The organism is Thauera carbonicopians (genome assembly GCF_025699485.1).
GTDB lineage: Bacteria > Pseudomonadota > Gammaproteobacteria > Burkholderiales > Rhodocyclaceae > Thauera.
Genome location: NZ_JANUXN010000004.1, coordinates 284,474 through 342,144, shown reverse-complemented (window position 1 = coordinate 342,144; position 57,671 = coordinate 284,474). Strand labels below are relative to the sequence as shown.

Sequence of the window (57,671 nt, the reverse complement as noted above, 5' to 3'; positions counted from 1 at the left end):
CGATGCCCCGGTCGACGGCGACACCCGCGTCTGGCTGGGCGATTCGATGGGCGAGATGTTCGTCTACTACGCAGCAGCCGACGTGGCGCTGATCGGCGGCAGCTGGCTGCCCTTCGGCGGCCAGAACCTGATCGAGGCCTGCGCCGTGGGCACCCCTGTCGTCGTCGGCCCGCACACGTTCAACTTCGCCGCTGCCGCCGAACAGGCGATCTGCGCGGGCGCGGCGCAGCGCGCCACCGATGCGGAGGACGGCATCCGCATCGGGCTTGCACTGCTGGACGACGAAGCATCGCGCCATGTCATGATCGCCGCCGGCAAGGCCTTCGCCGCAGCCGACCGCGGTGCGACCGCGCGTACGCTGGAAATGCTCGAAGGATTGAAAGCCTGAAGCCGGCGTTCAGGGCGCCAGCAGGGCGTTGATAGCGCGGACGTCGTCCTCGCCCAGCGTGCCCGCCGCCGCCTTCAGCCGCAACTGCGCCAGCAGCGTGTCGTAACGCGCCCGCGACAGGCGCTGCAGCGTATCGGCCAACTGGGTCTGGGCGTTCAGCACGTCGATGTTGATCCGCACGCCGACTTCGTAGCCGAGCTTGTTGGCCTCGAGCGCCGACGCCGACGAAATCCTGGCGGCCTCCAGCGCCCTCACCTCGGCCATGCCGCTGGTGAGCCCGAGCCAGGACTGGCGGGCGGCCAGGGCTGCCGTGCGGCGGGCATCCTCCAGGTCGGCATCGGCCTTCATGCGCAGCGCCGCCGCCTCGCGCGTCACCGAAGACACGCGCCCGCCTGCATACAGCGGCATGTTCAGCTGCACGCCGATGGTCGTGCTTTCATTGCGATCGGTCGCCAGTTGCGGCCGGTGGATCACGCCATGCGAGGCGATCAGATCCACCGTCGGCAGATGCCCGGCCCGGGCATGCTCGACTTCGCGCGCGGCGATCTCGCGCACCAGTTGCTGCGCCTGCACGCCCAGGTTGCCCGCCTCGGCGGCATTCACCCAATCGGCGATGCTGTCCGGCTGCGGCCGCTGCAGCGCGACGCCTTCACGCAGACCGGCGAGCATGTCGGGCTGCCTGCCGATGATCTGCGCCAGCACCTGGCGCGCCACTTCGAGCTGGTTCTGTGCCGCGATTTCCTGCGCCGAGGCGAGATCGAAGCGCGACTGTGCCTCGTGCACGTCGGTGATCGTCACCGTACCGACCTCGAAGCTGGTCCTGGCCAGTTCCAGCTGCTCACCCGCCGCGGTGCGCAGCTGGCTCACCGCATCCACCGCATCCTGGGCGTTGAGCACGTCGAAATAGGCTTCGGCGACGCGCAGCACCAGCTCCTGCCGCTGCGCGTCGAACTGGGCGCCGGCAAGCGCGGTCTGCAGTTCGCCCTGCTTGAACTGCACCCAGTTCTGCCAGCGGAACAAGGGCTGGCTGAGCTGGACGCCGTAGCCGCGCCGGTCGTAGTCGCCGGACGTCCTGCCGGCGCGGGCCTCGATCTCGTTGTCGTTCCAGCTCGCATCGGCATTCAGGCCGATCTGCGGCAGCAGGCCGGCACGGCCCTGCGCCACCTTCTCCTGCCCGGCCTCGAACTGCGCACGGGCAGCGGAGAACTTCGCGTCGTTCGCCAGCGCCTCCTGGTACACCTGCATCAGATCGGCCGCCGGGGCACTGCCTGAAAACAGTGTGGACAGACAGATTGCCAGGATGCGATTCACTCGAACCTCCGGAGACAGGCTGCCGCTCAGTATTGCGGCATGCCCGGATCCACCTGTGCCGCCCAGCCGGCAACGCCACTCGCCAGGTTGATGACCCTGCTGAAGCCCTGATGTTCGAGGAACATGCACACCTGGGCGCTGCGCCCGCCGTGGTGGCAGATCACGACCGTCTCGCGGTCGCGATCCAGTTCGGCAAGGCGCGCAGGCACGCTGCCCATCGGCATCGGCACCGAACCGTCGATGCGGCACAGTTCGAACTCCCAGGGCTCGCGCACGTCGAGCAGCAATGGCGCTTCCCGGGAGGCATCGTTCAGGCGCTCGGCCAGGTCGCGCGGACCGATCTGCTGCATGGGCGGCTCAGAAGCTGAAGCTGTCGCGGCGCGCTGCGTTCTGCAGCATCGGCACGACGGTTTCGAAGATGTCTTCGCTGCGGAAACGCCCTTCGGCCTCGCAGGTGATCAGGCGGGCCTTCATCACCGGTGCCTCGCCGACGAAGGCGAACAGGCGGCCGCCGACCTTGAGCTGCTCCAGCAGCGCCTGCGGCACCTCCTGCACGCCGCCCGAAACGACGATCACGTCGTACGGCGCACGCTCGGGCCAGCCGTCGATGCCATCGCCCTGGGCGACGACGACGTTCTCGACGCCATTGCGCTCCAGGTTGGCGGAGGCGAGCTTGACCAGCTCGGGCTCGATTTCCATCGTCCGCACCCATTCGCAGCGCGCGGCCAGCAGCGCGGCGAAAAAGCCGGAACCGGTGCCGATCTCGAGCGCGGAGTCGGACTTCGACGGTTGCAGCGCCTGCAGCACCTTGCCTTCGATGACCGGCTTCAGCATCATCTGGCCACAGCCGATCGGGATCTCGACGTCGGCGAACGCCAGCGCGCGCGCCTCCGCCGGCACGAATTCCTCGCGCTTGACCGTCATCAGGAGATCGAGCACGTCCTGATCCAGCACCTCCCAGGGGCGGATCTGCTGCTCGACCATGTTGAAGCGTGCTTTTTCGAAGTTCATCAAGTGCTCCCGGCGAAAATAGGCGGACTCTTGGCGGACGCCGACTCGATACGCCGTCCATCGTGGCAAAACCGCGTCATTCTAACGCAGTTGATGCCTTGCGACGGGAATGGATCGCGGGCGAAGCGCGGGAAGCGAAGCCGCGAACGCCAGGCACGCGGATTCAGCGCGACTCGAGCACCAGGCGGCCGTTGGTCGGCTGGATCGGCCGCGTATTGCGCGCGTACAGGCGGCTGAAGAGGGCGAGCTGATCGGCGCTCATCTCCACCGGTGTCTTCATCACCACCCACACCACGTCCTCGGTGCAGGGCGGCGTCGGCAGCGAGCCCAGATAAAGGAAATGGGCCGGATCGGCCGGCACGAAAGTGGCCAGGTCGATGGCCGCATCGGGCACGTACTCGCGGCCGCGATCGAGCGGCAGGTTGTTCCACAACGTCTGCAGCAGCGCGTTGGGCTCCGTGCCGACCGTCAGTTGCACGGCCAGCATCGCGATGTCGCCGCCGGCGCTGCGATGCTCGAGGTACATCGCCATGTCGTAGGCCATGCCGCCGATGCGCTCCTGCGACGGGCGGTGAAGCGTGAAGCGCTCGAGCTCGTAGCGGACGCCCCGCACCTCCATGCCCATGCCGCCGCCGACATCGACCTGCAGCGTGTTGCCGGTATCGCTGATGCGGAAACCGCTGGCGTGGTAATGGAACTTGACCGGGGCCAGATCGACCGCCAGGCCTTCGCGCAGATCGATCGGCGACTGGCGCTGCCCCTCGCTGCAGGTGCGCCAGTCGGGCCGCAGCCGCCCCCATGCGTCGGGGCCGGTCTCGCCCTCGTAGCTCCAGCCCGGCCCTGCCGGTCTGCTGCGCTGGGCCTGCAGCAGCGCCTCCAGCGGATCGGCCTTTGCCGCCTCGCCCACCGGCTTCGCCGCAAGCGCTGGCGGCTGCCCGCTTCCCCCTGGCGACCGGGCCGGCGGCGTGGCGCGTGGCCTGGCCGCCTCGCCCGCGGACGCTTTGCGCGCAGCGCTCGGCTTCGGTTTCTGCACGGCAGCCATGGGTTCAGGCCGCCCGGCCGGGCGCTGCGGCGCAGCCTCCGGGGCTTTGGGCGCCTCCCGCGCCATCGCTTGCGCATCAGGCCTGGCCGGTTTGACGCCGGGCAAGCCCGGCACGATCGACGCCGGCGCTGGCTGCGTATCCGCCGCACGGAGCGGCTGCGCCGAAATATCGCCCGCCTCGATCGGGCCGGGACGGGCAGACGCTTCGACAGGCTGCAACCGCTCGGCAGGCTTGACGGCGATTGCCTGCGGCATGGCCTTCCCGGCCAGCTTCTGGATCTCGCCCGCGACTTTCTGGATGTCGGCGGCGGATGGAGGGCCGCAGACCTCGCGCCACATCCGTTCATCCACCGACCCCGGCGTCACCTGCAGCGGCTGCGCATCGGCGACCGGCTCCTCGCGCACGATGTTGTCGTCGATGTCCAGATAGACGCGCTTGACGGTGGCGAAAGTCCGGTTCTGGCAGTCATAACGATTTAGCGCCTTGATCGTGGCGTAGCCGGAAGCAGCCGCTTCCGCCCTGCCCAGCACCACCCTGCCCCACGACACCTTGGTGCCGCGGTCGGACGAGAAGATGCTGGCGCGATCGATTTCGACGCGCCGGCTGCGGTCGCTCAGCACCAGTTGCCAGTCGGCGGCAAGCGCGTCCTGCAAGGGCATGGCGACCAGCATGGCGAGGAGAAGCGGACGGAACGGTTTCATCGAAACAGCCGGATTCGGATCGGTACGATCCTAAACGACCCCGCCAGCGAAATCTTGAGACCCTTGCCACACGAGAGCACATGCAGTATCGTCTGCCGCTCTCGTTGGGGGTGCCCATGGCGAATGGGCTGAGATACACCCTTGGAACCTGATCCGGCTCGCACCGGCGTAGGGAAACGGACTCATGAACTCATCTGCATCATCCGCGGCTGCGGCCAGCAGTACATCCCACATTCCGAACGTCGTCTCGATCGCCGGCATCGATCCGTCAGGCGGCGCAGGCGTCTTCGCCGACATCAAGACCTTCTCCGCGCTCGGCGCTTTCGGCTGCGGCGTGGTCGCGGCTCTGACCGCGCAGAATACGCAGGCCGTGACCGGCGTGCATGTGCCGCCGACCGATTTCCTGCGCCTGCAGATCGACACCCTGTTCGCCGACGTGCGTTTGCACGCCACCAAGATCGGCATGCTCGGCAGCGCCGAAGTCACCGCCACCGTTGCCGACCGCCTCGCCCACTGGCAGGCCGCCAGGGTCGTGCTCGACCCGGTCATGGTCGCCAAGAGCGGCGACAGCCTGCTGGCAAAAAGCGCGATCGCGATGATGCGCGAGGCGCTGTTCCCGCAGGCTTTCATGATCACCCCCAACCTGCCCGAAGCCGGCGTGCTGCTCGAGCAGCGCGCCCCGGAATCGGTCAAGGAAATGTACCGCGCCGCCGAGCGCCTGCGCGAACTGCTGCCGCAGTCGTCCGAACGCTGGGTGCTGCTGAAGGGCGGCCATCTGCCGGGCAACGAGTTGACCGACCTGCTGTTCGACGGCGACCGCATGGTCGAACTGCCCGCCCGGCGCATCGACACCCGCAACACCCACGGTACCGGCTGCACGCTGAGCTCGGCCATCGCCGCGCTGCTGCCCCAGACGGCGGGCGACTTCCGCCCGGTCGAAGCAGCGGTACGCCATGCGCGCCAATGGCTGGTGAATGCGATCGCGCATGCAGACCAGCTGGCGGTAGGCAGCGGCCATGGACCGGTCCATCACTTCCACGCGCTGTGGCGCGTACGGAACGGTTCGGACTGAACCCCTCCGGCGCCCCGCACCGAGAAGGTCCGCAGCGCCTCGCGCCCTCCCCGCCGCACCACCCTATCTCCGCATTCCGCGCTGGCGGTGCAGCCTTTTCCCAGTTCCATCCCGCCGTACACGATTCAAACACCCAACACGGAGACAGCCCTCATGAACGCCCCGGAAAAATTCCTCGCCTCATCCGCCCACGTCGACGAAGCGGCGATCGCGCCGCTGCCGAACTCGCGCAAGATCTACGTCGAAGGCTCGCGCCCGGACATCCGCGTGCCGATGCGCGAGATCACGCAAAGCGACACTCCGGCTTCCTTCGGCGCCGAGCCCAACCCGCCGATCTTCGTCTACGACTGTTCCGGCCTCTACACCGACCCGGCGGCGAAGATCGACATCCGCTCCGGCCTGCCTGCGCTGCGCCAGGGCTGGATCGAGGAGCGCGGCGACACCGAGGTGCTGCCCGACCTGTCCTCCGAATTCGGCCGCCAGCGCGCCGCCGACAAGGCGCTCGACGAACTGCGCTTCCCCGGCCTGCACCGCAAGCCGCGCCGCGCCAAGGCCGGGCAGAATGTCAGCCAGATGCACTATGCGCGCCGCGGCATCATCACCCCCGAGATGGAATACATCGCCATCCGCGAGAACCTGAACCGCGCCCGCTACATCGAGACCCTGCGCGCCACCGGCCCCAAGGGCCAGCGCATGGCCGACATGCTGCTGCGCCAGCACCCGGGGCAGAGCTTCGGCGCCAGCCTGGCCGCCGAGATCACGCCCGAGTTCGTCCGCGACGAAGTCGCCCGCGGCCGCGCCATCATCCCGGCCAACATCAACCACCCGGAGACCGAGCCGATGATCATCGGCCGCAACTTCCTGGTGAAGATCAACGCCAACATCGGCAACTCGGCGCTCGGCTCCTCGATCAACGAGGAAGTCGACAAGATGACCTGGGCGATCCGCTGGGGCGGCGACACCGTGATGGATCTGTCGACCGGCAAGAACATCCACGAGACCCGCGAATGGATCATCCGCAACAGCCCGGTGCCGATCGGCACCGTGCCGATCTACCAGGCACTGGAGAAGGTCAACGGCAAGGCCGAGGAACTGAGCTGGGAAATCTTCCGCGACACCCTGATCGAGCAGGCCGAGCAAGGCGTGGATTACTTCACCATCCACGCCGGCGTGCGCCTGCGCTACGTGCCGCTGACCGCCAACCGCATGACCGGCATCGTCAGCCGCGGCGGCTCGATCATGGCCAAGTGGTGCCTGGCCCACCACAAGGAAAGCTTCCTGTACGAACGCTTCGAGGAAATCTGCGAGATCATGAAGGCCTACGACGTCGCCTTCAGCCTCGGCGACGGCCTGCGTCCCGGCTCGATCTACGACGCCAACGACGACGCCCAGCTGGGCGAGCTCAAGACCCTGGGCGAACTGACCCAGATCGCCTGGAAGCACGACGTGCAGGTGATGATCGAAGGCCCGGGCCACGTGCCGCTGCACCTGATCCGCGAGAACATGGACCTGCAGCTCGAGCAGTGCCACGAGGCGCCCTTCTACACCCTGGGGCCGCTGACCACCGACATCGCCCCCGGCTACGACCACATCACCAGCGGCATCGGCGCGGCCACCATCGGCTGGTACGGCACCGCGATGCTGTGCTACGTCACGCCCAAGGAGCACCTGGGCCTGCCCAACAAGCAGGACGTCAAGGAAGGCATCATCACCTACAAGCTGGCGGCGCACGCAGCCGACCTGGCCAAGGGCCATCCGGGCGCGCAGATCCGCGACAACGCGCTGTCCAAGGCGCGCTTCGAGTTCCGCTGGGAAGACCAGTTCAACCTCGGCCTCGACCCGGACAAGGCGCGTGAATTCCACGACGAGACCCTACCCAAGGATTCGGCCAAGGTCGCGCACTTCTGCTCGATGTGCGGCCCGCACTTCTGCTCGATGAAGATCACCCAGGACGTGCGCGACTTCGCCGCCGCCCAGGGCATCGCCGAGGCCGAGGCGCTGAGCAAGGGCATGGAAGTGAAGGCCGTCGAGTTCGTCAAATCCGGCGCGGAAGTCTATCGGAACGTCTGAGCACGGTTCCGGCGGCACAACGACAACGCCCGCCCGGGAGAGCTTCCCGGGCGGGCGTTGCCAATTTCTTTCGGGCCAGGCAGGAAGCCGGCCCGGGAAAAACCGGACGGCCTTACTGTGCCGCTTCGCCGACGAAGATCTCGACGCGGCGGTTCATCGCACGGCCGGACACAGTCGAGTTGTCGGCGACCGGCTGGCGCGAGCCGCGGCCGTCGATGGCGATGCGCTGCGCCGACACGCCGCGCGCCGTCAGGTAGTCGCGCACTGCGGCGGCACGGTTGATCGACAAGGGATTGTTGACCGCGTCGCTGCCGGTGCTGTCGGTGTGGCCGATGATGGTGACGGTGGTGACCGGGTGCTGGTTCAAGCCGCCCGCCAGCCGGTCGAGCACCGGGCGCATGTTCGGCTTGATGTCGTAGCGGCCGGTGTCGAAGGAGACATCGCTCGGGATATCGACCTTGAGCTGGTTGTCGGCGGTCTGGCTGACGCCGATGCCGGTGCCCTGGGTCGCCTGCTCCATCTCGGCCTTCTGCTTCTGCATGTGCTGCGACCACAGATAGCCGCCCGCAGCGCCCACCGCGGCGCCCACCGCCGCCCCGGTCGTGGTGCTCTTGCTCTTGTTGCCACCGGCCGTCGCGCGCCCGATCGCCGCACCGGCCACGGCGCCGATGCCGGCACCGACGCCGGTGTCGCGCTGGGTTTCGCTCATGTTGGCGCAGCCGACCAGGCCGCCGGCGGCGAAGGTGAGCGCAGTCAGGGAAACGATGATCTTCTTCATGATGTCCAGCCTCCAGATTTGTAACAGGCCAGGCGATTATCCACGCCCAGTGCGGTACCTACGCCAGCCCGGTGTGCAACAAAGGATGACCGGCTCCGCGCCGGCCATCCGCATGATGAAAATCGCATGGATCGCTCATGTTGCCAGAACCGGAGCACAGGCAGGCAGCGGCGCACCGGACAGCATCGCCGTCGGCGTGTCGTACGTCACGGCCGACAGGCTGCGTGGATCGGCCACCTCCCCGGGATGCCCGCGACGGCGACCGTGAGAAGGCCTATCCGCGCGCCCTGTCGATCACGCTCGGGCCGCCATCGATGCCGGCAGGGAAGCCCTCCGACGCCTGCATGCCGCGGCCGAGCGCACGCATGTCGGCGCCGCTGGGATGCTGGAACACGCGCAGGCCGAACTCCGGCAGGATGGCCAGCAGATGGTCGAAGATGTCCGACTGCGTGCCTTCGTACTCGGCCCACACGACGGAGTTGGAGAAACAGTAGATTTCCAGCGGCAGGCCGTCGGAAGTCGGCGCCATCTGGCGCACCATCAGCATCATGCCCTGATGCACGCCGGGGTGATGGCGCAGGTAGCGGTCGACATAGGCACGGAAAGTGCCGATGTTGGTGACGCGGCGGCGATTGACGACGTCGCGCTCGCCGCCCGGCAGGCTGGCGTTCCAGGCCTCCAGTTCGGCCTCCTTGGCCGGCAGGTAGCCGTCGAGCAGCGCGAAGCGGTCGAGGCGCCGGCGTTCTTCGTCGGTCAGGAAGCGGATGCTGTGCTGGTCGATGTAGAGGCTGCGCTTGATCCGCCGCCCGCCCGATTCACGCATGCCGCGCCAGTTGCGGAACGAATCCGAGATCAGGCGCTTGGTCGGGATGGTCGTGATGGTCTTGTCGAAGTTCTGCACCTTCACCGTGTGCAGCGCGATGTCGATGACGTCGCCATCCGCGTTCAGTTGCGACATCTCGATCCAGTCGCCGATCCGGACCATGTCGTTGGACGCCAGCTGGATGCTGGCGACGAGCGACAGCAAGGTGTCCTGGAAGATCAGCATCAGCACCGCCGCCATCGCCCCCAGGCCGGACAGCAGGATCAGCGGCGAACGATCGACCAGGCTCGCCACCATCAGGATCGCGGCGATGAAGTAGATGACGATCTTGGTCACCTCGACATAACCCTTGATCGGCCGGATCCGGGCGCTCGGGCGGCGCTGATAGCGCGCGCCGAGAATGTTCATCAGGCCGCCCAGCGCCAGCGCCACCGTCAGCACGATGAAGGCGCTGCAGACGTTCTGGACCACCGTCACCAGCGCTTCGGGAAGGTGCGGCACCATGCCGACGCCGATCATCAGCACCAGCGCGGGGACGACGTTCGACAGCCGCGACACCACCCGCATCGGACTCGTTCCGCCCGGCTCGCCGTCCCGGGCAAGCACGCTCGCGCCCAGCAGCGTGCGCAGGCCGCGCAGCAGGACGTGCTTGGTCAGCCAGTTCGCCAGCCAGGCGAGGGCCAGCAGACTGCCGACCGCTACCAGCGTGTAAAGCGCTGGATGCTGCTCCAGCGCACCGACAGCAGCATCGAAATCCTCTTGCATTCCATCTCCACGAAAAACTCGCCCCAGCGTATATCCGAACGCCGTCCGCGGGCGAAGCGCATTTGGCGCAAATTATATCCAGCCGATTTCCCGCCCTTCTGCCTCCCCGGCCCGACGGGTGGAGCCAATCGGCTACAATCCACCCCAATCGCAAGCATCCATGGGCCATGCCGGCAGGCCGCCCGCAACTCTCCAGCTCCCTTGAATCCGATGAATCACCCCGACAGCAAGACCGGCGCCGAAGCCGCCGCACCGAGCAACTTCATCCGCAACATCATCGACGAAGACATTCGCAGCGGGAAATGGGGTGGCCGCGTCGAGACGCGCTTCCCGCCCGAACCGAACGGCTACCTGCACTACGGCCACGCCAAGTCGATCTGCCTGAATTTCGGCCTCGCCGAAGCCTATGGCGGCGTCTGCCACATGCGCTTCGACGACACCAACCCGGAAAAGGAAGAGCAGGAGTACGTCGACGCCATCATCGAAGCGGTGCACTGGCTCGGTTTCGACTGGGGCGAACACCTGTATTTCGCCTCGGACTACTTCGACACCATGCACGCCTGCGCCGTCAGCCTGATCAAGGCCGGCAAGGCCTATGTCGATTCGCAGTCGGCCGAAGAGATGCGGACCAACCGAGGCACGCTGACCGAACCGGGCAAGAACAGCCCCTGGCGCGACCGCAGCGTGGCCGAGAACCTGGAGCTCTTCGAGCGCATGCGCGCCGGAGAGTTCGCCGAAGGCACTCACGTGCTGCGCGCGAAGATCGACATGGCCAGCCCCAACATCAACCTGCGCGACCCGGCGATCTACCGCATCCGCCACGCCAGCCACCACCGCAGCGGCGACAAGTGGTGCATCTACCCGATGTACACCTTCGCCCACCCGATCGAGGACGCGATCGAGAACATCACCCACTCGGTGTGCACGCTCGAATTCGAGGACCAGCGCCCCTTCTACGACTGGCTGCTCGACGCGCTGGCGGCCGAAGGCCACTTCCCGCGCCCGCTGCCGCAGCAGATCGAATTCTCCCGCCTCAACCTGACTTACGTCGTGCTGTCGAAGCGCAAGCTGATCCAGCTCGTCAACGAAGGCCATGTCGACGGCTGGGACGACCCCCGCCTGCCGACCCTGATCGGCGCCCGCCGCCGCGGCTTCACGCCGGCCGGCTTCCGCCGCTTCGCCGAGCGCATCGGCGTCTCCAAGGCCGACGCCTGGATCGACATGAGCGTGCTCGAAGAGTGCATGCGCGACGACCTCAACGAAGCCGCCGAACGCCGCGTCGCCGTGCTCGATCCGCTGCGGCTGGTCATCACCAACTACCCCGAAGGCCAGTCCGAGCTGTGCGAGGCGCCCAAGCACCCGCTCAAGCCCGAGCTCGGCAAGCGCGAGATGCCGTTCGGCCGCGAGCTGTGGATCGAGCGCGAGGACTTCATGGAAGAACCCATCAGGGGCTTCCGCCGCCTCTACCCCGGCAACATGGCGCGGCTGCGCTACGGCTTCGTCGTCAAATGCACCGGCTGCGAGAAGGACGCCGACGGCAATGTCACCGCGGTGCTGGCCGAATACATGCCCGACTCCAAGTCCGGCACGCCGGGCGCCGACAACTACAAGGTCAAGGGCAACCTGCACTGGGTCTCGGCCGCGCACGGCTACCAGGCCGAAGTGCGCCTGTACGACCGCCTGTTCGCCCATCCCCACCCCGGCCAGCGCCGCGAAGGCGACGCCCCGGACACCGAGCGCGACTTCCTCGACGACATCAACCCGGACAGCAAGCGCACCGTCACCGCCTGGCTGGAACCGGCGCTGAAGGACGCCCAGGCCGAGGACCGCTTCCAGTTCGAGCGCCACGGTTACTTCGTCGCCGACCGCGTCGATTCGAAACCCGGCTCGCCGGTATTCAACCGCACGGTCACGCTGAAGGATTCGTGGGCGAAGGGCGGGAAATGAACCATTGAGGAAGCACCGAGCCCCACCGCCATGAAACTGCGCCGCCTGCTCCCCTATCTCGTCATACTGATCCTGCTGGCGGCAGCCGGCTGGTGGCTGACGCGGCCCAAGCCGGTGGCGGTGGTGGTGCATGAAGTGGGGCGCGGGCTGGTCGAGGCGACGCTGTCGAACACCCGCGCCGGCGAGATCGAAGCCTGCCAGCGCAGCAAGATGGCAACCATCGTCGGCGGCCGCATCGACTATCTGGGCGTCAAGGAAGGCGACCGCGTCGAAGCCGGCCAGGTGCTGATGCGGCTGTGGCATGGCGATCTCGAAGCACGGCTGACGGTGGCCAGGGCGCAGCTTGCGGCCGCGCGCCAGCGCGTGCGGGAAGCCTGTACCGTCGCCGACAACGCCGAACGCGAGGCGGCACGCCAGGCACAACTGGTCCAGCGCGGCTTCGTCTCGGCCAGCGCCGAGGAAAGGGCCCGCACCGAAGCCCATGCCCGGCGCGCCGCCTGCGACACGGCGCGGGCCGACGTCCTCACCGCCCAGGCGCAGGTCGACGCCACCGAGACCGACCGCCAGCGCCTGGTGCTGGTCGCGCCCTTCGCCGGCACCGTGGCGCTGATCACCGGCGAACTCGGCGAGATCTCCATTCCTTCCCCGCCCGGCGTGCCGACGCCGCCGGCGATCGACCTGATCGACGACACCTGTCTGTACGTCAAGGCACCGATGGACGAAATCGATGCCCCGCGGATCCGTCCCGGCCAGCCGGTGCGGATCACGCTCGAAGCGATGCCGGCCACCGTCTTCGAAGGCCGCGTCAAGCGCATCGCGCCCTATATCACCGCAGTCGAGAAGCAGGCGCGCACGGTGGAGGTGGACATCGACTTCGTCCGCCCCGATGAAGCGCGCGGCATGCTGGTGGGCTACAGCGCCGACGTCGAGATCGTGCTCGACACGCGCGCCGACGCGCTACGCATTCCCACCGCGGCGCTGCGCGAAGGCCAGCGCGTGCTGGTGGAAGCAAACGGCCGGCTGGTCGAACGCGAAGTGCGTACCGGCTTGTCGAACTGGGAACACACCGAGATCGTTGACGGCCTGAACGCCGGCGAGCGCATCGTCACCTCGCTGGAGCGCGCAGGCGTCGCGGCCGGGGCGCGGGTCAGCATCGAAGCCGTCGCCCGCTAGCCCGGAGCAGAGCATGGCGCAGATCGAACTGGAAGGCATCGAACGCATCTTCCGGCTCGGCGACAGCGAGGTGCATGCGCTGAACGACGTGTCGCTGCGCATCAAGGCCGGCGAGTACGTCGCAGTCATGGGCCCTTCCGGTTCGGGCAAGTCCACCCTGCTGAACCTGCTCGGCCTGCTCGACCGCCCGAACAGCGGCCATTACCGCCTCGAAGGCCGCGACGTCACGACCTTGTCGGCCGACGAACAGGCGGCGGTGCGCAGCGCGCGCATCGGCTTCGTGTTCCAGAGCTTCCATCTGGTGCCGCGCCTGACCGCCGCCGAGAACGTCGCCCTGCCGCTGATGCTGGCCGGCGTTCCGGTGGCCGAGCGCAGCGCACGCGTGCAACGGGCCTTGAAGGATTTCGGCCTCGAGTCGCGCGCCCACCACCGCCCGGACGAACTTTCCGGCGGCCAGCGCCAGCGCGTGGCGATCGCCCGCGCCACGATCATGCGCCCTGCGATGCTGCTGGCCGACGAACCCACCGGCAACCTCGACCGCGCCACCGGCCAGGAAGTCACGGCCCTGCTCGAAGCGCTGAACGCCGCCGGCACTACCCTGATCGTCGTCACCCACGATCCGGCGATGGGCGCACGCGCCCGCCGCCACCTGCTGATGGAGGACGGCGCCATCCGCCAGGATCTGCGCAGCACGCCGGCAGCAACGCCGGATCCGTCATGAGCCCCGTCGATACGCTGCGCTTCGCCACCCGCGCCGCGCTCGGCTACCCGCAGCGCACTGCGCTGATGATGCTGGCGATGTCGATCGGCGTCGCCGCAGTGGTGATGCTGACCGCGCTCGGCGACGGCGCACGGCGCTTCGTCGTCGAGGAATTCGCCGCGCTAGGCGCCAATCTGCTGATCGTGCTGCCCGGCCGCAACGAAACCGGCGGCGTCAACCCGGGCAGCTTCGTCAGCAGCACGCCGCGCGACCTCACCACCGACGACGCCGCGTCGCTGCTGCGCTTGCCGCAGGTCAAGCGCGTCGCCCCGCTGGCGATGGGCAGTGCCGAGATTTCCTTCGGCGGCCGCCTGCGCGAAGTCATGGTGCTGGGCACCAGCGCCGACTATGTCGACATCCGCGGCTTCGGCGTCGCCCGCGGGCAGTTCCTGCCGCGCGAGGATTTCCGCCGCGCTTCGGCAGTCGCCGTCATCGGCGAAACGATCCGCGCCGAACTGTTCGGCAACCAGAATGCCATCGGCCGCATGATCCGGCTGGGCGACCGCCGCCTGCGCGTGATCGGCGTCATGGGGCCGGCCGGCCGCGGGCTGGGCATGAACTCGGACGAACTGGTGCTGGTGCCGGTCGCCACCGCACAGGCGATGTTCGACACCAACTCGCTGTTCCGCATCATGATCGAGACGCGCGACCGTGAATCCCTGCTGCCCGCCCAGCGCGAGGTCGAGAAGCTGCTGGGCGCACGCCGCCAGGGCGAGCTCGATTTCACCGTCATCACCCAGGACGCGGTGCTGGGCACTTTCGACCGCATCCTCGGCGCGCTGACTCTGGGTGTGGCCGGCATCGCCGCGATCAGCCTGGCAGTGGCGGGCATCCTGGTCATGAACGTGATGCTGGTCGCCGTGACCCAGCGCACCGGCGAAATCGGCCTGCTGAAGGCGCTGGGCGCCAGCAGCCGGGCGATCCGCCTGGCCTTCCTCGCCGAAGCCGCGCTGCTGTCGCTGGCAGGCGCGCTGGCCGGCTTCGTGCTCGGCCATGCCGGCGCGTGGGCGATCCGGCTCGCCTTTCCCACCCTGCCTGCCTGGCCGCCAGACTGGGCGGTGAGCGCCGCGCTCGGCACCGCGCTGACCACCGGCCTGCTGTTCGGCGTCATGCCGGCGCGCCGCGCCGCCGCGCTGGACCCGGTCCAGGCGCTGACGAAGCGATGAACAGGCAGACGATGCCATGAGCTGGCGCGACCTCCTGCACCTGGCGCTGCGCTCGATCACCGCCCACCGCTTGCGCAGCATGCTGACGCTGGGCGGCATCGCGGTCGGCATCGCCGCAGTGATCCTGCTCACTTCGCTCGGCGAAGGCCTGCACCGCTTCGTGCTGCGGGAGTTCGGCCAGTTCGGCACCAACGTCATCGAGATCGCCCCGGGGCGCGAAGGCGCGCGCGGCGGCCCGCCCGGCCTGCCCTCCTCCGCGCGCGAACTGACGCTCGACGACGCCGCGGCGCTGGCCCGCCTGCCGCACGTCATCCACGTTTCCGGCAACATCAGCGGCAACGCCGAAGTACGCGCCAATGGCCGCGTGCGGCGCACCACGGTGCTGGCGGTCGGCGCCGGCATGCAGGACATCTACGCGATGCGGGTGCGCATCGGCCGCTTCCTGCCGCCGGACGACAGCGACAACGCGCGCGCCTTCGTCGTGCTCGGCGCCAAGCTCAAGCGCGAGCTGTTCGATGCCGGCAACGCACTCGGCGCACGGGTGCAGATCGGCGACGAGCGCTACCGCGTCATCGGCATCATGGAGGAAAAGGGCCAGTTCCTCGGCTTCGATCTCGACGACACCGCCTTCATCCCCACCGTGCGCGGCATGGCGCTGTTCAAGCGCGACGGCCTGATGGAGATCGGCCTCAGCTACGACGAGAACGTGCCGGTCGCACGCGTCGTCGATCAGGTCAGGCACAGCCTGACGGCACGCCACGGCCGCGAGGATTTCACCGTGCGCACCCAGGAGGACATGCTGGCGACGCTGTCGAACATCCTCGGCATCCTCACCGCTGCGGTCGGCGCCTTGGGCGGCATCTCGCTGCTGGTGGGCGGGGTCGGTATCGCCACCATCATGACCATCGCCGTCGCCGAGCGCACCAGCGAAATCGGCCTGCTGGTGGCGCTCGGCGCGCGCCGCCGCACCGTTCTCGGCCTGTTCCTCGGCGAAGCCGTGGCGCTTTCCGCCGCCGGCGGCCTGATCGGCCTGGCCGCGGGCATGGGTCTCGCCCAGTCGATCGGCCTGTTGCTCCCCGACCTGCCGGTCAGCACGCCCTGGGCTTTCGTCCTCGCCGCCGAAAGCATGGCGGTGCTGATCGGTCTGCTGGCCGGCATCCTGCCCGCCAGCCGCGCCGCCCGCCTGAACCCGGTGGAGGCCCTGCGTGCCGAATGAACCCAAGGGCGCGCGCCGCGCTCTGCTCCTTGGCGCACTGCTGCTGGCAAGCTCTGCCGACGCCGCGCCAGCCCCGTGGCACGTCTGGCGCAGCAAGCTGGACGGCCGGGAATTCTGTGCCCAAACTTCACCCGGCCCAGGCTGGGAACACGAACGCGGCCCCTTCGCCGATCCCCATTGCCGCAAACCCGGCAAATCGGCAGATCCGCCACGCAGGCCGAATATCCCGTCCGCATTGCCTTCGGTTGACCCAGGTCAAGCTTTGCCCAGATTGCCCGGCAAATCCATCCCGCCACGCTAGACTGGAATCAAGGACGCACCGTGACGTATTTCACGCGACATTCGGGATACTTCCGGAGCCAGAGCAAGCTTGGCCAGCATAAAAAAGGAGACAGTCATGAGCATCCTCGATTCCCCGCTCGGTCGCTGTGAAGCCATCCGGGAAATGGTTCTGCTCGACGAAACGCAGCAGGAATGCGCATGCGAGCATGGTTGCCCACCGGGTTGCGATTGCCCGCTCGCCGGCTGCTTCGCCGAAGTGAGCGGCCTGAGCGCAGAACACGCAGCCGAGCTGAAACAAGCCGACAAGCGCATAAGGCAGACGCAGGCCCGGGCACGCGAGCTTTTGGCAGCCTGAATAGCTGGTCTGAATCCAGCTGCGGCCATCGTCCCCGGTGGCCGCATTTCGGTACGCTCCGTCCAAGACGGTTGAATCAGAAGGATTCGTCCTCGCGCAGGTAGCGCCATTGCCCGAGCGGCAGCTCGCCGAGCTTCACCTTGCCGATGCGCACGCGCTTGAGGCCCACGACCTTCAAGCCGACCAGTTCGCACATGCGGCGGATCTGGCGCTTTCGCCCTTCGCGCAACTGGAAACGCAACTGATCGTCGTTGATCCATTCCACTTTCGCCGGGCGCAGCCTGACGCCATCCAGTTCGAGGCCGTGATTCAGCAAGGCCAGGCCGTCGGCCTCGAGCCGGCCTTCGACCCGCACCAGATACTCCTTGTCCACCTTGGAATCGTCGCCGATCAACTGGCGGGCGATGCGGCCATCCTGCGTCAGCACCAGCAAGCCGGTCGAATCAATGTCGAGCCGCCCGGCGGGGGCGAGATTCTTGAGCTGGCTGGGGTGGAAGCGTTGCGCGGTGTCGCGGTCGAACTGATTCGCCGCCCCGATCAGGCTCACCGCCGGCGCGTAACCGGGTTCGGGCTGCCCGGACACGTAGCCGACCGGCTTGTGCAGCAGGATCGTGACGCGCTGGCGCTGGGCCCGGCTGGCCTCCGGTGCGAGATCGATGCGCACCTCCGCTTCGACGCGAATGCCCAGCTCGGAGACCCGCTTGCCATCGACGAAGACCCAGCCGCGTTCGATGAATTCATCGGCTTCGCGGCGCGAACAGATGCCGCGTTCGGCCATGATCTTGGACAGGCGCACGCCCTGAGGCGTCGGTTCTCCTCCCCGCTCCCGGGCATCCTGTCTCGGCACAGGACGCTCCCGGTCCGCAGGCCCGTCATCGGCTCGCGGTTTCCGCGCTGTCGAAGCCGGGTGGGAGGAAGAGCCCGCCGCCTTGCCCCGTCCACCAGGTCGCGCAGCACCGGCGGCTGGCGGCCGGCGTCGGGCGGCCCGCTCGGCTTCCTGGGATGCCGCCTCCTTGCGCTCTTCGCCATCGGCAGCTTCCGCCTTACGCGGACGCAGCTTGAGCGTACCGCTGATCTGCGAGGGCGCGGGCGTGGGCGGAGTTCGGCGAATCGTGTTCAAGACAGCTCCCGGCTGAAGGGTCGATGGAGACAAGGCGGCATTATCGCCCACAACCGGGACGGCACGCGTGCCATTGGATCGCACTTCATTTCATTAGGCGAAATCAAGGTGGGCGGGTAAGATTCGCACTCCTGACAATCCATCGAATGCTCGTACAGAGCACTGCCGTGTCCACCAAGAAGATCGACCCCGCTCCCGCTGCAACCGAAGGCAAGAATTCAATTCAGGTCATCGACCGCATGATGAAGCTGCTGGACGTCCTCGCCCAGCATGCCGACCCGGTTCCACTCAAGCAGCTTGCCCTGGAAACCGGACTCCATCCCTCGACGGCCCACCGCATTCTCGGTGCGATGACCCAGAGCGGCTTCGTCGACCGCACGGATGCCGGCATCTACCGCCTGGGCATCCGCCTGCTGGAACTGGGCAGCCTGGTGAAGTCGCGCATCTCGCTGCGCGAAACCGCCATGCCGATGATGGTGAAGCTGCACGCAGCCACCGGCGAGAGCGTGAACCTCGGTATCCGTGCAGGCGACGAGATCGTCTATGTGGATCGGACTTCGAGCGGGCGATCTTCGGTGCGCGTGGTGCATATCGTCGGTGCTCGTGCGCCCCTGCACACGACGGCGACCGGCAAGCTGTTCCTGGTCGAGGACGGCCCCGAGCGCATTCGGGAATATGCCCGGCGCACCGGGCTGCCGCCTTCGACGCCGGCTTCCATCACCACCTTGCCGGCACTCGAAAAGGAGCTCGAACGGGTCCGCCGCCACGGCGTGGGCTTCGACCTGGATGAAGTCGAAGCCGGCGTGCGCTGCATTGCCGCCGGCATCCGCAACGACAGCGGCGAGTTGATCGCCGGCCTGTCACTATCGACACCGTCCGAGCGCTTCAACCCCGACTGGGCGCCGCTGGTGCGCGAAACCGCGGATGAAATCTCGCATGCTCTCGGCTATGGCGCCGTGCGCGCCGCCCGAGGGCACCGCTGAGGCGAATCAGCCTTCGCGGCGAACCGGCGCCGCCGCCATGCGCGGCGCGCTGTCGGCTTGCTCCAGCCATTTGCGCACGCGCTTGGCATCCGCCGTGCGGGTATAAAGTCCGCTGGAATCCATCAGCACCATGACCACCGGCTGGTCATGCAGCCAGGTCTGCATGACCAGGCAGCGGCCGGCCTCCGAGATGTAGCCGGTCTTGGACACGCTGATCGACCATTCGGGACTCTTGACCAGGCCGTTGGTGTTGCCGAAGCGGGTCAGGCGGCCGCGAACATCGACATAACGTTCGGCCGAGGTCGAGAACTCCCGGATCAGCGGATAGGACGCCGACGCCGACACCATCTTGGCCAGGTCTCGCGGGCTGGAGACGTTGGCCGGGTTCAGCCCGGTGCTGTCGTGGAAACGGGTGTTCCAGAGTCCGAGCAGGCGCGCCTTGACGTTCATCGCTTCGATGAAGGCTCGCTCGCCGCCCGGATAATGGCGCGCGAGCGCCGAGGCGGCGCGGTTCTCGGACGACATCAAGGCGAGATGCAGCATTTCTTCGCGCGTCAGCGTGGTACCGATGGCCAGGCGCGAACCCGTACCCTTGAGCGTATCGATGTCGGCGTTGGTGATCGCGATCGGTTCGGACAGGCTCTGCCCGGCATCGAGCACGACCATCGCGGTCATCAGCTTGGTGATGGAGGCGATCGGTACCACCGCGGCGGCATTGCGCTCGAGCAGCACTTCGCCATTGGCCGGGTTGACGATGTAGAAGGCGCTGGAGCCGAGTTGCGGGAAGCCGTTGGCATCCAGCGCCAGCGCAACCTCATCCGCTGCGGCCGCAGCCGCGGCGGCCGATGCTGCAGCGGCTGCGGGCGCCATCCGCACCGAAACACGCTGAGCCTTCCCGGTCGGAGCAGCCTTGCTCCCGGCATTCCGTGTCGTCTTGCCGGCAGACGGTTTCGCCGCAGCCTTCTTCTTCGACGCAGCCGTCTTCACGGCAGGCTTCTTTGCCACGGATTTCTTGGCGACGGGTTTCTTCTGTACGGCCTTGGCACTGGTTCGCGCGGGCTTGCTGGCTGCAGCCTCGGCAAGATTCGAAACCGGTTGCAACATGAACAGGCCGATCACAGCGGCGACAAGCAGGGAACGTGGTTTCATGGCAGGGCGCGCAACAGGAGATTACCTTCCTTGAATCTGCAGTAAAAATAATCAGATAACAAGGCTATTTGAAGCAAATTCGCAGGCAGGTGCGAATTGTCACACGAACACCGTCACGAGGCATCGCCTGATACAAAAAATGCCGTTATGCTCGGTCGCTTCACAGGCCGGAGACGGTGGTATTCACGCAGCCGAACCGTCCCACCCCATGGAATCCATGCGCCATCTGCGGCGCTAGAGGCGAAGGAAATCACTCACTTCGCCCTGCCGCGCCATCGTGTCTTCGTAGCCCAGTTCGATCAGCGCGTTCGTGAATGCCGGCTCGAACAGCAGGTAGGACAGCAGCGCCGAACCCTCGCTGCGCATCGCGCCCAGGCTGCGCAGCACGGTACGTAGGGCACGCGGCAAGGCCAGGCGATGCCGGCCGGCGATGGCGTCGAGTCGACGCGAAGGCAGCATCACCAGCGTTTCGATGTGTTTCAGGCCGGCCGAGGCTCTCCGCTCTTCGTCCGTCATCAGCGCCAGGCTTCGGTTGATCCGGTCGAGCCGCTCGAGATCGACCGCGAGCGTATCGAGAAAGATGCTCGACATCGCATGCCCGGCGATCTGGGCCGGCGATGGATAATCCTCCCCCCGCTGGCGCACCTCCTCGGCGAGCCTCCCCGCACCGACCACCATGATCCGGTCGGCCCCGAGGTGGATTGCCGGACTGACCGGCGCCAGCTGGCGCATCGAGCCGTCACCGAAGAACTCGCGATGAATGTGCACCGCCGGAAAGACGAAAGGCAGGGCGCTGCTGGCCATCAGGTGATCGACGCCGATGCAGCTGCGCACGCCCATGCGATGCGTGCGCCGCCACGGCAGGATGTCGGCTGCGGCCTCGAAGAAGGTCAGGCTTTCGCCCGAGGCGTAGCCGGAAGCCGTGACGCTCAGCGCCCGCAGGTGGCCGCGCTCGATGGCGCGGCCGATTTCGGCGAAATCCAGCACCCGGCCCAACAACTCGCCCAAGGGCGTGTTGTCGAGCAGCGAACGGGGTGTCTGGCGCACGGCCCAGCCGGTCGTCAGCGCCAGGCCCCAGCGCCCGATACTGCCGAGCACGGCGGGCGCATCGGCACGGTAGATCTGATCGACGTGGAGATTGCGCCAGATGTGTTCGAGCCGCGACACGCCATGCTTGAAGCTGCGCGAGAACACCGCCAGCGCCACGGCGTTGATCGCCCCCGCCGAGGTGCCGCAGAGGATGGGAAAGGGGTTGCCCGCGCGGCGGCCGCGCAGTTCACAAACCGCGGCGAGCACTCCGACCTGATAGGCGGCACGTGCGCCGCCGCCCGTCAGAACCAGCGCTGTCTGCGGCCTCCCTGCCGTCATCGTCCATCATGCCCGCGTATTGCCATGCGCGGAGGATGAACGATGAAGGCGGGAGGCGGCAAGCGCATCAATCTCCCTGGCCGGCTTCGACGACGGTCAGCGCCGTCATGTTGATGATGCGCCTGACGGTGGCCGAAGGCGTCAGGATATGGACCGGCTTGGACGCGCCCAGCAGGATCGGCCCCACGGTCATGCCTTCGCCCGCGGCGTTCTTGAGCAGGTTGAAGGCGATGTTGGCCGCATCCAGGGTCGGGAAGATCAGCAGGTTCGCATCCTCGCGCATCCTGGCGTTGGGGAAGATCTGCAGGCGATGCCTGGCATCCAGCGCCGAGTCGCCATGCATTTCGCCTTCGACGGCGAGATCGGGATGCTGTTCGTGCAGCGCGCGCAGCGCAGCGCGCATCTTCTCGGCGGTCGGCGAATCAGCCGAACCGAAGGACGAATGCGACAGCAGGGCCACCTTCGGTTCGACACCGAAGCGCTTCATTTCCTCGGCCGCCAGCAAGGTCATCTCGACGATCTGCTCCGACGTCGGGTCGTAATTGACATAGGTGTCGGCCAGGAACAGGGTGCGACCCGGCAGGCTGAGCAGGTTGACCGTGTAGAGATGCTCGACACCTTCGCGACGGCCGAGCACGGATTCGACGAACTCGCGGTGCAGGCGGTGCATGCCGTAGGTGCCGCAGATCAGCCCGTCGCCGTAGCCGAACTTGAGCAGCAGCGTGCCGATCAGCGTCGTGCGGCGGCGGACTTCCTTCTTGGCGTACTCCACCGACACCCCGTGGCGTTCCATCAGTTCGTGGTAGTGCTGCCACAACTGGTTGAAGCGCGGATCCGAATCGGGGTTGACCAATTCGTAGTCGCGATCGGCCAGCATGCGCAGGCCGAAGCGTTCGACGTTGGACTTCACGACCTCGGGACGGCCGATCAGGATCGGGCGCGCCAAGCCTTCGTCGACCACCTGCTGCACCGCGCGCAGCACTTTCTCGGACTCGCCTTCGGCAAAGATGATGCGCTTCGGATTCGCGCGTGCGGCGGCGAACACCGGCTTCATGATCAGGCCGGACTGCCAGACGAAATTGTTGAGCTGGGCACGATAGGCATCCCAGTCGGTGATCGGCCGCGTCGCCACGCCCGAGGTCACCGCCGCCTCGGCCACCGCGGGCGCGATCTTGACGATCAGGCGCGGGTCGAAAGGACGCGGAATGATGTAGTCGGGGCCGAAGCCGCCGACCTTCTCACCGTAGGCGGCCGCGACGATGTCGCTCTGCTCGACGCGCGCCAGTTCGGCGATCGCCTTCACCGCGGCAAGCTGCATCTCGTCGGAGATCGTGGTGGCGCCGACGTCGAGCGCACCACGGAAGATGAAGGGGAAGCACAGCACGTTGTTGACCTGGTTCGGATAGTCCGAACGGCCGGTGGCGATCAGCGCGTCGTCGCGCACTTCCTTGACCTGCTCCGGCAGGATCTCGGGCGTCGGATTGGCCAGCGCCAGGATCATCGGCCGCGGCGCCATCTTCGCCGCCATCTCCGGCTTCAGCACGCCGCCCGCCGACAGGCCGAGGAAGACGTCGGCGCCTTCGATGATCTCGCCCAGCGTGCGGGCATCGGTTTTCTTGGCGTAGCGTGCCTTGATCGGGTCCATCAGCACGGTGCGCCCCTCATAGACCACGCCCTCGATGTCGGTGACCCAGATGTTGTCGACCGGCACGCCGAGCTTTTCGAGCAGACCCAGGCAGGCCAGCGCCGCAGCGCCGGCGCCCGAAGTCACCACCTTGACCTGGTTCAGCGCCTTGCCCTGCAGGTGCAGGCCGTTGAGGATGGCGGCGCCGACGACGATCGCGGTACCGTGCTGATCGTCGTGGAAGACCGGAATCTTCATGCGCTCGCGCAGCTTCTTCTCGATGTAGAAGCATTCCGGCGCCTTGATGTCCTCGAGGTTGATGCCGCCGAAAGTCGGCTCGAGCGCGGCGATCATGTCGATCAGCTTGTCGGCGTCCGGCTCGTCGATCTCGAGGTCGAAGACGTCGATGCCGGCGAACTTCTTGAACAGCACGCCCTTGCCTTCCATGACCGGCTTGGACGCCAGCGGGCCGATGTTGCCCAGCCCCAGCACCGCGGTGCCGTTGGTGACGACGCCGATCAGGTTCGAGCGCGCGGTGAGCTCCGCGGCCTGTGCGGGGTCTTCGACGATGGCATCGCAGGCGGCCGCCACCCCGGGCGAATACGCCAGCGACAAGTCCCGCTGGTTTGACAGCACCTTGGTCGGCGTCACCGAGATCTTGCCCGGACGCGGATAACGATGATAGTCGAGGGCGGCACTGCGAATCAGTTCATCCATGGTCTCTTTCCTGTCTCGTCTTCTGGGTATGGAGTGCGCGGCACGCACCATCGACCGCTCCCGGCATCAGAGCAGGCAGGGCGGCACTCGCGCGGCCCTGCCGAGGATACCGCGATTACCAATTTTCCGCATTCCGAAAACGTGATTTGCGATATGAAAGGAAACTGAAAGGAAAGCAATGCGCCGCGCACGCCCATCTTAAACGCACCCTGGCCTGCCAATCACTTACGAGCATATCCAATTCATGATCCGGCATCGGTCGTGGCATAATTATGGGCTTTCACCGGTCGCGGCCCGCCTTCGTGGAACCGAGACCGGACATCGGGTGCCACCGGCACCCACGCAGCCCGCCGGCCAGGCAGCAGACCGCCTCGACGATGGCCGACCGACGGGAATGGTTTCGCATCACAGCACGGGAGAGCTGTACACATGTCTCAGAACCACGCCCAGGCGGCCATTGCCGCTGCCCCCGAATACGTTCGCCACGAAGGCCTCAAGAAGTGGGTCGGCGAAATCGCCGCCCTCACCGAACCCGATCAGGTGGTCTGGTGCGACGGCTCGCAGGAAGAATACGACCGCCTGTGCGCCGAAATGGTCGAATCCGGCATGCTGATCAAGCTCAACCCGGAAAAGCGCAAGAACTCCTACCTCGCCTGGTCCGACCCCTCCGACGTCGCCCGCGTCGAGGACCGCACCTTCATCTGCTCCAAGGACAAGGTCGACGCCGGCCCCACCAACAACTGGGAAGACCCCGCAGTCATGCGCGGCACCCTGAACGATCTGTTCAAGGGTTCGATGCACGGCCGCACGATGTACGTGGTTCCGTTCTCGATGGGTCCGCTCGGCAGCCCGATCGCCCACATCGGCGTCGAAATCTCCGACAGCCCCTATGTCGTCACCAACATGCGCACGATGACCCGCATGGGCAAGGGCGCCATCGAGGTGCTCGGCACCGACGGCGAGTTCGTGCCCTGCGTGCACAGCGTCGGCGCACCGCTGGCGCACGGCGAGAAGGACAGCCGCTGGCCGTGCAACCCCACCACCAAGTACATCGTGCATTTCCCCGAAACGCGCGAAATCTGGTCCTACGGCTCGGGCTACGGCGGCAACGCGCTGCTGGGCAAGAAGTGCTTCGCGCTGCGCATCGCCTCGACCATGGCACGTGACGAAGGCTGGCTGGCCGAGCACATGCTGATCCTCGGCGTCGAGTCGCCCGAAGGCGAGAAGAGCTACGTCGCCGCCGCCTTCCCGTCGGCCTGCGGCAAGACCAACTTCGCCATGCTGATCCCGCCGAAGAGCTTCGACGGCTGGAAGATCACCACCGTGGGCGACGACATCGCCTGGATCAAGCCGCGCAAGGAAGCCGACGGCAGCACCCGCTTCTACGCCATCAACCCCGAGTCGGGCTTCTTCGGCGTCGCTCCCGGCACCTCCGAGAAGACCAACTTCAACGCCATGGCGACGCTGAAGGAAAACATCATCTTCACCAACGTCGCCCTGACCGACGACGGCGACGTGTGGTGGGAAGGCATGAGCAAGGAAGCGCCCACCCACCTGCTCGACTGGCAGGGCAAGGACTGGACGCCCGAGATCGCCAAGGAAACCGGCCGCAAGGCTGCGCACCCCAACGCCCGCTTCACCGCCCCGGCCGGCCAGTGCCCGTCGATCGACTCCGCCTGGGAAGATCCCGCCGGCGTACCGATCTCGGCCTTCATCTTCGGCGGCCGCCGCGCCACCACGGTGCCGCTGGTATACCAGGCCTTCAACTGGAACTTCGGTGTTTACATGGCCTCGACGCTGGGCTCGGAAACCACCGCTGCCGCCTTCGGCGCGCAGGGCGTGGTGCGCCGCGACCCGTTCGCGATGCTGCCCTTCTGCGGCTATCACATGGGCGACTACTTCAACCATTGGCTGCGCATGGGCCACGTCGTCGAGGACACGCCGAAGATCTTCTGCGTGAACTGGTTCCGCATGAACGAGAAGGGCGAATTCATGTGGCCCGGCTTCGGCGACAACATGCGCGTGCTGAAGTGGATCATCGACCGCTGCAAGGGTCGCATCTCCGCCAAGGAAACCGCATTGGGCTGGATGCCGCGCTTCGAGGATCTCGACTGGACCGGCACCGACATCAGCCGCGAAGAGTTCGAAGCCCTGACCCAGGTCGATGCCGACGCCTGGCGCACCGAGCTGAACTCCCACAAGGAGTGGTTCGACAAACTGCAGGACCGCCTGCCGCGCCAACTGGCGCTGAAGCGCGAGCTGTTCGAACTGGCGCTGAACACCGACTGAGACACCGGCCGGCTCCAGAACGAAAAAGCGCCGCTGGTCGGCGCTTTTTCGCTTTCAGGGGAACATCCACCCCACCTTCACCAGGACGATCAAGCCATGCACCGCTCGACCCGCCTCGACGACATCCAGCCCTTCCACGTCATGGAGTTGCTGCGCCGCGCGCGCGAACTGGAAGCGCAGGGCCGCGACATCATCCACATGGAAGTCGGCGAACCGGATTTCCCCACGCCGCAGCCCGTCATCGACGCCGCGACACGCTTCATCGCCGGCGGCGATGTCCATTACACCGCCGGTCTGGGCCTGCCCTCACTGCGTGAAGCCATCGCCCGCTTCTACCAGGATCGCTTCGGTGCCGACGTCGCCCCCGAGCGCATCATCGTCACCTCAGGCGCATCGGGGGCACTGATGCTGGCGCTGGCGGCGACGACCGAGCCGGGAGACGAATGGCTGCTGCCCGATCCGGGCTACCCATCCAACCGCCATCTGGTGCGCAGCTTCGAAGGCCGGGCGCGAGGACTGCCGGTGGATGCCGCGAGCCGCTACCAGCCCACACCGGCGCAGGTCGAGGCTGCGTGGAGCAGCCGCTGCCGCGGCCTGATGGTGGCGACGCCTTCGAACCCGACCGGCACCCTGCTGGATGTCGACGAAATCGCTGCGCTGCACGCCGTCACGCATGCCCGGAACGGTGTGCTGATCGTCGATGAGATCTACCAGGGCCTCAGCTACGGCGTGGAGGCGGCGACCGCCCTAGCCCGTCCTGCGCTGAATGCCGCCGACGACGTATTCGTGGTCAACAGCTTCTCGAAGTATTTCGGCATGACGGGCTGGCGCCTGGGCTGGCTGGTAGCACCGGCCGGCATCGTGCGCGACATCGAGAAGCTCGCGCAGCACTTCTTCATCTCGCCATCGACGCCGGCGCAGCATGCTGCGCTGGCGGCCTTCCGCCCGGAGACGGTGGAGATTCTGGAGGCGCGCCGACATGAGTTCGGCGAGCGCCGCGACACCCTGCTGCCGGCGCTGCGCAGCCTCGGCTTCACGGTGGCGACCGAGCCGCAGGGGGCGTTCTACATCTACGCCGATGTGTCGAAGCTGGCGGACGATGCCGAAGCGCTGGCGCACCGTCTGATCGAGGAAGCCGGCGTCGCGGCCACGCCCGGCCTGGACTTCGGCCACCATCTGCCGCGCCGGCACCTGCGCATCGCCTACACGACGCGGCGCGAGCGCCTGCTGGAAGCCGCCGAGCGCATCGCCCGGCTCAAGCTGTAGGCGGGTGTCAGCCGGCGGACGCCGGTGTTTCGTTCCGCACCACGGTTTCACGGCCCGAAGCCGCCACCAGGCGCTTCTTGATCGCCATCACCTTGCGCGTATAGCGCGCGTTCGGATCCTTCAGCGAGCCGTTGTAGTACTGCAGGGCGCGCTGCAGGGAACCGTAGCGCTGCAGTCCCTCCTGCAGCACCAATGTGCCCACGCGCACGTTCAGGGTCGGGTCGAACAACGCGTACTTGCCGCGCCCCTGGCCGATCTTGTCCTGGTGATAACGCGGGATGACCTGCATCAGACCCTGGGCACCCATGTTGCTGACCGCGCGCGGATTGAAGCTGGACTCGACCGCCATGATCGCGACGATCAGCAGGGGATCGAAGCCATGCTCCTCGGCCGACTCCTCGGCCGCCATCAAGGCCGGTTCGATCACATCCCCCGGCACCCGATAGGTATCGGTGATCCAGTCGCGCACCCGGAGCATTTCGGGTGACAGCCCATCGTCTCCGGAGTCCAGACCGAAGTCCGGCATGCGGAGCGATGCAAGCGCCGACGACTTTCGAGTGCTCGGCGCAACCAGAGCCGGCTCCGGCTTTTGCGGCACCACCAGCGCCGGCTGGGCGCGATAGGCATCTGCCTGCGCCATCGCTGCTTCGCTCACCGTCGGCGCCGCCTTGCCCTGCACGCGCAGATCGGCATAACCGATCGCAGGACGGCTGCCGTCGTCGTACCCCAGGTAGGCCATGCCCGCAAGGCCAAAAAAAAGAACGGCACCGTGCGCAATACCAAACACGGCCCCGCTCGCCTGACGCGCGAGCGCGTTGATTCGAGTTGCGTGTTTCATGGTGTCCTCCATGCTGTGGCCTGAGGGCTGCGCAGGATTGCCATGGTGGGCATCCAGAAGCCTGCGCAGGTATCGCGCAAGCCGTCTCCGAAGCGGCGGATCGGCCGCTCCTGAGTGCAGTCACACTCGGTCGCCAGTAGGTGTTCAAGCCCGTCGCCGCAACCAGACAGCGGGCCCCGCGGTGCGTGCGTCCATGAAACTGCGTCTCCCCAGGGGGAAGGCGCCGCACCGAGATCGATTTATGAGCCAATAAGATTGCTGCAAAGCAGCATCGAACGGATTTTATTGCGGCAAAAACATTTTGTCAAAACTTGACGCCACAATTTGCGCTCGCGCCTACCACAGGCACCCAGCCCGCGCACAGCCAAAAACCTCACGCCTCACCCGAATCAGATCGTGAGAGAATCCGGCGGCATACCACGACACACAGTCAAGTACGGGAAAATTCATGAGAATCGCTATCGCCGGCACCGGTTACGTCGGCCTTTCCAACGCCATCCTGCTTGCCCAGCACAACGAAGTGGTGGCGTTGGATGTCGTCCCCGAGAAAGTCGCCCTGCTCAACCGGAAACAATCCCCCATCGAAGACAGGGAGATCGAGGATTACCTGAACAACAAAGCGCTCGACTTCCGCGCCACGCTGGACAGGCGTGAAGCCTACCAAGGGGCGGATTTCGTCGTCATCGCCACGCCCACCGACTACGACCCCCAGACCAACTACTTCAACACCGCCTCCATCGAATCCGTCATCGAGGATGTCATCGCCATCAACCCGCAGGCGACGATGGTGATCAAATCCACCGTGCCGGTCGGCTATACCGTCAGGGCGCGGCAAACGCTGGGCACGGACAAACTGCTTTTCTCGCCGGAGTTTCTGCGCGAAGGCAAGGCGCTGCACGACAACCTCCACCCCAGCCGCATCATCATCGGCGAAAAATCGCCCCGCGCCGAAACTTTCGCCAGGCTGCTGCAGCAAGGCGCGATCAAGCAGGACATCCCCACCTTATTCACGGACAGCACCGAAGCCGAAGCCATCAAACTCTTCGCCAACACCTACCTGGCCATGCGTGTCGCCTACTTCAACGAACTGGACACCTATGCCGCCACCCACGGCCTGGACACCCGCCAGATCATCGACGGCGTCTGCCTGGACCCACGTATCGGCAAGCACTACAACAATCCCAGCTTCGGCTACGGCGGCTACTGCCTGCCCAAGGACACCAAGCAGTTGCTGGCCAACTACCGTGACGTGCCACAAAACCTGATTCACGCCATCGTCGAAGCAAACACGACGCGCAAGGATTTCATCGCCGACGAAGTCATCCGGCGCAACCCGAAGGTCGTCGGCATCTACCGCCTCATCATGAAGGCCGGCTCGGACAACTTCCGCGCCTCCAGCATTCAGGGAATCATGAAGCGGATCAAGGCAAAGGGCATCGAAGTCATCGTCTACGAGCCTGAACTCACAACGCCTCACTTCTACAACTCGAGGGTGGAAAACGATTTCGAAACCTTCAAGCAGGAATCGGACGTGATCATCGCAAACCGCTACACCGAAAAGCTGGCGGACGTCCAGGACAAGGTTTACACCAGAGATCTGTTTGGCTGCGACTGAGGTTCCCGGCATCAGCGCATTGCGCCGGTTGCCGGCCGCTTGCCTCACATGCTTTCGAGATCGCGCCGGAGCCGGGCCCAATCGAAGAAAGGTCCGGGGTCGGTCTTGCGGCCCGGCGCGATGTCGGCATGTCCGACAACTGCCTCGATCGGGTAGTGGCGCTTCAGTTCGTCGATGAGCCCGGCCAGTTGCCGGTATTGAACATCCTCGAATGGCAGCGTATCGCAGCCTTCCAGCTCGATTCCGATCGAGAAGTCGTTGCAGCGCTCCCGCCCGTTCCAGCTCGACACCCCCGCGTGCCAGGCCCGCAACACCGGATCGACGAAGCGGACTACCTTACCGTCGCGGCGGATGAAGTAATGGGCCGACACCCGCAGATGATGGATCGAGGCGTAGTAAGGATGCCCATCCGGATCGAGGGTGTTGGTAAACAACTGCGCCACCCCCGGCCCGCCGAACTGGTCCGGCGGCAGGCTGATCGCGTGCACGACGATGAGGCGAATACTTTCGCCCTCGGGGCGCTCGTCGAAGTTTGGTGAAGGCAGGTAAAGGTTCACAATGCTCACGGCGATCCTGAACGACAATGGCGCAGCGACGTTAACAGCAAACCCCGCGCGCGCCAAGGTGGCCGGCGCGTTGTGCCTGGCATGCCGAGGCGCTACCCTAATGCGCTGCGCAATTTCCCGCCTGTCCGAACGACCTGAAATGAATCACACCCACCTGCTGCATCAGCTCATTCTCGCCTCGGCCGAACGCGACGCCGACGCTCCCGCGCTCAGCTTCGGCGCCGAACACCGCAGCTATGCGCAACTCGCCGCCGACATCCGGGCCTTTGCTGCCGGTCTGCGCCAGTTGGGTATAGAACGCAGCGAGCGTGTCGGCATCTATCTGGACAAGCGCATCGAAACCGTCGTCGGCATGTTCGGCACGACTGCCGCGGGCGGCGTGTTCGTGCCGGTCAACCCCATTCTGAAAGCCGAACAGGTCGGCTACATCCTGCAGGACTGCAACGTCCGCGTACTGCTGACCTCGCCCGAACGCTTCGCCGCGCTGGCCGGGGTACTCGGCTCCTGCCATGACCTGCGCCACGTCGTGCTCACCGGCGCACCCGCCGAACTGCCTTCCCTGCCCGGCGCCTCGGTGCACCGCCTGAGCGATCTCCTCGCCGCACCCGCCACCCCCGGCCACCGCGTCATCGACGCCGACATGGCCGCCATCCTGTACACCTCGGGCAGTACCGGCCGGCCGAAAGGCGTCGTGCTGTCGCACCGCAACATGGTCGCCGGCGCGAAAAGCGTCGCCCAGTACCTCGAGAACCGCGCCGACGACACCTTGCTGGCCGCCCTGCCGCTGTCCTTCGACGCCGGCTTCTCGCAACTGAGCACCGCCTTCCACAGCGGTGCGCGCGTGGTGCTGCTGAACTACCTGCTGCCGCGCGACGTGCTGAAGGCCGTCGAGAAGGAAAAGGTCACCGGCCTCACCGCCGTTCCGCCGCTGTGGATCCAGCTTTCGCAGCTCCAGTGGGCGGGCACCGTCACCGAACACCTGCGCTACATCGCCAACACCGGCGGACGCATGCCGCTGGAGACCTTGACCAAGCTGCGCGGCATGTTGCCGAAAACCAAGCCCTTCCTGATGTACGGCCTCACCGAAGCTTTCCGTGCCACCTACCTGCCGCCCGAGGAAGCCGACCGCCGGCCCGACTCCATCGGCAAGGCCATCCCGAACGCCGACGTGGTCGTGCTGCGCGAGGACGGCAGCGAATGCGCGCCCAACGAACCGGGCGAACTCGTCCAGCGCGGCGCGCTGGTGGCGATGGGCTACTGGAACGACCCGGAGAAGACCGCCGAACGCTTCAAGCCGCTGCCCAGCCATGCGCCCGGCCGCCAGAGCGGCCTGGTACTGCCGGAACTGGCGGTATTCTCGGGCGACACGGTGCGCCGCGACGAGGAAGGCTTCCTGTACTTCATCGGCCGCCGCGACGAGATGATCAAGACTTCCGGCTACCGCGTCAGCCCCACCGAAGTCGAGGAAATCCTCTACGCCACCAGACTGGTCGGCGAATGCGCCGCCTTCGGCGTCGAACACGACACGCTCGGCCAGAGCATCACCGTCATCGCCACCCCGCCGCAGGGCGGTACACTCGACAGCACGGCCCTGCTGGCGGAATGCCGCCAGCGCATGCCGGCCTACATGGTGCCGAGCCGCATCGAAGTGCGCGACGGACCGCTGCCGCGCAATCCCAACGGCAAGATCGATCGCAAGACCTTGTCGAGCGAAATCTGAGCGTGACAAGCTCTTGCGCGACACGCGGGCACGGAATGTCGAACCTCCACTGGAGCCTCCTGGAATGTCGATAGCATGCCGTATCAGCCTCGCCCTGCTGGTGGGGCTACTGGCGACCGAGTCGGGCGCGGCCATCCTCCGGGTCGGTCCGGGCGAAGAATTCGAGCGGATCGCCGATGCAGCAAGAGCAGCACAAGACGGTGACACCGTCGAAATCATGCCCGGAGAATACAGCGGCGACGTCACGGTCTGGAAGCAGAAGAAACTGCTCATCCGTGGCGCCGGCCAACGCCCGGTGCTGGTCTCCAGCGGCAAGACCGCCGAAGGCAAAGCCATCTGGGTCATCCGCAACGGCGACATACGCGTGGAGAACATCGAGTTCCGCGGTGCGCGGGCCAACAGTGGCAATGGTGCCGGCATCCGCCTCGAGCGCGGCCACCTCGAGGTGCGCAACTGCGTGTTCATGGACAACCAGACCGGCATCCTCACCTCCAATTTCGAGGATGCAACGCTGACCGTCCGCGACAGCGTCTTTGCCCAGGCTCCGCATCAGGAGCACTCCCACCCCCATCTGCTCTATGTCGGCCGCATCGCCCGCTTCGAGCTCAGCGGCAGCCGTTTCCATCAGGGCTACCGTGGCCATCTGGTCAAGACCCGTGCGCGTTACAATGACATCCGCTACAACCTGCTGTATGACGGCCCGCTCGGCGAAGCCTCCTACGAACTCGAGTTTCCCAACGGCGGTGTGGCATTCGTGATCGGCAACATCATCGGCCAGAGCGCCAATACGCAGAACCCGGTCGTGGTCGCCTACGGCGCCGAAGGACGTTCCTGGTCCGAGAATTCGCTCTATCTGTCGCACAACACCTTGCTCAGCGACCGCTTGACCGGCACCTGGTTCCTGCGCACCTTCACCGACCGGCTACCACCCGACACCGAGATCATCGGCATCAACAACATCACGGTAGGCATCGGTGCATTCACGCTCAGCGCCAGCGGCTATTTCCACGGCAATATCCCGCTGCCGCCAGGCGGCCTGCGCAACCCCGAAACGCTGGATTTCCGTCCCTATGGCGCCAGCCTGCTGCGCAAGATCACCTCACCGGCCGGCATGGCTCGCGGCCTGCCGCTGGCGCCAGAAGCCGAGTTCTCCCTGCCCCTGGGTACGCGGCCGCTCGGCCCCCCGCAGCACTGGCTACCCGGAGCACTGCAAGGCGACGACTGAGCATCGCGGCAGGCCAATGTCGCGAGGGGATGACAAGCGTCACTGACAATTCATGTTCCATGCGGCATCATCCGCAGGTTTTTGATCTTTCTCGGTCCCAGCGGCCAACGGAGTACGGCGTGCTAGAGCAGTTTTGTGGTGTTCTTCACGCGTCGGAAACAATCACCGACGCAAGCAATAGTTTCCCCGATCAACTGGCGCGGCTCCAGTTTCCACAAGGCGCAATCGGCTATCGGGCCGACATGGCGGTGTTCCAAGGCGACGGCCAGACCTGCCTCGCACTCGGCAATCCGCGCTTCAAGGATCCCGTTCTGCAGCAGGCCAAGGAACAGCGCGGCGCCGCAGCAGCGTGGGTGCAGGCCTTCCGCAGCCACGGCGACGATGCTCTGCAGCAGGCAAACGGCCGCTTCAGCGTCATCCTCGTCGGCCTTGACGGCCGCCAGGTATTGCTTGCCACCGACCGCTTCGGCACCTGGCCGGTGTGCTATGCCGAACGAGACGGACGACTGCACTTCGCCGACCGTGCCAATGCCGTTCCCGGCATCCGCCGGCAAGTGTCGTCACAAGCGGTATTCGAGTACCTCTTCTTCCACATGATTCCGGCACCCGCGACCATTTTCGAGGGTGTGCATCGCTTGCCGCAGGGGCATCTGCTCAAATGGCAGGACGGCAAGGCGGAATGCAGGCGCTGGTGGCAGCCACGCTTCGACGAGGACGCCCGGCCGAATCTCGAGGAATCCAAGGCGCGTTTCCTGCAGATCATCGAAGACGGTGTGCGCCGCGAAGCAGAAGGTGTCAACGTCGGCTGCTTCCTGTCCGGCGGCACCGACAGTTCCACCGTCACCGGCATGCTGTGTAAGGTTCTCGGCCAGCCTGCCCGCAGCTACTCGATCGGCTTCGATGCCAGCGGCTACGACGAAATGGAGTACGCGCGCATCGCAGCCAAGCGCTTCGGCGCCGACCACCGGGAATACTACGTCACCCCCGACGACCTGCTCGACGGCATTCCCAAGGTCGCCACTCACTACGACCAGCCCTTCGGCAACTCGTCGGCGGTGCCGGCATGGATCTGCGCGACCCGGGCTCGCGAGGACGGCATCGACAAGATGCTCGCGGGCGACGGCGGCGACGAACTCTTCGGCGGCAACACCCGTTATGCCAAGCAGCGGGTGTTCGGCTGGTACGAGGGCGTCCCCGGCCTGGTGCGCCGTGGCCTGCTCGAACCCACGCTGGCGCTGCCGGGCATGGATCGCATCCCGGTGGTGAAGAAGGGCGTCAGCTACGTCGAACAGGCGCGCGTGCCGATGCCCGACCGCATCCACATGTACAACATGCTGGTGCGCCTGGGCATGGACACCGTGTTCGAGCCCGACTTCCTCGCCCGCATCGACCTCGAACAGCCGAAGCGCGAGCAGCGCGAAGTCTGGCAGGCGACCAACGCCCGCTCGCACATCAACCGCCTGCTCAACTACGACTGGAAATACACCCTCGCCGACAACGACCTGCCCAAGGTCATCGGCACCACGCAGCTGGCGGGCGTCGATGTGGCCTTCCCGCTGCTCAGCGACGAGCTCACCGACTTCTCCACCGGCCTGCCGCCGGAGTGGAAGCTCAAGCGCCTGACCCTGCGCTGGTTCTTCAAGGAGGCCCTGCGCGGCTTCCTGCCTGACGAGATCATCGCCAAGAAGAAGCACGGCTTCGGCCTGCCCTTCGGCGTGTGGGCCTGCCAGCACGCCGGGCTGAAGGCGCTGGCCAACGATGCATTGAATGGCTTCCGTGGCCGCGGCATCGTCCGTCCGGCCTTCATCGACGATCTGCTGCAGACTCACCTTCCGGCCCACCCCGGCTACTACGGAGAAATGGTCTGGATCATCATGATGATGGAATTCTGGATGCGCGAGCATCTGAACGACTGACCGATCGCCCCCTGAGAACAGAACGAATCCCGACATGACCGAAGTCCGCCAAGCTCCCGTCCACACCCCGATGTCGCAGTTCCGCAGCGAAGGTGGCGAGCTCCTCATCAACGGCCAGCCGATCAGCCGCATCGCCGCCCGCGTCGGCCGTACGCCGTTCTACGCCTATGACCGCAGCCTGCTCGATGTCCGCGTCGCCCAATTGCGCGCCGCGCTACCGGCGGCAGTCAAGCTGCACTACGCGATGAAGGCCAATCCGATGCCCGCGCTGGTGGGCCACATGGCCCGCCTGGTCGATGGCATCGACGTCGCCTCGGCCGGCGAACTCATGGTCGCGCTGGATGCCGGCGCCGACCCGCGTGAGGTCAGCTTCGCCGGGCCGGGCAAGACCGAGGCCGAACTGCACCAGGCCGTCGCCGCCGGCATCCTCATCAACGTCGAATCCTTCCGTGAACTGCCCTTGCTGGCCGCCGCGCAACGGACGCTCGGCCTGCCGGCGCGCGTCGCGGTGCGCGTCAACCCGGACTTCGAGCTCAAGTCCTCGGGCATGAAGATGGGCGGCGGCCCCAAGCAGTTCGGCGTCGACGCCGAACAGGTGCCGGAACTGCTCGCCGAAATCGGCCGCGCCGGCCTGGCTTTCGAAGGCTTCCATCTGTTCGCCGGTTCGCAGAACCTCAAGCCCGAAGCCATCGTCGAAGCACAGCAGAAAAGCTACGCCCTGGCATGCCGGCTGGCGGAACACGTCCCCTCACCGGTGAAGTTCCTCAACCTGGGCGGCGGCTTCGGCATTCCCTACTTTCCCGGCGAACAGCCGCTGGATCTCGCCCCCATCGGCGCCAACCTCGCCGACATTGCCGAACAAGCACGCCGAACGCTGCCCGAGGCCGAGATCGTCATCGAGCTGGGCCGCTACCTGGTCGGCGAGGCCGGCCTGTACGTCGCCAAGGTGATCGACAAGAAAGTTTCGCGCGGCCATACCTACCTCGTCACCGACGGCGGCCTGCACCACCATCTGTCGGCCTCGGGCAACTTTGGCCAGGTCATCCGCAAGAACTATCCCACCGCCATCGCCAACCGCATGGACGCCGCCGGGCAGGAAATCGTCTCGGTCGTCGGCCCGCTATGCACGCCGCTCGATCTGCTGGCCGAGCGCATGAGCCTGCCGGCTGCCGAGCCGGGCGATCTGGTCGCCATCTACCAATCGGGCGCCTATGGCGCCAGCGCCAGCCCGCAACGCTTCCTGGGACATCCCGCGGTAACGGAAGTGCTCGTCTGACGGCCGCCCCGGGGGATCACCGCAAATGGGGGCCTTCCCGCAATGATTGCGTACGGCTCGCCATACCCTTTCGATTTCTCGTCATGCGCGGCTGGTCTGGAGGAGTTCATTGCACTCTTCACCAGCCCTGAGCTGGCGATGGAGCGTGGCGATCTCGTTGGCAACCTGTTGCTGTTCGCCCCCTACGGCTTCATCGCAGCCTTGCACGCCCGTATGAAACCGGCGCTCATGCGCCTGCTCTGGCTGGGCGCCGCCCTGGCGCTGATACTGCAGACCGTCCAGCTATGGCTGCCTAGCCGCGTGCCGGCACTGGGCGATGTCGTCATCAACATTGCCGGTATGGTAATGGGTGTCGCCGCAGCCCGCCTGGCCGCGCCCCTGCTCCCTTCCACAGCTGGTAGCCGAAGCCCATCGACGTTTTTTCCCGCCGGCCTCATGCTGTGCTGGCTTGCCTACCAATGGTTTCCACTCGTACCGACGATCGACCTGCAGAACGTCATCAACGCATTGAAGCCGCTTCTGCTGTCACCCCAGTTGGACATCGCCCGCACGCTGCACACCGCTGTCACCTGGGCCGCCTTCTTCAAACTGTCGGAACATGTCCTCGTCGAGCACGGCGCTGCCCCGACTCTGGCCGCAGCGGCCCTTGCCATCGTTGCCGCCAAGGTCATGATCGTCGGCGCCAGCATTTCGCTCGGACGCGGCCTGGCCATCGCCATGCTGTCCTGGCGCAGCAAACCAACCGCATTGCCCGCCCTGATCGTCGCCATGCTGCTCAGCCTGTTCGTATCCGGCCTGTCGCCCTTCTCCATGCAGAGCACTCCCCAGGCATTCCATTGGATTCCCTTCACCGGCATGCTCGAAGGAGACATGGGCAACAACCTCATGAACCTGGTCGAAAAGGTCTACTTCTACGGCGCACTGCTCTTGCTCCTGCTCATGGCCTGGCACGGCGCCCGGCCGATGCCCGCCGCTTTTGCGGTGGCAATCTGCCTCGCCGTCATCAAGGCTGCCCAGATCTTCATCGTCGGCAGGACGGCCGAAAGTACCGACCCAGCTCTGGCGCTCATTTTGGGTTTCGTCATCCGGCCCGGCAGGCCGTTGCGGAAACGGTAAGTGGCAGCGCCCTACCACATCCCATCTGCACAGGGCCCGTGTTCGCCCTGCTGACAAACTCATCTGCATCAGCGATCATCGCCTACCCGAAATGCAAGCTCAGTAACCATAGAGATACAGGCCGATGCTCTTCAACTCCTACGAGTTCCTTTTCCTGTTCCTGCCTGTCACCTTCGCCATCTATTTCTGGATTGCCCGCAAAGGACGGGAACCGGCCATCGCATGGCTCGTACTGACATCGCTTTTCTTCTATGGCTGGTGGAAACCGATCTATCTGTTGTTGCTGCTGGCATCGACTATCGCCAACTTCGGCTTCGGCCTGATACTGGGCCAGGCCCATCGGCTCGGCCGTCAAACAGCCGGCAAGCGCTGGCTGACAGCAGGTGTCGTCTTCAACCTGGGGCTGCTGGGCCACTTCAAGTACGCAAATTTCGCCGTCAACAGCCTGAACGCTGTCGCAGGCACTCAATTTCACCTCGAAACCGTTATTCTCCCGCTGGCAATCTCGTTCTTCACTTTCCAGCAGATTGCTTACCTGGTGGATGCCTTCCAAGGGCAGGCACGCGAATATCGTTTCGCTCACTACGCTCTTTTTGTCACATTCTTTCCCCAACTCATCGCTGGGCCGATCGTACACCACCGCGACATGTTGCCGCAGTTCATGCAACCTGGCGCCCTGAGTCCTCAGGCACGGAACATCGCAATCGGGCTCAGCATCTTCGCCCTCGGCCTGTTCAAGAAAACCGTGCTGGCCGATGGCATCGCCCAATATGCCAGTCCAGTTTTCAACTCTGCAGCAACTGGTGGCACGTTGACTTTCTTCGAAGCATGGGGTGGCGCACTCGCCTACACACTTCAACTGTATTTCGACTTCTCCGGCTATTCCGACATGGCGGTCGGCGCTGCGCGGATGTTCGGCATCGTTCTGCCGGTCAACTTCCATTCGCCTTACAAGGCAACCAACATCATCGAATTCTGGCGTCGCTGGCACATGACCTTGTCGGCCTTCCTGCGCGACTATCTTTACATCGCGCTCGGCGGCAATCGAGGCGGCAAGCTCAAGCGCTACCGTAATCTCATGCTGACCATGCTTCTCGGAGGACTCTGGCATGGTGCAGGCTGGACCTTCATCGCGTGGGGCGCCCTCCATGGACTCTACCTCTGCATCAATCATGCCTGGCGTCACATTGCCAGCCGACTCTTCCCTTCTCCCGTAGTACCAGCCAGCGTGACCAGAGCACTTTCATGGACACTTACTTTCATCGCAGTCGTCATCGGCTGGGTTTTCTTCCGTGCAGGCAGTGTTGACGCAGCAGCAGCGATATTGAGGGGGATGGCCGGCGTCAATGGCATCGCTTTGCCCAACGCGCTAGCAGCGCAGCTAGGCAGTTTGTGGCCCCTGCTCGCGAATTTCGGCTTCCAGACCTATCTCGGCGGGGGCTCCCTCTTCGTGTTCAATTGGTTGTGGATCATCATCCTGGTTCCCATCGTGCTGATCATGCCGAATACGCAGGAAATCATGCGTAATTTCTATCCGGGCCTGCATCTTCATCAGACTAAACACGACGATGAAATACAACCCTTGCGCACCTTCAAGAATCGGATCGCATGGCAAGCCACCTCATACTGGGCGATCGCTCTGAGCGCGCTGGCAAGCCTTGGCGTGCTCGCAATGACCAGTATCTCCGAATTCCTCTATTTCCAGTTCTGAGCTGTCATGGACACTGCGTCTCAGTACCGCCGCTTCCTGATCGTACTCACCGCCGGTTTCGCAATCATCTGCGCCCTGGCCGCCGGCATCAATTATCTAATCGACCCCTACGGGTTGTTCGGAACGCCCCGAGTGGATGGCATCAACGCCCGCAAACCCACTGCCGGCGAGCGCGTCCGCACGACCAAGCCCTACATGGCATCGGTCCTTGGCCCTACAACCGTCATCGCGGGGAACTCCCGCCCTGAACTCGGCCTCGATCCACAAAGCACGTGCTGGTCCGCAGAAGACAAACCCGTGTTCAACAGCGGTATTCCGGGCGCGGGCTTCTACATGCAGACGCAGTACGCCAAACACGCGCTCTTTGCTGGCAAAGGCAAGAAAGTTCTGCTCGCCGTCGACTTTCTTGATTTCCTGACCGACACTACCGCCCCAAGCGACACATTTCCGCCAGACTGGACTCGCATGTCGGCGAACTATGCCGGCCGGCTCGACATCCCCGGTGAAAATACCAGCCCCTGGAAGATCATCAGTACCCAGGCACAAGACAAGTTGAGCGCGCTCTTCTCGCTCAGTACCTTGGCCGACTCACTTCTGACTGTTACTCAGCAGCGTACACCCTTCATCACCGACCGACGCACTGACGGCTTCAATCCCGGAAACGATTACGAAGCAATCGTCCGCAATGAAGGACAGTTCGTGCTCTTCAAGCAAAAAAACGACGAACTGGCTGCGCGCTTGGACAAACCAGGGCTTGGCCTTTTCCCCACGGGTCAGGAGCACTCCACCGACCTTGAAGCTCTAAAGGACTTTCTCACCTGGTCTGAAGCCGAAAAGGTAGAAATCATTTTGTTCATCAACCCCTATCATGTGGACTATTTCCGAACCATCTACTCAGCGGGACTGTGGACCGAACTTGAGAGCTGGAAAAGACACATCACCCGGATTGCCAACGATTTCAGCGTGCCGCTCTGGGACTTCAACAGTGTGGACGCCTACTCTAACGAAACACCTCCGGAGCGCGGTGAGCGCGGCACAAGTATCCACTGGTACTGGGAACCTGCCCACTATAAACGCGAGATGGGAGAGTTGATGCTAGCAAAGCTGCTAAGCCGAAGCTGTGTAGCTGAAGATTTCCCGCTCCCCCCTGGCATCCGCTTGTCGATTGAGAATCTCGAGCAACATCTCGCCGAGCTTCGATCAAGACTCCTCACCTCGGTCGGACAGGACTGAAGCGTTCCGTGTGTATGGCTACCGTCCATGTATGCCTGGCCCAGCTGAGCGCTCGCGGAGCACTGGAGGCCCTCGAACAGACCGCTCTGGCCGTGACGCCTGAATCTCCCCTATGACGCAACGCTGATCCGCCTTGTCCTGCAATTAATGGTGACATAGCCTTCTTTCTGGTCTATCAATCCAACTAGGACACTCGACTCCTGCCCCACATGAGATTTGGCTACTCCGATCAGGTAGCACGGTAACCTCATGCCTCTCCTGCTTCACTTACTGTTCAGGGGGATCACATGTCACGCCAGCCGCTTCATAAAAACCTCGTCAGAGGCATGGTTTTTTCCGCTTTCGCTTTCCTCGCACCGGGCATCACGCTCGCCTATCCTGTCGACAGCCCACTTACGGCACTGGTTGAAGCTCAAGAGCCAGGCACTTGGATGCGCGTCAATGAAAACCAGTTTCAGAACGTCTGGACACCTACTGCCCAACGCTCCACCCCAGGGGCAGGGAGCCCACGTTACGTGATCAGCGCATGGAGTGGTGGCGCTTACGACTCAAACACCGGCGATTTCTATGTCTGGGGAGGAGACAACGGTACCTACTCAGGCAATGAGGTTTATCGATGGACCGCCTCGACACTCAATTGGGAACGCCTTTCATTACCCAGCGCAATCACATCCACCACTACAACTGCCGGCAAGACGCATTGGCACACCATCGACGGTACCGACCATTCTCCGATCTCAGGAGAGACCTTCGACAACGTTGTTTATTTGCCAGGGCTCAAGCGACTTGCCATCATGGCCGGCAACGCATACCCCGGCGGAGGGAAACAATACATGCGTGAAGACGGCGTCACGCGTGCAGGTCCATTCTTCTTCGACCCTGCAAAAGCTGACCCGAACAAGGTTGGCGGGCTCACCGGCTCACACGCCAATCCTGCACAGTTTCCCAACGTGACTGGCGGAAACATGTGGGAAAACCGGCAGACCATCCAGACCTCTGCCGGCATAGTGGGGCCGCGATTCACAGAAGGTGGCGTCAGTGCAGCGACGATGATCGACGGAAAGGACGTCGTATTCGTCGCCGAACAAGGCAAAGGGGGCTATGGCCGGCTATTCAAGTACACGGTGAATAGCGAGAACGCCGCTGAGGACGAATGGGAGCTCGTGGGCATCATGGGCAAAAAAACCTATTCGGGATCTGGTGTCGGAGCTTATGACTCAACACGAAATATGTTTCTGCGCACCGCAAAGACATCGCATACTGTCTATGACGATGCATCAGGGACCTATGTCAAGAAAGCGCTTACCTCATTCATGTTCTGGGATCTAAATAACGCAGGCACAACGAACCCCCTCATATTCATCCCGCCAGATTCAATCCTCGGCGACGAGTTGGTACTAACCTCGAAGCATGGTATGGACTATGATCCGATCACCGACGCCTACTATCTCTGGTCTGGTACCAATGAGCTCTGGAAACTGATTCCGCCCGAAGGTATCAGCTCCCTCGGTTGGTCGATCGAACGCATTTTCCCCGAGGCTCTGGGACCTACCTTGGCAGGCGCGAAGTTCACCGGGGTTTACGGCAAATGGAACTACATGGACGGACTCGGAGCATTCATGGGCGTCGCCCACGACGTCACCGGTGACGTCTGGATTTACAAACCAGCCGCACAGGATTACCTGATTGATGACGATAGCATCGCCACCCTGTTCGCCGGCAAACCACTCGACGACTACCTTACCAAAGCGGTTTTTGACGATCAGCGACTGCACAGATCTGTCTCAGAACCCGGTTCGCTCGCACTCCTTGCACTCGCATTAACTGCCCTCTGGAACTTCGGTCGCACAAACCGACAAGCCGGAGGGCGAGCGAGTCCACTCTAGGAGCCGTTCAACCGCAACCTCGCACCGGTGCTCACGGCTGCGCGAGCGTCAAGCAGGTCCGGTATTCCACCGTCGTCAAGGCCAGCCTCATGAACGAGCTTGCCAACGTAACCGGCGCTCGGTATCGACTGGAACATTGATACCGGCTTGCGCACGCAGACCCAGTCATGGCTTATGGCACAACCAACTCAGGGCTCACGCCATGCACCGACACGCGCCAGCTTGTTCTTCAGGCCGGGCAAGGGGAAACCCATGCGGTATGCCGCATGGGCACTCTCCAAGGCTTTGTCGTACCGCTTGAGGTCGAAGTAGGCCAGACCAAGGTTGTAATGAACGTTGGCGTTATCGCCCGCCTGCGCCAGCGCCGCCTCGAGTTGCGCGATGGCATCATTGTGCTTGTTGCGCTTGATGAGGTAGAGGCCATAGACCGTCTTGACCATCGCATCATCGGGCGTGAAGCGCAGTGCGCGATCGAACCAGCATTCCACGCTGTATTGAGCACCGGGAGGCGGGTTGAGCTTCACCTTCAGCGAATAGTTTCCCATCGTCATCAGCGCCTCATGGTGGTTGGGAAACTTCCGCAAGGTGTAGGCGATATCGGCGGCGATCTGGTTGGTGGATCCGCCCCGCCGCATCATCCTCACATCGTCGGTGAAGTGCACACGTTCGACGAGCCGCCGCGCCGCCTCCGATGCCATCCGGTAGTCCGCCGGCGAAGAACCGTCGGAGAACGGGTCGGCACACGCCGTCTGGCCGAGTGCGAGCGGCGATGCCGCGCAAAGCGCGACCGAGACGAAACACGCGCGGGCATGTCGGCTTAGGTTGATCATCTTCAACTCCGTTTCCAGATACTATGTGGCAGTCGAGCAGTAATTCCTACCCGCCAGATTTGCCGGCCATCATACAATAGGCTGGCGGCGCGCCAGCCCGACTGTCACGCAACCAACCCCTGATCCATCCATGACCTTGTACACCTCGCTGGTCAGCAGGCTGCTGTTTCCAATTCACGAACATCTCAAGCGGCATGACACACGTGTCATCCTCGACGAACTGGAGCAGAGCCAGTGGCACAAACGGGAGCAGCTCGAGGCCATGCAGCTTGCTCGGTTGCGCGAGCTTCTTTCATCGGTCTCCGCACGCGTTCCCTACTTCCGTGAGCACTTTCGCAAAAGCGGGCTCGACATTGCCGACTTCGGCACGCGCGAGGCGCTTGCACTGCTGCCGCCCACCGACAAGACGCTCATACGTGCCCACTCGGCAGATTGGCAGGCGGAAGGAGCGCAGGGCCTTGCACGCCACTCCACCAGCGGCTCTTCCGGCGAGCCGCTCCATTTCCTGCTCGGCAAGCACCGCATCAGCTTCGACATCGCGGCAAAGTGGCGGGCAACGCGCTGGTGGAACGTAGACATCGGCGACCGCGAGTTGGTGCTGTGGGGTTCGCCGCTCGAAACCGCCACACAGGACCGCGTCCGCGCCCTGCGCGACCGCGTGCTGCGCTCGCGCCTCGTTCCGGCCCGCGACCTCAATCCCGGCCGCCTCGACGCAATCCTCGACGAAATGCGTGAATTTCGCCCTGCGATGCTGTTCGGCTACCCTTCGGCGCTCTCGCGCGTTGCCTTCAGGGCACGCGAGCAAGGCCGCCGCATGGACGACCTCGGCATTCGCGTCGCCTTCTGCACCTCGGAAGTCCTTCGCCCCGAATGGCGCAAGGTCATCAGCGAAGTCTTCGGCTGCGGCGTCGCCAACGAATACGGCGCGCGCGATGCCGGTTTCATCGCACGCGAATGTCCGCATGGCGGATTGCACATCACGGCGGAGGAAGTGATCGTCGAGATCGTGGACGAGGCCGGACACCCCGTGCCCACAGGTGTGGAGGGCGACATCCTGGTCACCAACCTCGCCGGCCCGGAGTTTCCCTTCATCCGCTACCGCACCGGCGATCGCGGCGTCCTGAGCAACCGCCAGTGCCCCTGCGGACGCGGCCTGCCGCTCATCGAGCACCTCAGCGGGCGTGCCAACGACGGCCTGGTCGCACTCGACGGCAGCTGGGTACACGGCAGTGCGGTCAACCATGCCCTGCGCGAACTCCCGGGCCTCGAGGCCTACCGCATCGTGCAGGAAGCGCGCGAGCGGGTAAGCGTCCGTCTCGCCGCCAGCGCGCCCCTGCCGGCCCCCTCGCTGGACGGTCTCGCCCTGCACCTGCGCAGCCTGCTGGGGGCATCGCTGCAGGTGGATATCGAGCAGGTCGCCGAAATCCACGCCGAAGGCAACGGCAAGTTTCGCCACATCGTGTGCACGGTCGAACCCGCCACACCGGCTCAGTCCACATCCGGCGAGGTACTGGCATGACGCGCACCGCAAGCACCATTCCCGGCCTCAAGACCGCACTCGGCCTGGCCTCACCCGGCGGCAAGCGGGGCAAGCTTTCCATCCTGATCTACCACCGCGTGCTGCCCACCCCCGACCCGCTGCGCACCGGCGACCCGGATGCCGACACCTTCCGCTGGCAGATGGGCCTGCTCGCCAGCCACTTCAACGTGCTGCCGCTGTGCGAGGCGGCACGCCGGTTGCGCGAGAGCAGCCTGCCGCCGCGCGCAGCCTGCATCACCTTCGACGACGGCTATGCCGACAATTTCACCGTCGCCTTGCCGATCCTGCGCGAGCTCGGCCTGCCCAGCACCTTCTTCATCGCCACTGCCTACCTCGACGGCGGCCGGATGTTCAACGACACCCTGATCGAGTTCGCCAAGGCGGTGCCGTCCGGCCCCTGCGACCTGAGCTCGATCGGCCTCGGCGTACACTCGGTCGACACGGTGCAGGACCGTCGCGCGCTGATGAGTAGGCTGATCGGCCATTTCAAGTACCAGCCGCCCGAGCAGCGCCTGCCGGCGGTGGAAAAGCTCGCCGCCGACTTCGGCATCCGGCTGCCGGACGATCTGATGATGAGCAGCGACCAACTGCGCGCGCTCCACGCCGCCGGCATGGAGATCGGCGGCCATACCGACACCCACCCGATCCTCGCGCGGCAGACGCCGGACGAGGCCCGGCACGAGATCCGGCTCGGCAAGGAAAAGCTCGAGGCCCTGCTCGGTGAGCCGATGCGGGTCTTCGCCTATCCCAACGGCCGGCCGGTGAAGGATTACGACGGCACCCATGCGGACATCGTCGCCGACTGCGGCTTCGAAGCGGCGGTGTCGACCCGCCCGGCGGCGGCCGACCGTCACAGCGGCATCCACGAACTGCCACGCTTCACGCCGTGGGACAAGACACCCGCCCGCTTCGGCCTGCGCCTGCTGCGCAGCCTGGTGCTTCCTCATGGAGTGGGCGGCTGAGGATGGCGGCGAACGCGGCGCTCGATTCCCTGCTCGATCGACTCACCGCTGCGCTGGGCGAGCAGATCCGGCCCGGCATCGGCTTGTTCGATCCGGTCGACGACAAGCCCAGCCCGGCCGACCACTACGGCCAGCTGTGCGCCGCCCTCGCGCTCGCCTGCCGGAGTGAGAGCGACTGGGCAGTCGGCCGGAAGGCACTGCAAGCCTGGCTCGCGCTCGACGCCAAACGCCTGGGGCATCTGCCCTTCAACCGGCTCGCGCTGCTGCTGTTGCGCATCGTGCTCGCCGGGCGCGGCCTCGCTGCGAGCGACGAGGCGATGATCGAAGCCGGCCTTGCCCGATGCCGCCTGCGCCGCCGCTATCCCTCGAACAACTGGTCGCTGCTCGCACAGACCTGCCGCCTGATCGAGGCACCCGCCCACCGCAAGGCGCTCGAAAGCCGTCGCCTATGCAAGCTGCTCGAGCGCTGGACGACGGCCAAGGGCGGCTTCATCGATTTCCCCGCGAAGCCGCGCGAGCACTTCTCGACACCACTCGCCTACCATCATAAGGCGCTCTATCTCACCGCCCTGGCCTGCTGGTTCCACGACGACGCGGAACTCGCTCATCATGCCCACCGCATGCTCGACTGGCTGGTGCATTGCTGGGACCCGACGGGCTACGCCGGCGGCTTCGGCCGCACCACGCATGGGCTGTTCGGCGACGGCTGCCTGATCGCGGGCCTGATCCTGATGGGCAGCGAGGACGCTGCCTGGCAGCAGCCGATCGCCGCGCTATGTGATCGCCTCGAAGCCCAGCATCGTGCCGACGGCCTGCTCTGGCTGACTCCCGCGGGTCCCCGGTCGGGCACGGCGAGCTGGGACGGCTACATGCACCTGTCGGTCTACAACGCCTGGGCAGCCGCGATCATCGCTGCCGCGCGCACCCTCAAGGAAAGGCGTGCGCGACCCACTCCGCTCTGCGACACGCGCTGGACGGCAGCACGCACGGGCCTGTTCCACGATGAGGAGGCCGGACTGGCCTACCTTCGGACCGAAGACGGGCTGAACGCCCTGGTTTCGACCCGGGGGCAGCCTCCCCAGGCCTACAGCCGCAACGAAGCCGATTTCCGCTACGCCGGGGGGGTACTCATCCATCTTCGCCTTCGGGACGGCCCCCCGCTGGCTGCCCCGCCCGTCAGGACGACGCGCAAGGTGCTGGCCACCTCGCCAGTGATCGCAGGATGGACACCGTTATTGAAGGTGGGAAACACGATCTACGCGATCGACAGCTTCGAGCGTGTCGCGATCTCGGAAAATGCGGCGATGACGACCATAGCGCTCACGGGCCAGCCAAGCGAGCTCTTTCGTCCAGCACCCGGAACCCCCTGGCAACGCGCTCTCGCCACGCTGGACTGGCGCATTCTGGGGGGGGTGCTCGGTCGCAAGACGGCGCTGCGCCGCCGGAAACTCGAGCGGCTCACGGCACATTTGGAGATCAATTTCTCACGGGCCGGGCTCCCTATTGCAGTTAACCTGAGCCTCGACAACGGGGTTTTGGACGACGTCGTATATCTGAACCCTATCGGGCATACGACAGGGAAGGCGCTCACCGAATGGATGACGGCAGGCCCAGACGAAGCAGGCGAGCACTCTTCCATCTGGGTCGACAGTTTGCCGCCTTCATCCTTGCCTGAGCTCCCGGCGCGGGCGCTGGCACCTCAAGTGCTTGCGCAGGGACACAGCACCTGGATGCTTCAGCTCAAAAGGATCGACCGGCCCTCATCCATTTCCGCGCTGCAAGCTACAGTGGCCCCCTGAAGGAAGGAGCACACGCAGTGACATTGAAGAAACTGGCAAGTGCCGCAGCACTGATCACCTGCAGCATCCTGTCGATGGGTGCGTTCGCCGCCACACCGCTCGAACAGACCGAAATCGGCCGCCTCGCCCGGTCGCTCCAGCAAGGCGAGTTCGGCCGGCTCGAGTCCGTGGTCCCTCCGGCATACAAGCGCATGCACGATTTCATGCGGGTCGAGGTCGCCGACGGGCGCAAGCTCGAGATCGACGGCTGGACGGATACCGCCCACTGGGATCCCAAGCGCCAGAAGGTGTTCTTTCTAGGGAAAAGGCAGCACAAGAAGTTCATCAGCTACGATGCGCGGACGAATGCTTGGGAAGAACTCGGCTGGGCAGGGGATCCTCCTCCGCAGTTCGAGCAGTTCGGTCGCCCCTATGGCCGCAATGCGCTCGACTGGGAGAACGGGCATTACTACCACTTGTCCCTCATCGACGGTTACTCGAAGGGGCTTTACCGCTACCTCATCGACCAGAAGCGCTGGGAGCGCATGCCGGACCTTCCGAGCGGTGGAACAAAAACCGTGGCTGCAGTCTCGATGGAGTGGCATCGCGGGATGAAGATGCTGATCCTTCTCGATCGAACGGGAAAAGGCCATCAGTTGTGGGGCTTCGACGGCAAGGCCTGGAAGGACCTGGGCCGCTCGGCCGTCCACGGCTACCACTCGCAAATGCAATACAACGAAAAGCGCGGCGACCTTCTCATCGCGGGCGGATCGCACACGATGCAGAAAGTCGACCTGATCACGCGAAATGGCGAACTGAAGCATCTCCCGGACGCGCCGTTCAAGATGACGATCAGGAACAGCGATCTTTTCTACGACCCGGTATCCGGAAACTACCTTTACCTGATTACCGAGGAACGGGAGCTCTGGGAGATGAATCCAGACAACAACGAGTGGAAACGCGTACGTACCTGGACCAAGGAAAACTGGCCGTTCGGGGAATACGGCTACGTCGTGCCCGCACCGATCGACGATCTGGGGGCGGTTCTCTGGCTCCACCAGAGGGCTCCACTGCTCTACCGCCACACCTCGCGGTGAAGCGTTTCGCCCCCTTCCGGATCAGGCTTTGAGGGCTTCCGTCTTGCCGAAGCGAGCCCGCAGATCGGCCAATGCAGAAACCGCGACATAAGCCCAGGATTTCAGGTGAAGCGGTTTTTCCTTCACGGCCGAGCGGAATTCGTCGAGTGCCTTGGCGGCCATTCCACGCTTCAGGAACAGATACCCGCACATGAAGTGGATCTTGTGCAGGCGCTCGCGGATCTCGGGTTCCGTGATCGCTTCGCCGTTCGGACTGGCCAGCCCCCACTTCGCCCGCGCCCGCCCGATGACGTCTGCGGCATAGTTGTGATCCCGCCCGACTGCGGTCGCACTGCCCGGATGCTGACGATAAAGCGCATAGGCACGCGACAGGCGATGGATTTCGGTTTCCCGCGAGGCTCGCAGGAAATATTCGTAATCCTGGCCCAGGCGGAAATGCTCATCGTAGAGGCCGATCTTGTCGATCAGGCTGCGGCGCATGATCACCGTCGTGGTCCACACGAAATTGCGCAACAACAGCTTGTGGTAGACCCAGCCCGAGAACTCGCTGTCGATCGCGTCCACCGGCACCTTCCCCTGATCGGGAATCACCGAGGAAGGATCCGGAAACACGCCCTTCTCGTCCGACACCCATTGCGAAAAGCCGGTGCAGTTCATCGCCACAGCGGGATGCGCGCGGAAGTAATCGATCTGCGCCGTGAGCTTGCCCGGCAGCCAGATATCATCGGCGTCGAGAAAGGCGACGAACTCGCCGCGGGCCGCACGGATCCCTGCGTTTCGCGCAGTGGCCGCGCCGCCGTTCTCCTTGCGGATCAGGGAGACCTGCGGATAGCGGGTGGCGACGACCTCGACGGTATCGTCCTTCGAGCCATCATCGACGACGATGATCTCGACCTGGGGATAGTCCTGCGCCAGGACGCTATCGATCGCCTCGGCAATGTGTGAGGCGACGTTGTAGGCGGGAATGACGACGCTCACAAGACCGGTGATACTCATGCTGACCTCTGAAATTGTACGCCCCCCTGCGCGGCATGCGGCTCGTCGCAGGGCTGAGTCGCGGATGATGCAAGACCCGCCCGCAACCAGTCGAGCGTCCTCTGCTCGATGGCGTGCTTCCAGTCACGGGAGGAGAAAGTATGGTCGGCGTCCGCAAGCTCGAAAAAGTTCGGCCCCGGCTCGACCGCCTCGCGCCACATGGGGTGCGCATGGCAGAAATCGGCGAATTCGCGCGCGGTGAGATCATTGCCGCTGAGCCCCACCAGTACGCGGCCACGCAGCCGCTGCCAGCCTTCGCCCATGCGTTCAATGAAGGTGCGCGCAGCGGCCGCGCCACCGGCCGCAGTACGCGCCTTTCCCTTCGCCCGCTGCTTCAGCGCCCCGGCCAGCCCGGCAAGCGCGTGCCCGACCCTGACTTCACCACTGAACAGGCGTCGCCAGAACTGCGCAGAAAGCAGCTTGCCCTTGTAGTAATGGTCGATTCGTGCCGCAGCGAGCGAGGCTTCGGTGCGCACCCATGGATTGAGCGCGATCACGCTCTCCACGCGCGGGTCCAGCGGCGCATACATCAGCGCCGCCGACGCCCCGTCGCACAAACCCCACAGGGCGACGCCGTCGAGCTCCGGCACGGCCTCGAAGAAGGCATCGATCGCTGCTTTCAGATCGGCGTCCACGTTCTCGAAGCTGCGTTGCGGAGCGGCACTGTCGCCCATGCCACGATAGTCGAAGCGCAGGCAGGCAAAACCGCCGGCCGCCAGCGCGCGGGCCAGCGAAACGAACTGCCGGTGGCTGCCGGCCCGGTACTGCGGGCCGCCGACGACGATCAGTACGCCCAAGCGCACCGGCCGATCCGGCCGGCCGAGCACCCCGACCAGGGGCGAGCCTTCGCAGTAGAACACCAGTGGCAGTTCGCTCATGCTGCAGCCTTCCCGGTCAGTGCCGCAGCCGAGGCAGCGAGCAACTCCGGCGCGAGTTCGATTTCCTGGGTCTGCCAGAACGGGGGCCCACTCACCGCATGCATGCTCACCGCCACCCCGGCAGCCTGCCACTTCGCGACCAGCCGTTCGATCACGGGCGATACAGCGCCGAGCTGGAACCAATGCACTCCGTGCGGCGCATGGATCGCCTCGAGCTGCGCCTGCTCCATGCCGACGACGAGCGCTGGTGCAAGCTCGTAGCCGGCGATCTCGACGGTCTGGCCCGCCGCGAGCCGCTGCTGCGGCGAGGCCTCATGCGCTGCACCGGCCTTGCCCACGATCCTCGCCGCCTGCCACAGGCGCAGGAACTGCTGCAGGTGCTGCTTGCCGCTCGCCACCGCTTGCCACATCAGCAAACCGCAATCGAGACGCCATCGTGCTGCCGCCTCACAAGCCAGCAATGCACCGAGACGCAAGCCCCAGAGCCAGACCGGCCCCTCGCAGTGGCGCTCCGCCCATTCATGGGCGAGCCGTACGTCCTCGAGCCAGCCCTCCCAGCTCGCCTCGCCGAATTCGCCTGCGCTATCACCGCAGCCTCCCGGGTCGAGTTGAAGCACATTCCAGCCTTGTTGTGCCCAGGCCTCGGCTGCCAGGGCAACCATGTGGCGCGACTTGTTCAGCTCTTCGGCAAAAGCGGGGATGTGGATGATGGTTCCGCGGCCGAGCTCACGGCGGACAGCGCGGCGCAGAGTGCAGAAACGAAAACCAGTCGGCGTGGCGAGATGGAAGGCTTCGATCACCGCCGGCATGCGGGCCTCAGGCGGCGACCTTGAGCCCAACCGCCTCGACCAGCGCACCAACGGTCGCGAATGTCTGGCCGTCGATCTCGTCGTCGTCGAAGAAGATTCCGAAACGCTCCTCGATCGCCCCGATCACGCCGACCACCGCCATCGAGTCGAGCTCGGGCACTGCTCCGAGCAAGGGGGTCTCCGGCGTCATGGCCGCCGAACGTCCTTGAAGGCTGAGGATTTCGTCCAGAATGGACAGGATTTCTGCTTGAATATTCAACACCGACTCCCTGCGCTGCGCCGCAATAATACGCGAGTATAATCTCTCTTCTCGTGACAGAACACGCCAAGCCACATTGCGGCAACACATCGCAGAGACCAGATGCCCGAAACCTCCCGATCCTCTACCGCCGTCGTGGTCGGTCTGTGTGCACACGGCGTGGGCATGGCTCGCAGCCTGCACCGAGACGGCATCCAGGTGGTCGCGCTCGAAGCCAACGCAGCGCTGCCCGGCGTACGCACCCGCTGCGCATCCGTACGTATCGTGGTCGACATCAACGGCGATGGCCTCATCGATGTGCTGCTTGCGCTTGCGCGGGAACTCGGCGAGCCTGCGCGGCCAGTGCTGCTGCTGACCAACGATCGCATGGTCGAAACGGTGAGCCGGCACGTCGCCACCCTCGAGGAACACTTTTGCCTGAGCTGGGGGCACGCGGCCGCAACCCTTGCCCCACTGCTGGCGAAGGACCGCATCGAGGCACGCTGCCGCGAAACGGGGCTGAATTATCCCAGATCCGTCCTCGTCTCGGACTTTGCCGAGGCGCAGGAGAAGCTCGCATCGATCGCCTTTCCGGTGATCGCCAAGCCGACCCGGCCGGTCTCGGCGTTCAAGACCCAGGTGTCGGCCTCCTTCGAGGCATTTCTCGCGGCACGCGCCCGCATGGAAGGCAGCCTGCCGATCGTGGTGCAGGAATTCATTCCCGGCGACGACACGGTGATCCGCTTTGGCGCCCTGTATCTGGACGAAGGCCGCGTCCTCGCCCGTTTCGAGGGCCGCAAGCTGCGCTCGCGGCCGATGGGGCATACCACGATCGCGGTGTCCGAACCGGATGATCAGGTGCACGCACTCGCATTGCGCTTCTTCGAAGGGCTGAATCTCTCCGGCCCGGTATCGCTCGAGCTCAAGCAGGATCCGCAGGGGCGCTACTGGGTGATCGAGCCGACCGTCGGCCGCACCGACTTCTGGGCCGGGCTGTGCGCCGCCAACGGCGTCGACATGACTCTCATCGAGTATCGCGCACAGACCCGGCAGCCGCTGCAAATGCAGTCGCAGCGACGCAGCCATCTGTGGATGAACGGCGAGCGCGACCCGGGCGCCGTGCTCTGGCTGCTGCGGCATGCGCCTGCTCAACTTCTGCGACACCGGATCCGCGGCGTCTATGCCAGCCTGTCCGACCCGGGTCCCTGGCTGCTGTCGCTCGGCCGCTTCCTCGGCAATCTGCCGTCGCGCGCGGTCCGCAAGGTCGGCCGCACCGTGACTGGCGGCGCGTGAGCACGCAGGTATAGCGCGGCGCGCGCCCGGGCGCCAGACCGGGCTGGCGCTGCCGGGGTTCCCGGTCGGCTGCGCGCCGGCCCGGCACGCAGCAGCTTTTTACTTGCGAGTCTGATCCTTCCCCGCCTTTTCGAGCAGCGCAATGGTCAGCAACGCGCCGACGCCGTCAAAAGAGAGCCCTCGGCTGAGACGCTGGCCCTCCACGACCTTGATGATGTCCCGGCCGAAAATCTCCTCGATCCAGCGGGACCCGGAAATCACATCGTAGACTTCCGTGCGGAAGGCTTCATCGGCCCGCAACATCCGCTCGAACGCAGTTTCCTTGCCCTTGAGCAGAGGTTCGCCCGGCCACACCCGATTCACGTAGTAGGTGACGTATTTCGCGATCTTGCGCTTTCTCGACACCTCGGCACCCGCGGTAAGCGGCAGACCGGTCTTGTCGTGATCGATTGCCGCAAGCCTGGGGTCGATCATGCCGATGATCTTCTTGTACGCAATCGCCCCCTTGCGCAGGCTCCAGGGCAGACGCATCGCGTAATCGATGAGTCCGCTGTCCATCCCCGGAGTGCGGACATCGAGGTAATTTGCATTCAGACGGACGATGCCGAAGACCATCCTTCGGCTGCGGTTCTCCATGATGAACTGCTGGCTCGCATCCAGCCCATGACGACCGCCTGGAAAGGTCGCCTCGTAGTCCTCGCGAAATTGACGGAATGGCGCACCCTGCAGATCGAGCTTGAACATCTCTGCGCGGAAACTGGCCATCTTGAAGCAACGCTCGCGCGCATCCGCCACAGTTCCTTCATGGAAGAACATGCCCGGGTTCATCAGGATGCCCTGCAGGAAGCCGTCAACGGTGGACGAATAGCCGAGTTCTTCGGCGAGCTCCTGCGCCGTGCCCCGCAAACGCCAGTGCCCCACGTTGAGATCACCCGAATCGAGATCGAGGTCGGACCGTGCGGCTTCGCGCATCGACTTGGAGGAATGGAACTCGCGGACCGTCTTGCCGTACACGTTGGCAAGCCGCCGCGCAATCGGCAACTCGAAGTCGCCCATGTCCTCGACGTGGAAGAACAGGTCGTCGGGGCCGATCAGGTCGGCGCAACAACCGGAATTCCCGCGCGAATCGAGGCCGCCGGTCAAGGGCCAGGCGACCTTGCCGGGAATCGCCGTCCGCACCGCCTTCCGGTTCGCCTCGCGGATCACTTCGAGGCCTTCATCCAGCCACTGCTGCTCGTTGGCAACCGCCTCGTCGGTGACGAAGGGGGTCCAGTAGCGGCTGGCCGCGCTCGTTCCCTGGACGGACAGTGCCACCGTCGAGGCGCAGGGCAACAACGAGACCCCCTCGAGCACCGTGCGCACACCGGTGGACTGGTTCAGCATGACCATCTGCATCACGCCCAATGCATCCGGGCTGTCGAAGCCGAACCGGACCATGTCGATAAGCCGGCTGGCGAAGAAAGCCCTGCCGTCCCTGAGCCCCCAGTAGATCGGGATCGTCCCCAGGCGATCCGTTGCAAACACCAGTTGTCCGGCTTGCGACCAGTCGACCTGGAGCCACGAGCCGCTTCGCTCCTTCAACGCGCCGGCAAAATCATCGACACGGCCATCATGAATGAGCAAGCCTTCCTGGCTGCGCATCGAACGGCCGGAGCGATCGAGCGAAAATTCGAGCTGCCATCCTTCCCCTTCGGCCCGCTCCCACTTTCCACCGACAGTTGGCACACCGCCCAGCTTCGGCTCGCATCCGCCAGGGCCGATTACCCCTCTAATCAAAATCATTTTGCCGTACTCGAATAGATCGTTAAGGAAACACCGATTATTTTACCGGCATGCCTGCCCCCCAGGCTTGACGGCGAGCTGCCGTCCGGAAACAGCGGGAATCGCATCAAGGAGGCCTGCCGCCGTCCGGCACAGCCCACCGCCACCACCCGGCTCCTTCTACGTGCCATTCGGTCACGGCCTCTCGCTGAGCCAGCTCGATGGAACATGCCGCTTGAGCTTGGGGTGATTCAGGAAGCGCAGTTCGATACCTTGCGGCCTGCCGGCGATCAGCCATGCGACCAGCGTCACGAGAACATAGACGAAGGCTCCGACGAGGGCCGACACCACCATCACTCCGAACGCCGCCAGTGCCGAGCCGCTTTCCGGCAATGCGTGCTGCACGGACAGTACGGCGAAGGACATCGCTGCAGTGCTCAGCAAAGGGCGCCACATGACCTTCATGAGCTCGAAACGGCCGAGACCCAAGGCACGCGTGACCAGTCCGACACCGGCAGGCAGGGTCAGGGCGGAGCCAAGCACCCTGGCCCACGCCGCCATCTCGATGCCGTGGCCGTTCATCAGCCAGTAGATCATCAACGGGTACATTATCGCGAGCTCGAGCACCGTCATGATGCCAACCCAGTATGGACGTCCGAGCGCCATGAACAGGCTGTGCCGGTTGCCGTGGAAGATCTTGGTGGCGCCGTACAAGCCGAGGATCTGAATCAAGGGAACGGCGGCATCCCAGCCCGGGCCCAGCAGGATCTGGACGATCTGCTCGGCAAGCAGGATCACGCCGACCGCGGCCGGCAGGGTCACGGCAATCACCGCGCCTTGTGAAGCAACGTAGGCACGCTGAAGCGCCGGCCGATCATCCACGAGTTTCGAGAACCCCGGAAAGACCGCCTTCATGATGGGGCCGTAGAGTTCCGTGGTCGGCAACGATGCGATCTCGTTCGAAACCCGGTAGGCCCCCAGGGGCTGCGGACCGAGGAAGCGGCCAAGGACGAAATCGGCCCCCCTGTCGCGCAAATAGATGGTGAAATTGTTGAAGACGAGCCACGAGGAGAAGCCGAGCATCTCGCGCCACGCGCTGACACGGAACTTCGGGCGATACGGATGCATCGCGTAGCTCAAGCCGACGCCGATGACCTGGGAAAGCAGCGTGCCGAGCGCCAGCGCCCAATAGCTGCGGAAATAGAGCGCGAGCGCTACCGTACCCCCGACCGCGAGAAGCTTCTTCGCCAGTTGGAAGCGAAACTCCCGATTGAATTCGAGCTCCTTCCTAAAGGCAACGATCCCGATGTTCTCGAGCCCGCTGATGAAGGCGATCGCAGCATAGACGTACATCACCTCCGTCAACCGCGGTTCCGAGTAGAACGCGGCGACATGCGGGGCGCCAATCACGATGACGAAGGCAGCAACGGTCCTGAAAACGAGGCCAAGCGTCCAGGCCGTGTCGAAATGCTCGCGTGTCGCATTCTGCTTGCGGATCAAGGCGAGGTCGAAGCCGAGGATGGTGATGAGTTCCACCAGTGCGGCCACCGAAAGCGCCATCGCGATGAGACCGAAATCGGCCGGCACCAGCAAGCGGGCAAGCACCGCGGTGCTGATCAAGCCCAGGCTGCGCTGCAGCAAGCGCAGCCCGACCATCCACGCCGCCCCCGCGGCGACCTTGGAACCCAGATTCTTCACACTGATACTCGATGGAGGCGCCTGTCGATGGTCGCCCCGGTAAATGGAAGTGAATGTCCAGGCCAGCGGACTTGGCCTGCACCATCCGCCAACCGACTAACGCATCTGCCTTGACGCCCAGGCGCGCCGAAGAGCCATCGCCCACGACGAACCGCGATGAGCGCGCCAAACGCACTCATTACGCCCGTGGCCACGTCCCGAGCAGTCAAGCGGGGGCAATGATGCAGGACGGGTGGTACGATGTCGATGTATCCTTTCACGTTTTCGTCGCAAATGCGTCTTCTGCCTGAGCTGGATGGCGCAGGCTCCACGGCCCCCGGGGTCGGCAAGCACGCCGACCGGCGGCGCGGCTGCGAAGATGCCGCGTCACGTTCCGGCATCGCACGCATGGCGCACCGGCCTTTCCACAGAATTCCCTTCAGCATAATGACGCCCATGTACAACGTAGCGCGCCTGCAGCGATCCTCAAGCGAGCGAGTTCGCCGCCTCTCTGACGCACCGGAGAATCGATCGGAGAGCGGCCGGTGAGCCCGCAGTTCGTACGCCTGAAGAACCTGATCGATGCCAATCACGGCACGCATCGAGGGTGGGTGCGCTATCTGCTGGGCCAGGCCGAGGGCGTCATCGGTCCGAACGAGCGCTTCCGCCGCATCACGCCTACAGGGGTCGGCCGACTCGTCTTCGTCTGCCTCGGCAACATCAACCGCAGTGCGTTTGCGCACGTGGTCGCTGCGCACGAAGCGGCCGAATGCATCTCGATCGGCCTGTCAACGACCACCGGTGCCCCCGCCACCAACATGGCGCAGGACGTTGCGCGCGAGTTCGGGCTGTCGCTCGAGCAGCACACCGCCACCGACATCAGCAAGTACGAGCCGCGAGAGGACGATCTGCTGCTGGTGATGGAGCTGCGTCATGCACACCGCCTGGTGAGCCGCGGCATTCCGCCCGGGCAGATCGCCCTGCTCGGTCACTGGGCGCGCCCCATCCGCTACCATATCCACGACCCGGAAAAGCTCTCGCGCGAATACTACCGCAGCTGCTTCAGCGTGATCCGCTCCGCCGTGGTCAATCTGGTGTCCGAGCTCGAACGGGCCGGCAGCCCGAGCATCCCGCGATGAATGTGTTCCTGACCTTCGATATCGAGATCTGGTGCAACGACTGGAATGCGCTCGATGAACGCTTTCCCAGCGCCTTCCGGCGTTACGTCTACGGTCGTTCACCGGCCGGCGATTACGCACTGCCGAAGACCCTGGAGATTCTCAACCGCCATGGC

At 65.0% G+C, this 57,671-nt stretch carries 47 protein-coding genes and 1 riboswitch (2 of these 48 running past the window's edge); of the genes, 28 read left to right on the top strand and 19 right to left on the bottom strand.

The window, feature by feature from the left end; translation table 11 throughout:
• A protein-coding gene (gene waaA / locus NX068_RS08940; RefSeq protein WP_263460919.1) for a lipid IV(A) 3-deoxy-D-manno-octulosonic acid transferase crosses the window boundary here: on the top strand, positions 1-388 show its 3' portion. Its footprint begins 872 nt before the window's first position; 388 of the gene's 1,260 nt are visible here — the last part of the coding sequence; its start codon lies beyond the left edge, outside the window; the stop codon is at positions 386-388.
• A 9-nt stretch (positions 389-397) separates the two neighbouring features.
• Here waaA and NX068_RS08935 read toward each other — a convergent pair whose 3' ends face one another.
• The 4 genes from NX068_RS08935 to NX068_RS08920 form a co-directional block, all read right to left on the bottom strand.
• Positions 398-1,699, bottom strand: a complete 1,302-nt coding sequence (locus tag NX068_RS08935) for a TolC family outer membrane protein (RefSeq protein WP_263460918.1) — start codon at positions 1,697-1,699, stop codon at positions 398-400.
• Between the two features lie 26 nt (positions 1,700-1,725).
• Positions 1,726-2,049: a rhodanese-like domain-containing protein gene (locus NX068_RS08930; protein WP_263460917.1), complete on the bottom strand. Its 324-nt coding sequence runs from the start codon at positions 2,047-2,049 to the stop codon at positions 1,726-1,728.
• Positions 2,050-2,056: 7 nt separating this feature from the next.
• Positions 2,057-2,710 carry a protein-L-isoaspartate O-methyltransferase family protein gene (locus NX068_RS08925; RefSeq protein WP_263460916.1) on the bottom strand — a complete coding sequence of 218 codons (654 nt, stop codon included), beginning with the start codon at positions 2,708-2,710 and terminating at the stop codon, positions 2,057-2,059.
• Positions 2,711-2,873: 163 nt separating this feature from the next.
• Positions 2,874-4,454 (bottom strand): surface-adhesin E family protein, encoded by a 1,581-nt coding sequence (locus NX068_RS08920; protein ID WP_263460915.1) that lies wholly within the window; start codon positions 4,452-4,454, stop codon positions 2,874-2,876.
• Between the two features lie 96 nt (positions 4,455-4,550).
• Positions 4,551-4,646: riboswitch (TPP riboswitch) on the top strand.
• Here NX068_RS08920 and thiD point away from each other — a divergent pair.
• Positions 4,639-5,526: a bifunctional hydroxymethylpyrimidine kinase/phosphomethylpyrimidine kinase gene (thiD, locus tag NX068_RS08915; RefSeq protein ID WP_263460914.1), complete on the top strand. Its 888-nt coding sequence runs from the start codon at positions 4,639-4,641 to the stop codon at positions 5,524-5,526. Its footprint overlaps the riboswitch before it by 8 nt.
• A gap of 153 nt (positions 5,527-5,679) precedes the next feature.
• On the top strand, positions 5,680-7,596 hold the full coding sequence (gene thiC / locus NX068_RS08910) for a phosphomethylpyrimidine synthase ThiC (RefSeq protein ID WP_263460913.1): 1,917 nt from the start codon (positions 5,680-5,682) through the stop codon (positions 7,594-7,596).
• A 112-nt stretch (positions 7,597-7,708) separates the two neighbouring features.
• Here the strand turns inward: thiC and NX068_RS08905 are convergent, their stop codons facing one another.
• Both NX068_RS08905 and NX068_RS08900 read right to left on the bottom strand, forming a co-directional pair.
• Positions 7,709-8,374 carry a YiaD family glycine zipper/OmpA-like lipoprotein gene (locus NX068_RS08905; RefSeq protein ID WP_263460912.1) on the bottom strand — a complete coding sequence of 222 codons (666 nt, stop codon included), beginning with the start codon at positions 8,372-8,374 and terminating at the stop codon, positions 7,709-7,711.
• Between the two features lie 274 nt (positions 8,375-8,648).
• A complete protein-coding gene (locus tag NX068_RS08900) occupies positions 8,649-9,962 on the bottom strand; it encodes a mechanosensitive ion channel family protein (RefSeq protein ID WP_263460911.1) in 1,314 nt (437 codons plus the stop codon).
• Between the two features lie 210 nt (positions 9,963-10,172).
• Here NX068_RS08900 and NX068_RS08895 point away from each other — a divergent pair, with 210 nt between their 5' ends.
• From NX068_RS08895 to NX068_RS08870, 6 genes are all read left to right on the top strand, one after another.
• Positions 10,173-11,909, top strand: coding sequence for a glutamine--tRNA ligase/YqeY domain fusion protein (locus NX068_RS08895; RefSeq protein ID WP_263460910.1), 1,737 nt, complete (start codon positions 10,173-10,175; stop codon positions 11,907-11,909).
• A 30-nt stretch (positions 11,910-11,939) separates the two neighbouring features.
• Positions 11,940-13,082, top strand: a complete 1,143-nt coding sequence (locus tag NX068_RS08890; RefSeq protein WP_263460909.1) for an efflux RND transporter periplasmic adaptor subunit — start codon at positions 11,940-11,942, stop codon at positions 13,080-13,082.
• Positions 13,083-13,095: 13 nt separating this feature from the next.
• Positions 13,096-13,803, top strand: coding sequence for an ABC transporter ATP-binding protein (locus tag NX068_RS08885; RefSeq protein ID WP_263460908.1), 708 nt, complete (start codon positions 13,096-13,098; stop codon positions 13,801-13,803).
• Positions 13,800-15,008 carry an ABC transporter permease gene (locus NX068_RS08880; RefSeq protein ID WP_263460907.1) on the top strand — a complete coding sequence of 403 codons (1,209 nt, stop codon included), beginning with the start codon at positions 13,800-13,802 and terminating at the stop codon, positions 15,006-15,008. The genes NX068_RS08885 and NX068_RS08880 overlap by 4 nt, the downstream gene beginning before the upstream one ends.
• 16 nt (positions 15,009-15,024) lie before the next feature.
• Entirely contained in the window at positions 15,025-16,224 is a 1,200-nt protein-coding gene (locus tag NX068_RS08875; RefSeq protein WP_263460906.1) for an ABC transporter permease, read from the top strand.
• Between the two features lie 397 nt (positions 16,225-16,621).
• On the top strand, positions 16,622-16,861 hold the full coding sequence (locus NX068_RS08870) for a hypothetical protein (protein WP_263460905.1): 240 nt from the start codon (positions 16,622-16,624) through the stop codon (positions 16,859-16,861).
• 76 nt (positions 16,862-16,937) lie between these two features.
• Here the strand turns inward: NX068_RS08870 and NX068_RS08865 are convergent, their stop codons facing one another.
• Positions 16,938-17,708 carry a pseudouridine synthase gene (locus NX068_RS08865; RefSeq protein WP_263460904.1) on the bottom strand — a complete coding sequence of 257 codons (771 nt, stop codon included), beginning with the start codon at positions 17,706-17,708 and terminating at the stop codon, positions 16,938-16,940.
• Positions 17,709-18,127: 419 nt separating this feature from the next.
• On the opposite strand from NX068_RS08865, the gene NX068_RS08860 reads away from it, so the two are divergent.
• On the top strand, positions 18,128-18,964 hold the full coding sequence (locus NX068_RS08860) for an IclR family transcriptional regulator (protein WP_268740088.1): 837 nt from the start codon (positions 18,128-18,130) through the stop codon (positions 18,962-18,964).
• A 6-nt stretch (positions 18,965-18,970) separates the two neighbouring features.
• On the opposite strand, the gene pbpG is transcribed toward NX068_RS08860, so the two are convergent.
• The 3 genes from pbpG to NX068_RS08845 all read right to left on the bottom strand — a co-directional run bounded on the left by pbpG (position 18,971) and on the right by NX068_RS08845 (position 23,822).
• Positions 18,971-20,113: a D-alanyl-D-alanine endopeptidase gene (gene pbpG, locus NX068_RS08855; protein ID WP_263460902.1), complete on the bottom strand. Its 1,143-nt coding sequence runs from the start codon at positions 20,111-20,113 to the stop codon at positions 18,971-18,973.
• A 234-nt stretch (positions 20,114-20,347) separates the two neighbouring features.
• Positions 20,348-21,481 (bottom strand): patatin-like phospholipase family protein, encoded by a 1,134-nt coding sequence (locus tag NX068_RS08850; protein ID WP_263460901.1) that lies wholly within the window; start codon positions 21,479-21,481, stop codon positions 20,348-20,350.
• Between the two features lie 67 nt (positions 21,482-21,548).
• Entirely contained in the window at positions 21,549-23,822 is a 2,274-nt protein-coding gene (locus tag NX068_RS08845; RefSeq protein ID WP_263460900.1) for an NADP-dependent malic enzyme, read from the bottom strand.
• Positions 23,823-24,251: 429 nt separating this feature from the next.
• Between NX068_RS08845 and NX068_RS08840 the strand changes: the two genes are divergently transcribed.
• Positions 24,252-26,111 (top strand): phosphoenolpyruvate carboxykinase (GTP), encoded by a 1,860-nt coding sequence (locus NX068_RS08840; protein WP_263460899.1) that lies wholly within the window; start codon positions 24,252-24,254, stop codon positions 26,109-26,111.
• Between the two features lie 96 nt (positions 26,112-26,207).
• Positions 26,208-27,377 carry a pyridoxal phosphate-dependent aminotransferase gene (locus tag NX068_RS08835; protein WP_263460898.1) on the top strand — a complete coding sequence of 390 codons (1,170 nt, stop codon included), beginning with the start codon at positions 26,208-26,210 and terminating at the stop codon, positions 27,375-27,377.
• Between the two features lie 7 nt (positions 27,378-27,384).
• Here NX068_RS08835 and NX068_RS08830 read toward each other — a convergent pair whose 3' ends face one another.
• Positions 27,385-28,215, bottom strand: a complete 831-nt coding sequence (locus NX068_RS08830) for a lytic transglycosylase domain-containing protein (RefSeq protein WP_263460897.1) — start codon at positions 28,213-28,215, stop codon at positions 27,385-27,387.
• A gap of 448 nt (positions 28,216-28,663) precedes the next feature.
• Here NX068_RS08830 and NX068_RS08825 point away from each other — a divergent pair, with 448 nt between their 5' ends.
• Positions 28,664-29,830, top strand: a complete 1,167-nt coding sequence (locus NX068_RS08825; RefSeq protein WP_263460896.1) for a nucleotide sugar dehydrogenase — start codon at positions 28,664-28,666, stop codon at positions 29,828-29,830.
• A gap of 44 nt (positions 29,831-29,874) precedes the next feature.
• Here NX068_RS08825 and ampD read toward each other — a convergent pair whose 3' ends face one another.
• Positions 29,875-30,387 (bottom strand): 1,6-anhydro-N-acetylmuramyl-L-alanine amidase AmpD, encoded by a 513-nt coding sequence (gene ampD, locus NX068_RS08820; protein ID WP_442806715.1) that lies wholly within the window; start codon positions 30,385-30,387, stop codon positions 29,875-29,877.
• A 148-nt stretch (positions 30,388-30,535) separates the two neighbouring features.
• Here ampD and NX068_RS08815 point away from each other — a divergent pair, with 148 nt between their 5' ends.
• The 8 genes from NX068_RS08815 (at position 30,536) to NX068_RS08780 (ending at position 42,479) form a co-directional block, all read left to right on the top strand.
• On the top strand, positions 30,536-32,116 hold the full coding sequence (locus NX068_RS08815) for an acyl-CoA ligase (AMP-forming), exosortase A system-associated (RefSeq protein ID WP_263460895.1): 1,581 nt from the start codon (positions 30,536-30,538) through the stop codon (positions 32,114-32,116).
• A 64-nt stretch (positions 32,117-32,180) separates the two neighbouring features.
• Positions 32,181-33,341: a right-handed parallel beta-helix repeat-containing protein gene (locus NX068_RS08810; RefSeq protein ID WP_263460894.1), complete on the top strand. Its 1,161-nt coding sequence runs from the start codon at positions 32,181-32,183 to the stop codon at positions 33,339-33,341.
• A gap of 242 nt (positions 33,342-33,583) precedes the next feature.
• Positions 33,584-35,257 carry an asparagine synthetase B family protein gene (locus NX068_RS08805; RefSeq protein WP_263460893.1) on the top strand — a complete coding sequence of 558 codons (1,674 nt, stop codon included), beginning with the start codon at positions 33,584-33,586 and terminating at the stop codon, positions 35,255-35,257.
• A gap of 34 nt (positions 35,258-35,291) precedes the next feature.
• Positions 35,292-36,533: a pyridoxal-dependent decarboxylase, exosortase A system-associated gene (locus tag NX068_RS08800; RefSeq protein ID WP_263460892.1), complete on the top strand. Its 1,242-nt coding sequence runs from the start codon at positions 35,292-35,294 to the stop codon at positions 36,531-36,533.
• A gap of 42 nt (positions 36,534-36,575) precedes the next feature.
• Entirely contained in the window at positions 36,576-37,649 is a 1,074-nt protein-coding gene (locus NX068_RS08795) for a VanZ family protein (protein WP_263460891.1), read from the top strand.
• Between the two features lie 124 nt (positions 37,650-37,773).
• Positions 37,774-39,360 (top strand): MBOAT family O-acyltransferase, encoded by a 1,587-nt coding sequence (locus NX068_RS08790; protein ID WP_263460890.1) that lies wholly within the window; start codon positions 37,774-37,776, stop codon positions 39,358-39,360.
• Positions 39,361-39,366: 6 nt separating this feature from the next.
• Positions 39,367-40,593: a hypothetical protein gene (locus NX068_RS08785; RefSeq protein WP_263460889.1), complete on the top strand. Its 1,227-nt coding sequence runs from the start codon at positions 39,367-39,369 to the stop codon at positions 40,591-40,593.
• Between the two features lie 287 nt (positions 40,594-40,880).
• Complete coding sequence (locus NX068_RS08780; protein ID WP_263460888.1) at positions 40,881-42,479, top strand: hypothetical protein; 1,599 nt, start codon at positions 40,881-40,883, stop codon at positions 42,477-42,479.
• 188 nt (positions 42,480-42,667) lie between these two features.
• Here the strand turns inward: NX068_RS08780 and NX068_RS08775 are convergent, their stop codons facing one another.
• Positions 42,668-43,309 carry a tetratricopeptide repeat protein gene (locus tag NX068_RS08775; protein WP_263460887.1) on the bottom strand — a complete coding sequence of 214 codons (642 nt, stop codon included), beginning with the start codon at positions 43,307-43,309 and terminating at the stop codon, positions 42,668-42,670.
• Positions 43,310-43,439: 130 nt separating this feature from the next.
• On the opposite strand from NX068_RS08775, the gene NX068_RS08770 reads away from it, so the two are divergent.
• From NX068_RS08770 to NX068_RS08755, 4 genes are read left to right on the top strand one after another with little or no spacing between them, the layout of a single operon-like run.
• Positions 43,440-44,828: a phenylacetate--CoA ligase family protein gene (locus NX068_RS08770; RefSeq protein ID WP_263460886.1), complete on the top strand. Its 1,389-nt coding sequence runs from the start codon at positions 43,440-43,442 to the stop codon at positions 44,826-44,828.
• A complete protein-coding gene (locus tag NX068_RS08765) occupies positions 44,825-45,811 on the top strand; it encodes a polysaccharide deacetylase family protein (protein WP_263460885.1) in 987 nt (328 codons plus the stop codon). Before NX068_RS08770 ends, NX068_RS08765 begins: the two co-directional genes overlap by 4 nt.
• A 2-nt stretch (positions 45,812-45,813) precedes the next feature.
• Positions 45,814-47,610: a hypothetical protein gene (locus NX068_RS08760; protein WP_263460884.1), complete on the top strand. Its 1,797-nt coding sequence runs from the start codon at positions 45,814-45,816 to the stop codon at positions 47,608-47,610.
• A gap of 17 nt (positions 47,611-47,627) precedes the next feature.
• Positions 47,628-48,686: a hypothetical protein gene (locus NX068_RS08755; protein WP_263460883.1), complete on the top strand. Its 1,059-nt coding sequence runs from the start codon at positions 47,628-47,630 to the stop codon at positions 48,684-48,686.
• A 21-nt stretch (positions 48,687-48,707) separates the two neighbouring features.
• Here NX068_RS08755 and NX068_RS08750 read toward each other — a convergent pair whose 3' ends face one another.
• Genes NX068_RS08750 through NX068_RS08735 form a run of 4 tightly spaced genes read right to left on the bottom strand, consistent with a single transcriptional unit; the run spans position 48,708 to position 51,667 of the window.
• Positions 48,708-49,682: a glycosyltransferase family 2 protein gene (locus NX068_RS08750; protein WP_263460882.1), complete on the bottom strand. Its 975-nt coding sequence runs from the start codon at positions 49,680-49,682 to the stop codon at positions 48,708-48,710.
• The gene (locus NX068_RS08745) at positions 49,679-50,599 is read right to left on the bottom strand and encodes a hydrolase 1, exosortase A system-associated (RefSeq protein ID WP_263460881.1); all 921 of its coding nucleotides are present in this window, start codon (positions 50,597-50,599) and stop codon (positions 49,679-49,681) included. The genes NX068_RS08750 and NX068_RS08745 overlap by 4 nt, the downstream gene beginning before the upstream one ends.
• Entirely contained in the window at positions 50,596-51,408 is an 813-nt protein-coding gene (locus tag NX068_RS08740; RefSeq protein WP_263460880.1) for a hydrolase 2, exosortase A system-associated, read from the bottom strand. Before NX068_RS08740 ends, NX068_RS08745 begins: the two co-directional genes overlap by 4 nt.
• A gap of 7 nt (positions 51,409-51,415) precedes the next feature.
• Positions 51,416-51,667 (bottom strand): acyl carrier protein, encoded by a 252-nt coding sequence (locus NX068_RS08735; protein WP_263460879.1) that lies wholly within the window; start codon positions 51,665-51,667, stop codon positions 51,416-51,418.
• A 165-nt stretch (positions 51,668-51,832) separates the two neighbouring features.
• On the opposite strand from NX068_RS08735, the gene NX068_RS08730 reads away from it, so the two are divergent.
• Positions 51,833-52,939 carry a carboxylate--amine ligase gene (locus NX068_RS08730; protein WP_263460878.1) on the top strand — a complete coding sequence of 369 codons (1,107 nt, stop codon included), beginning with the start codon at positions 51,833-51,835 and terminating at the stop codon, positions 52,937-52,939.
• A 99-nt stretch (positions 52,940-53,038) separates the two neighbouring features.
• Here the strand turns inward: NX068_RS08730 and NX068_RS08725 are convergent, their stop codons facing one another.
• On the bottom strand, positions 53,039-54,721 hold the full coding sequence (locus tag NX068_RS08725; RefSeq protein ID WP_263460877.1) for an asparagine synthetase B family protein: 1,683 nt from the start codon (positions 54,719-54,721) through the stop codon (positions 53,039-53,041).
• A gap of 174 nt (positions 54,722-54,895) precedes the next feature.
• On the bottom strand, positions 54,896-56,398 hold the full coding sequence (locus NX068_RS08720) for a lipopolysaccharide biosynthesis protein (RefSeq protein WP_263460876.1): 1,503 nt from the start codon (positions 56,396-56,398) through the stop codon (positions 54,896-54,898).
• Between the two features lie 524 nt (positions 56,399-56,922).
• On the opposite strand from NX068_RS08720, the gene NX068_RS08715 reads away from it, so the two are divergent.
• Together NX068_RS08715 and NX068_RS08710 are read left to right on the top strand one after the other, a co-directional pair.
• Positions 56,923-57,516, top strand: a complete 594-nt coding sequence (locus tag NX068_RS08715) for an arsenate-mycothiol transferase ArsC (RefSeq protein ID WP_263460875.1) — start codon at positions 56,923-56,925, stop codon at positions 57,514-57,516.
• Positions 57,513-57,671: the beginning of a polysaccharide deacetylase family protein gene (locus NX068_RS08710; RefSeq protein WP_263460874.1), read on the top strand. Its footprint extends 804 nt past the window's final position; the window shows 159 of its 963 coding nt (coding positions 1-159); it begins with the start codon at positions 57,513-57,515; its stop codon lies off the right edge, out of view. The genes NX068_RS08715 and NX068_RS08710 overlap by 4 nt, the downstream gene beginning before the upstream one ends.

Bases quoted from the DNA above. Each gene is read 5' to 3' on its own strand.
- NX068_RS08875 (WP_263460906.1), top strand. From the start codon at position 15,025: ATGAGCTGGCGCGACCTCCTGCACCTGGCGCTGCGCTCGATCACCGCC.
- NX068_RS08825 (WP_263460896.1), top strand. From the start codon at position 28,664: ATGAGAATCGCTATCGCCGGCACCGGTTACGTCGGCCTTTCCAACGCC.
- NX068_RS08890 (WP_263460909.1), top strand. From the start codon at position 11,940: ATGAAACTGCGCCGCCTGCTCCCCTATCTCGTCATACTGATCCTGCTG.
- NX068_RS08810 (WP_263460894.1), top strand. From the start codon at position 32,181: ATGTCGATAGCATGCCGTATCAGCCTCGCCCTGCTGGTGGGGCTACTG.
- NX068_RS08815 (WP_263460895.1), top strand. From the start codon at position 30,536: ATGAATCACACCCACCTGCTGCATCAGCTCATTCTCGCCTCGGCCGAA.
- pbpG (WP_263460902.1), bottom strand. From the start codon at position 20,113: ATGAAACCACGTTCCCTGCTTGTCGCCGCTGTGATCGGCCTGTTCATG.
- NX068_RS08850 (WP_263460901.1), bottom strand. From the start codon at position 21,481: ATGACGGCAGGGAGGCCGCAGACAGCGCTGGTTCTGACGGGCGGCGGC.
- NX068_RS08840 (WP_263460899.1), top strand. From the start codon at position 24,252: ATGTCTCAGAACCACGCCCAGGCGGCCATTGCCGCTGCCCCCGAATAC.
- NX068_RS08835 (WP_263460898.1), top strand. From the start codon at position 26,208: ATGCACCGCTCGACCCGCCTCGACGACATCCAGCCCTTCCACGTCATG.
- NX068_RS08780 (WP_263460888.1), top strand. From the start codon at position 40,881: ATGTCACGCCAGCCGCTTCATAAAAACCTCGTCAGAGGCATGGTTTTT.
- NX068_RS08765 (WP_263460885.1), top strand. From the start codon at position 44,825: ATGACGCGCACCGCAAGCACCATTCCCGGCCTCAAGACCGCACTCGGC.
- NX068_RS08925 (WP_263460916.1), bottom strand. From the start codon at position 2,710: ATGAACTTCGAAAAAGCACGCTTCAACATGGTCGAGCAGCAGATCCGC.
- NX068_RS08830 (WP_263460897.1), bottom strand. From the start codon at position 28,215: ATGAAACACGCAACTCGAATCAACGCGCTCGCGCGTCAGGCGAGCGGG.
- thiC (WP_263460913.1), top strand. From the start codon at position 5,680: ATGAACGCCCCGGAAAAATTCCTCGCCTCATCCGCCCACGTCGACGAA.
- NX068_RS08730 (WP_263460878.1), top strand. From the start codon at position 51,833: ATGGCTCGCAGCCTGCACCGAGACGGCATCCAGGTGGTCGCGCTCGAA.
- NX068_RS08775 (WP_263460887.1), bottom strand. From the start codon at position 43,309: ATGATCAACCTAAGCCGACATGCCCGCGCGTGTTTCGTCTCGGTCGCG.
- NX068_RS08760 (WP_263460884.1), top strand. From the start codon at position 45,814: ATGGCGGCGAACGCGGCGCTCGATTCCCTGCTCGATCGACTCACCGCT.
- NX068_RS08745 (WP_263460881.1), bottom strand. From the start codon at position 50,599: ATGAGCGAACTGCCACTGGTGTTCTACTGCGAAGGCTCGCCCCTGGTC.
- NX068_RS08900 (WP_263460911.1), bottom strand. From the start codon at position 9,962: ATGCAAGAGGATTTCGATGCTGCTGTCGGTGCGCTGGAGCAGCATCCA.
- NX068_RS08750 (WP_263460882.1), bottom strand. From the start codon at position 49,682: ATGAGTATCACCGGTCTTGTGAGCGTCGTCATTCCCGCCTACAACGTC.
- NX068_RS08860 (WP_268740088.1), top strand. From the start codon at position 18,128: ATGCTCGTACAGAGCACTGCCGTGTCCACCAAGAAGATCGACCCCGCT.
- NX068_RS08740 (WP_263460880.1), bottom strand. From the start codon at position 51,408: ATGCCGGCGGTGATCGAAGCCTTCCATCTCGCCACGCCGACTGGTTTT.
- thiD (WP_263460914.1), top strand. From the start codon at position 4,639: ATGAACTCATCTGCATCATCCGCGGCTGCGGCCAGCAGTACATCCCAC.
- NX068_RS08930 (WP_263460917.1), bottom strand. From the start codon at position 2,049: ATGCAGCAGATCGGTCCGCGCGACCTGGCCGAGCGCCTGAACGATGCC.
- NX068_RS08895 (WP_263460910.1), top strand. From the start codon at position 10,173: ATGAATCACCCCGACAGCAAGACCGGCGCCGAAGCCGCCGCACCGAGC.
- NX068_RS08920 (WP_263460915.1), bottom strand. From the start codon at position 4,454: ATGAAACCGTTCCGTCCGCTTCTCCTCGCCATGCTGGTCGCCATGCCC.
- NX068_RS08725 (WP_263460877.1), bottom strand. From the start codon at position 54,721: ATGATTTTGATTAGAGGGGTAATCGGCCCTGGCGGATGCGAGCCGAAG.
- NX068_RS08805 (WP_263460893.1), top strand. From the start codon at position 33,584: ATGGCGGTGTTCCAAGGCGACGGCCAGACCTGCCTCGCACTCGGCAAT.
- NX068_RS08795 (WP_263460891.1), top strand. From the start codon at position 36,576: ATGATTGCGTACGGCTCGCCATACCCTTTCGATTTCTCGTCATGCGCG.
- NX068_RS08880 (WP_263460907.1), top strand. From the start codon at position 13,800: ATGAGCCCCGTCGATACGCTGCGCTTCGCCACCCGCGCCGCGCTCGGC.
- NX068_RS08885 (WP_263460908.1), top strand. From the start codon at position 13,096: ATGGCGCAGATCGAACTGGAAGGCATCGAACGCATCTTCCGGCTCGGC.
- NX068_RS08905 (WP_263460912.1), bottom strand. From the start codon at position 8,374: ATGAAGAAGATCATCGTTTCCCTGACTGCGCTCACCTTCGCCGCCGGC.
- NX068_RS08785 (WP_263460889.1), top strand. From the start codon at position 39,367: ATGGACACTGCGTCTCAGTACCGCCGCTTCCTGATCGTACTCACCGCC.
- NX068_RS08845 (WP_263460900.1), bottom strand. From the start codon at position 23,822: ATGGATGAACTGATTCGCAGTGCCGCCCTCGACTATCATCGTTATCCG.
- NX068_RS08870 (WP_263460905.1), top strand. From the start codon at position 16,622: ATGAGCATCCTCGATTCCCCGCTCGGTCGCTGTGAAGCCATCCGGGAA.
- NX068_RS08790 (WP_263460890.1), top strand. From the start codon at position 37,774: ATGCTCTTCAACTCCTACGAGTTCCTTTTCCTGTTCCTGCCTGTCACC.
- NX068_RS08800 (WP_263460892.1), top strand. From the start codon at position 35,292: ATGACCGAAGTCCGCCAAGCTCCCGTCCACACCCCGATGTCGCAGTTC.
- NX068_RS08770 (WP_263460886.1), top strand. From the start codon at position 43,440: ATGACCTTGTACACCTCGCTGGTCAGCAGGCTGCTGTTTCCAATTCAC.